The sequence below is a fragment of the Zhongshania aliphaticivorans genome, from assembly GCF_902705855.1.
Lineage (GTDB): Bacteria > Pseudomonadota > Gammaproteobacteria > Pseudomonadales > Spongiibacteraceae > Spongiibacter > Spongiibacter aliphaticivorans_B.
Map to the genome: position 1 here is coordinate 1 of NZ_CACSIJ010000004.1, position 57,671 is coordinate 57,671.

General features: G+C 49.7%; 52 protein-coding genes (1 of these 52 running past the window's edge). 20 read left to right on the plus strand and 32 right to left on the minus strand.

Annotation, left to right across the window (positions count from 1 at the left end; all coding sequences use genetic code 11):
- From GVJ32_RS18430 to GVJ32_RS04150, 8 genes are all read right to left on the minus strand, one after another.
- The coding region (locus GVJ32_RS18430) for a helix-turn-helix domain-containing protein (RefSeq protein WP_435808066.1) at positions 1 to 151 on the minus strand (151 nt) is incomplete at its 3' end.
- Between the two features lie 10 nt (positions 152 to 161).
- Entirely contained in the window at positions 162 to 371 is a 210-nt protein-coding gene (locus GVJ32_RS04120) for a hypothetical protein (protein WP_159238799.1), read from the minus strand.
- Positions 372 to 498: 127 nt separating this feature from the next.
- Positions 499 to 1,503, minus strand: coding sequence for a phosphotransferase family protein (locus GVJ32_RS04125; RefSeq protein ID WP_159238800.1), 1,005 nt, complete (start codon positions 1,501 to 1,503; stop codon positions 499 to 501).
- Positions 1,500 to 2,468 carry a DUF7064 domain-containing protein gene (locus tag GVJ32_RS18185; protein ID WP_200841333.1) on the minus strand — a complete coding sequence of 323 codons (969 nt, stop codon included), beginning with the start codon at positions 2,466 to 2,468 and terminating at the stop codon, positions 1,500 to 1,502. Before GVJ32_RS18185 ends, GVJ32_RS04125 begins: the two co-directional genes overlap by 4 nt.
- A gap of 29 nt (positions 2,469 to 2,497) precedes the next feature.
- Entirely contained in the window at positions 2,498 to 3,652 is a 1,155-nt protein-coding gene (locus tag GVJ32_RS04135) for an acyl-CoA dehydrogenase family protein (RefSeq protein ID WP_159238801.1), read from the minus strand.
- A 5-nt stretch (positions 3,653 to 3,657) separates the two neighbouring features.
- Positions 3,658 to 5,289, minus strand: coding sequence for an AMP-binding protein (locus GVJ32_RS04140; RefSeq protein ID WP_159238802.1), 1,632 nt, complete (start codon positions 5,287 to 5,289; stop codon positions 3,658 to 3,660).
- A gap of 18 nt (positions 5,290 to 5,307) precedes the next feature.
- Positions 5,308 to 6,111, minus strand: a complete 804-nt coding sequence (locus GVJ32_RS04145; protein ID WP_159238803.1) for an enoyl-CoA hydratase/isomerase family protein — start codon at positions 6,109 to 6,111, stop codon at positions 5,308 to 5,310.
- 94 nt (positions 6,112 to 6,205) lie between these two features.
- Positions 6,206 to 8,425, minus strand: a complete 2,220-nt coding sequence (locus GVJ32_RS04150; protein WP_159238804.1) for a TonB-dependent receptor — start codon at positions 8,423 to 8,425, stop codon at positions 6,206 to 6,208.
- Positions 8,426 to 9,105: 680 nt separating this feature from the next.
- Between GVJ32_RS04150 and GVJ32_RS04155 the strand changes: the two genes are divergently transcribed.
- Complete coding sequence (locus tag GVJ32_RS04155) at positions 9,106 to 9,738, plus strand: TetR/AcrR family transcriptional regulator (protein ID WP_159238805.1); 633 nt, start codon at positions 9,106 to 9,108, stop codon at positions 9,736 to 9,738.
- Between the two features lie 102 nt (positions 9,739 to 9,840).
- Positions 9,841 to 10,716, plus strand: a complete 876-nt coding sequence (locus tag GVJ32_RS04160; RefSeq protein WP_159238806.1) for a lysophospholipid acyltransferase family protein — start codon at positions 9,841 to 9,843, stop codon at positions 10,714 to 10,716.
- A gap of 23 nt (positions 10,717 to 10,739) precedes the next feature.
- Here the strand turns inward: GVJ32_RS04160 and GVJ32_RS04165 are convergent, their stop codons facing one another.
- The 3 genes from GVJ32_RS04165 to GVJ32_RS04175 are packed head-to-tail and all read right to left on the minus strand — an operon-like array spanning position 10,740 to position 15,434.
- Positions 10,740 to 11,792, minus strand: a complete 1,053-nt coding sequence (locus GVJ32_RS04165) for a 2-oxoacid:ferredoxin oxidoreductase subunit beta (protein ID WP_159238807.1) — start codon at positions 11,790 to 11,792, stop codon at positions 10,740 to 10,742.
- Positions 11,792 to 13,651 (minus strand): 2-oxoacid:acceptor oxidoreductase subunit alpha, encoded by a 1,860-nt coding sequence (locus GVJ32_RS04170; RefSeq protein WP_159238808.1) that lies wholly within the window; start codon positions 13,649 to 13,651, stop codon positions 11,792 to 11,794. The genes GVJ32_RS04165 and GVJ32_RS04170 overlap by 1 nt, the downstream gene beginning before the upstream one ends.
- Position 13,652: 1 nt before the next feature.
- Entirely contained in the window at positions 13,653 to 15,434 is a 1,782-nt protein-coding gene (locus GVJ32_RS04175; protein WP_159238809.1) for an FAD-dependent oxidoreductase, read from the minus strand.
- 248 nt (positions 15,435 to 15,682) lie between these two features.
- On the opposite strand from GVJ32_RS04175, the gene acnA reads away from it, so the two are divergent.
- From acnA to GVJ32_RS04190, 3 genes are all read left to right on the plus strand, one after another.
- Positions 15,683 to 18,322, plus strand: a complete 2,640-nt coding sequence (gene acnA / locus GVJ32_RS04180; protein WP_159238810.1) for an aconitate hydratase AcnA — start codon at positions 15,683 to 15,685, stop codon at positions 18,320 to 18,322.
- A 133-nt stretch (positions 18,323 to 18,455) separates the two neighbouring features.
- Positions 18,456 to 18,794 (plus strand): DUF6489 family protein, encoded by a 339-nt coding sequence (locus GVJ32_RS04185; RefSeq protein ID WP_159238811.1) that lies wholly within the window; start codon positions 18,456 to 18,458, stop codon positions 18,792 to 18,794.
- Positions 18,795 to 18,871: 77 nt separating this feature from the next.
- A complete protein-coding gene (locus GVJ32_RS04190; protein ID WP_159238812.1) occupies positions 18,872 to 20,458 on the plus strand; it encodes a GNAT family N-acetyltransferase in 1,587 nt (528 codons plus the stop codon).
- 91 nt (positions 20,459 to 20,549) lie between these two features.
- Here the strand turns inward: GVJ32_RS04190 and msrA are convergent, their stop codons facing one another.
- Positions 20,550 to 21,194 carry a peptide-methionine (S)-S-oxide reductase MsrA gene (gene msrA, locus GVJ32_RS04195; protein ID WP_159238813.1) on the minus strand — a complete coding sequence of 215 codons (645 nt, stop codon included), beginning with the start codon at positions 21,192 to 21,194 and terminating at the stop codon, positions 20,550 to 20,552.
- Between the two features lie 214 nt (positions 21,195 to 21,408).
- On the opposite strand from msrA, the gene speD reads away from it, so the two are divergent.
- The 6 genes from speD to GVJ32_RS04225 all read left to right on the plus strand — a co-directional run bounded on the left by speD (position 21,409) and on the right by GVJ32_RS04225 (position 30,752).
- Entirely contained in the window at positions 21,409 to 21,864 is a 456-nt protein-coding gene (gene speD / locus GVJ32_RS04200; protein WP_159238814.1) for an adenosylmethionine decarboxylase, read from the plus strand.
- Positions 21,857 to 22,705: a polyamine aminopropyltransferase gene (gene speE, locus GVJ32_RS04205; protein ID WP_159238815.1), complete on the plus strand. Its 849-nt coding sequence runs from the start codon at positions 21,857 to 21,859 to the stop codon at positions 22,703 to 22,705. The genes speD and speE overlap by 8 nt, the downstream gene beginning before the upstream one ends.
- A gap of 304 nt (positions 22,706 to 23,009) precedes the next feature.
- Entirely contained in the window at positions 23,010 to 25,265 is a 2,256-nt protein-coding gene (locus GVJ32_RS04210) for an arginine/lysine/ornithine decarboxylase (protein WP_159238816.1), read from the plus strand.
- Between the two features lie 340 nt (positions 25,266 to 25,605).
- Positions 25,606 to 28,287, plus strand: a complete 2,682-nt coding sequence (locus GVJ32_RS04215; RefSeq protein WP_159238817.1) for an OmpA family protein — start codon at positions 25,606 to 25,608, stop codon at positions 28,285 to 28,287.
- A 62-nt stretch (positions 28,288 to 28,349) separates the two neighbouring features.
- The gene (locus tag GVJ32_RS04220; RefSeq protein WP_159238818.1) at positions 28,350 to 30,023 is read left to right on the plus strand and encodes a ShlB/FhaC/HecB family hemolysin secretion/activation protein; all 1,674 of its coding nucleotides are present in this window, start codon (positions 28,350 to 28,352) and stop codon (positions 30,021 to 30,023) included.
- 546 nt (positions 30,024 to 30,569) lie between these two features.
- Positions 30,570 to 30,752, plus strand: coding sequence for a hypothetical protein (locus GVJ32_RS04225; protein WP_159238819.1), 183 nt, complete (start codon positions 30,570 to 30,572; stop codon positions 30,750 to 30,752).
- On the opposite strand, the gene GVJ32_RS04230 is transcribed toward GVJ32_RS04225, so the two are convergent.
- Entirely contained in the window at positions 30,727 to 31,668 is a 942-nt protein-coding gene (locus GVJ32_RS04230; protein WP_159238820.1) for a type II secretion system F family protein, read from the minus strand. The two genes, GVJ32_RS04225 and GVJ32_RS04230, sit on opposite strands and share 26 nt — an antisense overlap.
- Positions 31,669 to 31,794: 126 nt before the next feature.
- Here GVJ32_RS04230 and GVJ32_RS04235 point away from each other — a divergent pair, with 126 nt between their 5' ends.
- The 5 genes from GVJ32_RS04235 to GVJ32_RS04255 all read left to right on the plus strand — a co-directional run bounded on the left by GVJ32_RS04235 (position 31,795) and on the right by GVJ32_RS04255 (position 35,322).
- Entirely contained in the window at positions 31,795 to 32,277 is a 483-nt protein-coding gene (locus tag GVJ32_RS04235; protein ID WP_159238821.1) for a DnaJ domain-containing protein, read from the plus strand.
- Between the two features lie 81 nt (positions 32,278 to 32,358).
- Positions 32,359 to 32,712 carry a hypothetical protein gene (locus GVJ32_RS04240; RefSeq protein ID WP_103684298.1) on the plus strand — a complete coding sequence of 118 codons (354 nt, stop codon included), beginning with the start codon at positions 32,359 to 32,361 and terminating at the stop codon, positions 32,710 to 32,712.
- Between the two features lie 63 nt (positions 32,713 to 32,775).
- Positions 32,776 to 33,663, plus strand: coding sequence for a protease HtpX (gene htpX / locus GVJ32_RS04245; RefSeq protein ID WP_159238822.1), 888 nt, complete (start codon positions 32,776 to 32,778; stop codon positions 33,661 to 33,663).
- Positions 33,663 to 34,307 (plus strand): class II aldolase/adducin family protein, encoded by a 645-nt coding sequence (locus tag GVJ32_RS04250; protein ID WP_159238823.1) that lies wholly within the window; start codon positions 33,663 to 33,665, stop codon positions 34,305 to 34,307. The genes htpX and GVJ32_RS04250 overlap by 1 nt, the downstream gene beginning before the upstream one ends.
- Positions 34,308 to 34,524: 217 nt before the next feature.
- A complete protein-coding gene (locus GVJ32_RS04255) occupies positions 34,525 to 35,322 on the plus strand; it encodes a putative porin (protein ID WP_159238824.1) in 798 nt (265 codons plus the stop codon).
- Between the two features lie 83 nt (positions 35,323 to 35,405).
- Here GVJ32_RS04255 and hrpB read toward each other — a convergent pair whose 3' ends face one another.
- The 10 genes from hrpB to dapA all read right to left on the minus strand — a co-directional run bounded on the left by hrpB (position 35,406) and on the right by dapA (position 45,599).
- On the minus strand, positions 35,406 to 37,934 hold the full coding sequence (gene hrpB / locus GVJ32_RS04260; RefSeq protein WP_159238825.1) for an ATP-dependent helicase HrpB: 2,529 nt from the start codon (positions 37,932 to 37,934) through the stop codon (positions 35,406 to 35,408).
- Between the two features lie 97 nt (positions 37,935 to 38,031).
- Positions 38,032 to 38,739: a pseudouridine synthase gene (locus GVJ32_RS04265; RefSeq protein WP_159238826.1), complete on the minus strand. Its 708-nt coding sequence runs from the start codon at positions 38,737 to 38,739 to the stop codon at positions 38,032 to 38,034.
- Positions 38,740 to 38,911: 172 nt separating this feature from the next.
- Positions 38,912 to 39,130, minus strand: coding sequence for a hypothetical protein (locus GVJ32_RS04270; RefSeq protein WP_159238827.1), 219 nt, complete (start codon positions 39,128 to 39,130; stop codon positions 38,912 to 38,914).
- Positions 39,127 to 39,330, minus strand: coding sequence for a CsbD family protein (locus GVJ32_RS04275; RefSeq protein WP_159238828.1), 204 nt, complete (start codon positions 39,328 to 39,330; stop codon positions 39,127 to 39,129). Before GVJ32_RS04275 ends, GVJ32_RS04270 begins: the two co-directional genes overlap by 4 nt.
- 479 nt (positions 39,331 to 39,809) lie before the next feature.
- The gene (locus tag GVJ32_RS04280; RefSeq protein WP_159238829.1) at positions 39,810 to 41,621 is read right to left on the minus strand and encodes a TonB-dependent receptor; all 1,812 of its coding nucleotides are present in this window, start codon (positions 41,619 to 41,621) and stop codon (positions 39,810 to 39,812) included.
- Between the two features lie 179 nt (positions 41,622 to 41,800).
- On the minus strand, positions 41,801 to 42,091 hold the full coding sequence (locus tag GVJ32_RS04285; RefSeq protein ID WP_159238830.1) for a hypothetical protein: 291 nt from the start codon (positions 42,089 to 42,091) through the stop codon (positions 41,801 to 41,803).
- Between the two features lie 88 nt (positions 42,092 to 42,179).
- Positions 42,180 to 42,899, minus strand: coding sequence for a phosphoribosylaminoimidazolesuccinocarboxamide synthase (gene purC, locus GVJ32_RS04290; RefSeq protein WP_159238831.1), 720 nt, complete (start codon positions 42,897 to 42,899; stop codon positions 42,180 to 42,182).
- 25 nt (positions 42,900 to 42,924) lie between these two features.
- Complete coding sequence (locus GVJ32_RS04295; RefSeq protein WP_159238832.1) at positions 42,925 to 43,683, minus strand: MBL fold metallo-hydrolase; 759 nt, start codon at positions 43,681 to 43,683, stop codon at positions 42,925 to 42,927.
- On the minus strand, positions 43,683 to 44,720 hold the full coding sequence (gene bamC, locus GVJ32_RS04300) for an outer membrane protein assembly factor BamC (protein ID WP_159238833.1): 1,038 nt from the start codon (positions 44,718 to 44,720) through the stop codon (positions 43,683 to 43,685). The genes GVJ32_RS04295 and bamC overlap by 1 nt, the downstream gene beginning before the upstream one ends.
- Complete coding sequence (gene dapA / locus GVJ32_RS04305) at positions 44,721 to 45,599, minus strand: 4-hydroxy-tetrahydrodipicolinate synthase (protein ID WP_159238834.1); 879 nt, start codon at positions 45,597 to 45,599, stop codon at positions 44,721 to 44,723.
- A gap of 179 nt (positions 45,600 to 45,778) precedes the next feature.
- Between dapA and GVJ32_RS04310 the strand changes: the two genes are divergently transcribed.
- Entirely contained in the window at positions 45,779 to 46,264 is a 486-nt protein-coding gene (locus GVJ32_RS04310) for a DUF3806 domain-containing protein (protein WP_159238835.1), read from the plus strand.
- 46 nt (positions 46,265 to 46,310) lie between these two features.
- On the opposite strand, the gene GVJ32_RS04315 is transcribed toward GVJ32_RS04310, so the two are convergent.
- On the minus strand, positions 46,311 to 47,195 hold the full coding sequence (locus GVJ32_RS04315) for an AEC family transporter (RefSeq protein ID WP_159238836.1): 885 nt from the start codon (positions 47,193 to 47,195) through the stop codon (positions 46,311 to 46,313).
- 182 nt (positions 47,196 to 47,377) lie between these two features.
- Here GVJ32_RS04315 and GVJ32_RS04320 point away from each other — a divergent pair, with 182 nt between their 5' ends.
- Positions 47,378 to 47,593 carry a TIGR02450 family Trp-rich protein gene (locus GVJ32_RS04320; protein WP_159238837.1) on the plus strand — a complete coding sequence of 72 codons (216 nt, stop codon included), beginning with the start codon at positions 47,378 to 47,380 and terminating at the stop codon, positions 47,591 to 47,593.
- A gap of 20 nt (positions 47,594 to 47,613) precedes the next feature.
- Here GVJ32_RS04320 and GVJ32_RS04325 read toward each other — a convergent pair whose 3' ends face one another.
- The 6 genes from GVJ32_RS04325 to npdG all read right to left on the minus strand — a co-directional run bounded on the left by GVJ32_RS04325 (position 47,614) and on the right by npdG (position 54,127).
- Positions 47,614 to 48,375, minus strand: a complete 762-nt coding sequence (locus tag GVJ32_RS04325) for an SDR family oxidoreductase (RefSeq protein WP_159238838.1) — start codon at positions 48,373 to 48,375, stop codon at positions 47,614 to 47,616.
- A 30-nt stretch (positions 48,376 to 48,405) separates the two neighbouring features.
- Positions 48,406 to 50,877 carry a 5-amino-6-(D-ribitylamino)uracil--L-tyrosine 4-hydroxyphenyl transferase CofH gene (gene cofH, locus GVJ32_RS04330; RefSeq protein ID WP_235035037.1) on the minus strand — a complete coding sequence of 824 codons (2,472 nt, stop codon included), beginning with the start codon at positions 50,875 to 50,877 and terminating at the stop codon, positions 48,406 to 48,408.
- The gene (gene cofC, locus GVJ32_RS04335; RefSeq protein ID WP_159238839.1) at positions 50,874 to 51,617 is read right to left on the minus strand and encodes a 2-phospho-L-lactate guanylyltransferase; all 744 of its coding nucleotides are present in this window, start codon (positions 51,615 to 51,617) and stop codon (positions 50,874 to 50,876) included. Before cofC ends, cofH begins: the two co-directional genes overlap by 4 nt.
- Before the next feature lie 74 nt (positions 51,618 to 51,691).
- Positions 51,692 to 52,675, minus strand: a complete 984-nt coding sequence (cofD, locus tag GVJ32_RS04340; RefSeq protein WP_159238840.1) for a 2-phospho-L-lactate transferase — start codon at positions 52,673 to 52,675, stop codon at positions 51,692 to 51,694.
- Positions 52,675 to 53,442, minus strand: a complete 768-nt coding sequence (gene cofE / locus GVJ32_RS04345) for a coenzyme F420-0:L-glutamate ligase (protein ID WP_159238841.1) — start codon at positions 53,440 to 53,442, stop codon at positions 52,675 to 52,677. Before cofE ends, cofD begins: the two co-directional genes overlap by 1 nt.
- Before the next feature lie 7 nt (positions 53,443 to 53,449).
- Positions 53,450 to 54,127, minus strand: a complete 678-nt coding sequence (gene npdG, locus GVJ32_RS04350) for an NADPH-dependent F420 reductase (protein WP_159238842.1) — start codon at positions 54,125 to 54,127, stop codon at positions 53,450 to 53,452.
- A gap of 508 nt (positions 54,128 to 54,635) precedes the next feature.
- On the opposite strand from npdG, the gene GVJ32_RS04355 reads away from it, so the two are divergent.
- On the plus strand, positions 54,636 to 55,409 hold the full coding sequence (locus GVJ32_RS04355; RefSeq protein WP_159238843.1) for an SDR family oxidoreductase: 774 nt from the start codon (positions 54,636 to 54,638) through the stop codon (positions 55,407 to 55,409).
- Between the two features lie 255 nt (positions 55,410 to 55,664).
- Positions 55,665 to 56,126, plus strand: a complete 462-nt coding sequence (locus GVJ32_RS04360) for a globin domain-containing protein (protein WP_159238844.1) — start codon at positions 55,665 to 55,667, stop codon at positions 56,124 to 56,126.
- Between the two features lie 14 nt (positions 56,127 to 56,140).
- Here GVJ32_RS04360 and GVJ32_RS04365 read toward each other — a convergent pair whose 3' ends face one another.
- Together GVJ32_RS04365 and GVJ32_RS04370 are read right to left on the minus strand one after the other, a co-directional pair.
- Complete coding sequence (locus GVJ32_RS04365; RefSeq protein ID WP_159238845.1) at positions 56,141 to 57,310, minus strand: lipid-transfer protein; 1,170 nt, start codon at positions 57,308 to 57,310, stop codon at positions 56,141 to 56,143.
- Positions 57,311 to 57,400: 90 nt separating this feature from the next.
- Positions 57,401 to 57,671: the end of a TonB-dependent receptor gene (locus GVJ32_RS04370; RefSeq protein ID WP_159238846.1), read on the minus strand. The gene runs 2,060 nt beyond the window's last position; only the last 271 of its 2,331 coding nucleotides appear in the window; the start codon falls outside the window, past its right edge — the gene reads right to left on this strand; it ends in the stop codon at positions 57,401 to 57,403.

The following is a 57,671-nucleotide window of genomic DNA, read 5'->3' on the forward strand; positions in this document are numbered from 1 at the left end:
CTAATTTTAACCATGGGTAAATCGTTCGAGCACCTAGCCCAAAACTTCGAGTCACCTCCGCGGCAGATTCACCATCAAATACCCGCTGCACCGCCAACCGTCGGAGGAGGTGCTGCTCTTCTGTGCTTAGTTTTCTTGCGTCAATTTCCATGCACGGTAGTCTAACACAGCGTATTGATTATTTCCGCCTTATTAGTAAGTACGCCACCGTGGCAGGTGCCGGCTTTATTGAGGTGGCAATCTCGCACCCGAAATCCCAACACTTTCTTTTCACCTACCTGCTTTAAATAAATATTGCCTATATGCACATCAAAGCCGGGGGCAGCGTCAACCAGATTAAAGCCGTCTGGAATTATGTCATTCGTGGTCATTTTTTAATCCTTTCTAATTCAAGCGTCATTTGTATTTGAATAATTTGGCGCTTACACAATACAGCTTTAAACGATTCACAAAAACGACACTATCATTTATTTCTCTATACAATTCCTAGCAAATGACTCAAGAGTCAATACTACTAAGCGCTGCGTTCAGAAATCTCTCCACTAATCCAGCTTGCTGATAATAATCATCGCCACCGCGACGCCGAGAGTAGTCGTACAATATTGCCAGCTTCCAATCGACGAATACTTGATACCATTTTAAATTCGACACATCGCGGCCACTGCCCGCCACATAGCGCGCAATTAACTCAGCTGGTTCTAGATAGCCGTCTTCCAATACCGCGGCGGCCAAGTCTTGGGTTGGCGTGCGGGGGATTCCATGGCGGGGATAGCAGTTAATAAAATAAGCAAGATCGAATAGCGGATCGCCAAGGGTTGCCAGCTCCCAGTCTAAAACAGCGAGAAGCCGAGTCGGCGCCGTCGCTTTCCACATCACATTACCAATGCGGAAATCGTTGTGCACAATGCAGGCATCGGACTCCATTGGAATGTTCGCAGCAAGCCACTGGGACAACTCCGCGAATGCGGGAGACAAATTTACATCATCGGGGATCAACGACTTAATACGTTTAAAATGCCGAGCATTAAAGCCGTCTGGTTTACCAAACCCCTCTAAACCTCGGGCGCGCCAATCTACTTTGTGTAGCGCAACAAGCGTATCAACCAAGGTTTCCGCCATAAACTGACGCTGGGCAGGAATCGCTAAACTGGCCGGTGTGACATCAGTTATCACCTCACCAGCGAGGTATTCCATAATATAAAACGGAACATCTAAGACCTCTAATGCATCTTCCACAGCAAGTACTTTGGCGACAGGCACGCCACTGTCTTCCAGCGCTTTAATCAAGCGCGCCTCACGCAGAACGTCATGAGCACCCACCGGTAAAGGTGGCGGCGGCGGCCGACGCAAAACCATTTCATGCTTACCGTCGCTGACCAAATACGTCAGGTTGGAGTGACCATCGCCAATACGCGTCGTCGTGAGGGGGCCATCAGTTAGTCCTTGCTCGGCAAGGAAATTCTGCAGCCGCCCCAAACTCGCTTCACACCATTCCCAGCTCATGATTTTTTATTCAGCGAAGCAAGGTAATTTACATAGGATTTGGGCCAATGGGTTTCAAACTGCCCCGCCGCTGCATGACCGTCGATTGTCGCGGTGCAGGCGGCTTCCATAATCATGGTATCCATCTTGTCATTGGTCGGCAGACGCACTAAGCCAAAGCGCTCCATTTGTAGATGGGTCACACCACCACGGGTATCGGTGATCGCCGCTTCTACTTGGCGCTGGCCCATATCATCGTCGTAGCTGGCATGATGTTTAATGGTGTCGATCGGCACCACTTCGCCGTCTTTAACCACATAGCCGGCAACGCCCATTTCGCCCTTGGCGATATAGATCCATGCATTGACGATATGGCGACCATCTGGGGTGTAGGCAATAAGCCATTTCCAATGATGAGGCACACCCCATTTGCGGGTTCCCCAGGAATGATCGCGATGACCAATGCGGTCCCATTCAATGCGGCGGTCGCCAAATTCCAAAAAGCCGGTAACGCGGCCAGTTTGCTCAAAACGATTTAGCGCAAACCATTCAGGTAAACCGGTGGGGTTTTGTCGATAGCTAAAGGCGTCGTGAATAGCGGTAAAATTGTATTCCAATTTAAGATTGTCACTCTCGTACTTGAGCACTGCCGTCTTGCGCAAGTCTGGCTGGGTCAGGCTCAAACCCGATAAGGAGAAGTTATCAAAGTCCATGCTGTCGGCAACTTCGCCATGACCAAGGTCCAGCACATAGGGTTCTTGATCTTCGCCCCACACCACAAAATTAAAGCCCGCTTGACCTGTGCCCGCCAAATAAAGATAGGCCTGAAAGCCTAGCTTCTCGTCAGGCATGATCATTTCCCAGAACAGGGAGTCGCGCATTTTCCCGCCAGGCAATGGCCGATGACGCAAATCGTCCTGATCTTGATACTCAGGGCTTGGCGCCTCGGCGGCGGTTGGAATATACAAATTAGCTAATGACGTCATAAATTCTCACTCAATTCTGTTTATGGTATTTACGAAGATGCATATTGCACGGCATGACGACCCACGCGCTCTCGGGCGATGATCAATTTCATAATGCCGGCGGTACCATCACCAATTTCTAGGCCCATCACATCGCGCAGGCGCTGCTGGTGGGGAAAGTCCTTGCTCCAACCATAGTGACCAAAGGTCAGCAGGCATTGATGAATAACGTCGCGGGCGTAGCGTGGCCCCATCCATTTACACATTGCGGCTTCTGAGGTGTGGGGCAAATTGGCATCGCGCAGACTTAAGGTGTGCATACACAATTGGCGAATGGCGGCGATTTGGGATTCGCCTTCTGCCAAGGGAAAAGTGACCCCTTGAAACTGGGCAATAGGACGACCAAAGGCTTCACGGTCTACGCTATAGGCCCATGCTTCGTCTAAAGAGGCTTGAGCGGCGCCGCAGCATTGCAAACCAATAAGCGCGCGGCTGTAATCAAAACCCTGCATAACTTGACTAAAACCCTTACCCGCATCGCCAACACGATGGCTAGCAGGTATGCGCACCTCGTCGTAAAAGATCGAACCGCGACCAATAATGGCGCTGCCCAAATCGTCATAGCGGGTTTGGCTAACGCCCTTGCAGTCATGGGGAACAAAAAATGCCGTTACGCCAGCGGCCTTGTCGCCCTCACCTGTGCGGGCAAATACCAAGGAGGCATCGGCGCAATCGGCAAAGGTAATAGAGGCTTTTTCGCCGCTTAGAATATAGTCGTCGCCATCGCGCCTAGCCCGCATTTTTAAGGCGGCGGCGTCGGAGCCGCCACTGGGCTCGGTTAGGCAAATAGCGACAATCGCCTCGCCAGCTACCATTTTCGGCAGCCACTGCCCAGCAACATCGGGATGGGCATAACGCATTAGAATTGAGCCAACCAAAGACACATTTACTGGCAAGGCGCTGATATTAAAGTCGCCGTAGGCCATCTGCTCGGCAAGCACACCCGCCGATAGAGCATCTAAGCCCATGCCGCCAACTGCCTCTGGCAAATCCACACCAAGAAAACCTAAGTCGCCAAGTTGTTTCACAAGATTGCGATCTAGCACGCCGTGGCGCTCTCGCGCTTGGTATTCTGGCAGTAGCGTTTTTAATGAAAAAGCCTTTGCCGCGTCGGCTATTTGCTGTTGAAGCTCGGTTAATAGCATCGCACTTAGCCCTTTTCTTCAAGGGTGCTTGCTTGCACATACAGCTGGCGCAAACGCATTTTATTAATTTTACCCGTTGCGGTTAACGGCATTTCCTCAATGAATTTAATGTCTTCGGGCAACCACCATTTTGCGAGGGTCTGGGCCATGTGTTGGCGCAGCGCGTCTGCCGAGACCTCTTGGTTCGCATTTAGGGTACATAATAAAAAGGGCCGCTCCTGCCAGCGTGGGTGGGGCGCCGCCACCGCTGCCGCCAAATTGACTGCAGGGTGGCTCGCAGCAGCGGCCTCTAACTGTGGTGAACTTATCCATTCACCGCCGGACTTGATAACATCCTTAGCCCGATCAACGATTTGAATTGTGCTGTCTGGGTAGATGGTGGCGATATCGCCGGTGTCTAGCCACTCGACGGCTTGATCTTCGCTCTCGCCAACATAACGGGCGGCAACGATTGGGCCGCGCACTTGTAAAATACCCGAGGCGATACCGTCGTGAGCAAGGCGATTGCCCTCCTCATCCACAATGCGTAAATCGGCTTGAAAACCAACACGGCCTTGGCGGTTGAGCGCGATTTTGCGGATGTCGGCCTTATTCGTTTCACCGGCTGTTGGTGGCAAGCTCGCGCGAGTCGCGCCGGGAACTTCGGTCATCCCCCATGTGGTGCGCACGCCAATACCGCGACCCTCTAATAAATCAAAAAGCTTTTCGGGTATGGCCGTGCCCGCAACCAAAGCGGTGCTTAGCGATGCTAGGCTTGTTTCGCTGCGATCCGCGGTGGCCATAATGTCGCTCCACACGGTAGGTACCGCACCGGCAATCGTCACACCTTCTTGGGCCATTAATTCAACGACGCCAGCGGGCGAGAAATCTCGGCCCGGCAATACCAGCTTATGGCCATTCATGGGCGCAGAGAAAGGCATCATCCAGCCGTTAGCATGGAAGATGGGGGCAATGGGCATGGCACACACCAATTCGCCATTACGGGCACTGCCGTACATATCCACCATGGTCATATTCATGGCGCAAAGCGTTAAGCTGCGGTGGCTGTATGCCACACCTTTTGGCCTGCCGGTGGTGCCCGAGGTAAAACACACCGTCGCGGCATCGCGCTCGTCAAATACCGGCCATTCAAATTGATCATCCACACCGTCTTTCAATGCGCTTAAAGAACAGTATTTTCTGAGGTTAGCTGCGGGCAGCGCTTCGCCTTCGTCGAGGTAAATCCACTGGCTGATAAAATCGGTATTGCGATCTATCTCTTCTGCCAGTGCTTGGGTATCGGCGTCGTAAAAGCAGACCTTATCTGCCATCAGTTCAATCATGTAACACAGATCATTCACGGTTAATCGCGGATTCAGCGTATGCAGAGGCGAGCCGATGCCCAACACTCCGTAAAATACTTCAAGGTGATTAATGGTATTCCACGTTAGGGAAGAGAAATGGGTGTCGCTATTAAAGCCAGCAGCTAGCAAGGATTTAGCGAGTTGCTTGCTGCGCGAGCGCAGGGCCCGCCAATCACTGCGTTCAACACGGCCATTGATTTGACGCGATACCACTTCAGTCTCACCGTGGTGGTCTGCAGCGTAGTCGATGAGCCGAGACAATAGCATCGGCACGTCCATCATTAATCCTTGCATAGGGTTCTACTCTTTAAATCAGGTGTTTTTATAATTCGGGCGACGCTTTTCTTTAAAGGCTGTTACTGCCTCTTGATGATCTGCCGTGCCCATCAGCAGGTTTTGCTGACGATCTTCTATGGCGACCGCCGCGTCTAAACTTGGCGAATCGACCGTTGCCGTAAGTGCTTCTTTGGTTAAACGCAGGCCAAGGGGCGATGCTTGCAACATGTCGTCGGCCAGTAATAAGCCCTGCTCGAGCAACTTGTCTTTTTCGACCAGCTCCGACACCAAGCCCATGGCCAGCGCACGTTCAGCAGTAATGAAGCGTCCGGTGTACAAATACATGGCGGCGTTGGAAAAGCCGATAATTCTAGGTAAGAAATAGCCCGAGCCCATATCAGTACCGCTTAGGCCCACTTTGATATAGGCGGCATTCATCTTGGTACAGGGTGCGGCTAAGCGAACATCTGCCGCTAACACCAATGAAAAGCCACCGCCGCAAATTGGGCCGTGACACAAGGCAATAATTGGTTGCGAGCAGCTGCGCATTAATTTAATTAATGCCGATGCTTGGCGCTGCACTTCGTACTGCTGAGATTCACGGCCCTCACCTGAGGCAAATGCACTGGAATCTAAATCGGCACCGGCGCAAAACGCGCGACCTTCGCCGCGGAGCAGCACAATTCGAGTGTGGTAGTTAGACTGCAAGCTTAAAAAATAATCGTAAAGATCACTAAACAATTGTTTGTTCAAAGAGTTAAGTGCATCAGGACGATTGAGGCTAACGATATCTATATCGCCGCGCTGTTCAATACTGAGAAATTCGTAATTCTGTTTCATTATTTAATAATCCATAACGCTAGCAGTCTTGAATCATGATGCGGCAAATAACACCACATCATGATCACAAACATCACTTCATTCTTAACCAGTCTTAGTAAGACCACGCCAAAGTAAGACCAAAGGTTCTTGGTAAAGCGTAAATATTGATAACTTGACCCGGCAGAGCCAGTATCGTGCTGCGATATTCTTCATTAAGCACGTTGTTAGACCACAGGCTTGCGCGCCAGTTATCACGCGTAAGCGTCGCCCGCACATTGGCTAGACCGTAAGCATCTTCTTTTGTATAGGGTGCGGTAGTACCGTATTTAGCATCTGCCTCACCGGGCTCATGGAAAAACTCAGTGTTATAGGAATAATCACCGCGAAAAATTAGCTCCATCTCATTTTCGAAAGGAACAATATATTCCGCACCAACATTGAAGGAATGCTCCGGAGCTCTAACCATGCGAGTACCTGAGTAATCGACATTGTTACTAGCAACATAATCTAGATACTTGGCGTCGGTGTAGGCATAGGAAAAGTTCATGGTTAGTGCCACGGTAGGACGGTATAGCAAGTCCATTTCTAAACCGCGAATACGACTTTCACCGGCGTTATCAATTAACGATGGCGTGCTACCGTCGGCGAGCTGAACCACACGTGATACTTGAATATCGGTGTAATCAAACTGGTATACCGCGCCGTTAAATGTCAGCGAGTTATCTAACCACTGTGATTTAAAACCAATTTCATAAGCAACCAGTTGCTCAGGTTCAAACACAATACCGGCCTGAGATGCGGTTAGTGATGTGTACTGATAACCACCTGATTTAAAGCCCTGACTGTAGCTGGTGTAAAAACTAAGCTCGTCATTTACACGGTAGTTAAGAACCGCTTTAGGGTCGGTAGACGTAAATTCCTGTTCGGGATTAACAACACGGAAGTCTGCACTCACCAATGGTCTGGCATCTGTTGTGGTTCCAGACAATATTGCCGACTTAGTATCTTTGGTATAGCGCAAACCCAAGGTCAAATCTAACTGGTCCGTTAGAAGAATTGTTGCCTGACCAAAGTAAGCATTGCTGGTGGTATCAAAACTACCGCCAGTGGTATCCGTCGGATAGCTGCCGTCGGCCGTTGGCGCATACACCGCTGAATCTGGGCCATATTTGAAGGTGTCGAAATGGACACTTTCGTCGCTAAAATAATAGACGCCAGCGATCCAATCTACCTTGCCATCAAAAGACAATGAACCACCTGACTCTGAAACAAAGCGTACCTCTTGAGTAAATTGCTCTGATTCTTCATCGGAAATTTGACGAATTACATCCAGACTGGTGTTATCGAAATCACGGTCATCGACGTAAGTCATTTCTCGGTAAGTAGAGACCGAGATCAACGTACCCGCATCAAAGTCATATTCGATTTTAGCGTTCAATGCATCTACGTCACGGTCGTACTTGGTGTCCGTGGTGTAGTACTGTTTAAATTTATTACCTGACTTCTTCGGCGTGCCACCACCGCCCAAAAGAATGCCATCTTCATTTGCGGTGGAACCAATACTTTCACCTTGGAATGAATCACCGGTATCGCTCGCAAAATCTGCGATTAAATCCATACGAAGATTATCAATAGGTGTGAATAATAAGCGGAAGCGACCACCAGTATTATCCAAACCTTGAGGATGCTCACCGGTTGCCAAGTTAGTCATGTAGCCTTCACGGTAGCTATGCCAAAGTGCCGCACGACCGGACAATTTACCGTCAATTAACGGGCCCGACACCGCACCAAAAAGATTCTTGCTGTCGAAATTACCAGCACCTACTTCAGCCTCAGCTTCAAACTCGTCGCTAGGTCCTTTTGTTACCACATTGATAACACCACCGATAACATTACGACCATAGAGTGTGCCCTGCGGGCCTTTAAGCACTTCGATGCGCTGAACATCTTTTAATGTTCCCAATACGCCACCGGTTCTTCCTAAATACGCTTCATCGACGAAAACGCCGACCGAAGACTCAGAACCCGGGTCAAATTGGCGAGTACCAATACCACGAATATATAACTGCGGACGACTGGTGCCAAAGCCACCAGCATAAAAGCCCGGAACACGTGGCGCCACTATAGATACGTCAACAATACCGGCGTCGCGCACTGCTCTCTCGTCAAATGCAGAAATACTAGCGGGAATGTCTTGGATGCTCTGGCTTCTCTTTTCTGCGGTTACAACTACCTCTTCGAGTGCAGTATTTTCTCGCGGCGCACTATACACCTGCGCTGCAGCCGGAATTGTTAAGCAGATAATCCCTAATTTTGTTAACGATTTTTTCATTCGAATAGCCCTTATGATTATATTTTTGATACATGAAGCCAGAGTAAATCTACATCTTTAGAAACGATCGAATTTCACTAAACACGACTATGACTAATAGTTAGTGCCACTCAATAAGACAGAATCTTTGTTTTATATTTATTGCGTATACAAACAAAAAGGTAAGCAAACTGAGCTCGCCACTTCTGCACTCGGTGAGAGATAAAAACATCGTTTCCCATCACTCTTGTTACGCATGCTAACTATTGAGAGACACCCTCGTCAACTTATTTGTTTGAAGCAAACAAGTTTAAATTGTTATAAGGGCGCAAGAGAAATTGCTATTTTGGGAATATGCCTCGCTTAATCGACACGAATACAATCTGACAAGAAGATCTCACTACCGGCGACGACGTGAGTAAAACCTATATAAATCAGCCTATTAAAAATTCATGCGCAAAATATTGTAGCTACCGTCATGAAAAGTGTCCTCTTGCAAGAGTACATGCACGCAAAATGATATTTGTTTCAAACAAACAAGTATCTTGCTCCACCCAACTATTGGGCATACAATTTCTTCTCTTATTACACATACTTGTAAATATCGCCCCCTTACCCCTGTTGAGACTTGGCGGTAATGAGAGCTCATTAAAATACGAATACATCAATCTGCAGACCCAGCATGGAAGTAAACTAAAAATATGAACGGGCCAGAAAACCAACAAAAGCTGACTCAAGCTGAGCGTGTCGCAAAGTCTGATGAAAGAATGCTAGAAGTTGCCAATGAGCTTATTCTGGAAATAGGTACAGAGAAAACCACACTAAAAGAAGTAGGCGAACGTGCAGGCTACAGCCGAGGGCTGGCCAGTGCGCGATTTGGCTCTAAAGAAGAGCTATTCAAACGCATCCTCACCGAGCATAGAAAGCTTTGGTATCACTACTTACACGAGACCGACAATAAGTCTGGGATTGACTCCATACTCACCCGTATAAATGCCGTTGAACATATTATTATCAACGAGCCCGACAACATTAAAGTTATGTACACCCTGTGGTTTGATTCACTAGGCCATCCGTCGGTTTTGAGCGAGGAGCTTGTCCGTTACAATACGGAATCTCAGCAAGGTTTGACCAAGGTACTGGAAGACGGCATTGGTAGTGGCGAATTCCCTACAGGCCTAGATGTTCACCAGTTCGTCATTGATTATTACAGTCGTATATATGGGCTCATCTATCAATGGTTGGTCACCCCTGACGTCGTCGACATCAAAAGGTCTTTAGCGTCACTTAAGAAGTATTGCGAGCTGGTGCTCATTAAAAACATCTTGGGCTAAATCGTGCGCTGGCTAGCTCTAGCCGCCAAAACATCGAAATTACTATTCGCCCCCTGCTCTGTTAAAATGTTTGGTCGCACCACGCCAAGAGCAGGATCACCCATGGCTTTTACTGACAAAAATGCTGAGCCCTATAGCGGCCAAGATTTAGTTCGCTATATAGACAAGGCCTTAAAGGTCTCACCGCCTAAATCAAAGGTGAGGAATTTTAGCTATAAAATAATCAAGCGTATGTTTCAGCCTCAGCTGCTTGATGTTCAGAACATCCCAAGCCAACCCTGCCTATTTGTCGCTAATCACGCTATGTACGCTGTCGATGGGCCGATTATTGGCCTGCCGATGCTAGCGGAACAAGGGCGCTTTATCCGCGCGCTGAGCGATAAATTTTTATGGAACCCGGTAAATGAAAGCCTGTTATTAAACCAAGGCGTCGTTATTGGCCACCCTGAAGTGTGTTCCGCGCTAATGGACAACGGCAGTGACTTAATCGTCTTTCCCGGCGGTGCCCACGAGGCAACCAAATCCGCAGATAAGAAATACCAGCTTCTGTGGAAAGAGCGCTACGGGTTTATCAGGCTTGCTGCCAAACACGGCTATACCATCGTACCGACCGCCATTGTTGGCCCAGAAGACTTTTACGACCATCTTATTGAAGGCGAAGACTTGCCCGACACCCTCATTGGGCGAGCATTAACGCTGCTCGGCCTTATCAATGAAAATACCCGCAGTGATTTAATGGGGCCGATACCCTTAGGCTTGTTTCGCACCCTCATCCCCAAGCCACAAAAATGCTATATCCAGTTTGGTGAGCCGCTTGATCTTAGTGAGTACAAAGGTAAGCAACTGACGCAGGAAACGATGATTCCGCTACGTCAGCAAGTTGCTGACGACATTAACGGCATGATAGCTCTGCTACTTAAAGCACGCGATAAGGATAGAGCGAGAAGTGGCCGTATTCGCCGCCTGCTAACAAAGTAGCTGTTAACAGGCGACTGCTGGCGTTAGCGTAAACTCTCATTCAATTTATCCAAGACTTTTTGACCTGGACACAGCTCCGCCGCGCCTAAATCGCGCAGCGGGGTTTTACTGGTACCCAGTATCTCGTGTAGATCCTGAGAGTTTTCATCCATAAACAATAAGCCGGTAAGAATTTGATCCTTGGCTTTATAGTCTTTTATTAGGCGCAATGCTGAACGACGACTGCTGATATTCAACTCTGGATCAGCCTTGTGAAGATGCACCACTGAACCATCATGCAAGGTGACTTCTTTAGACTGCCCCTGCTCATACTCTGCTGAAATTTCCTGTTTGAACGGCACGTAATCCACCGTGCCCGTCGCAGCAAGATGATCGCGTACATGTTCATAACCCTTGGTTGACTTAGGGTTATTGTTAAAGGTGACGCAGGGCGAGATTACGTCGATGAACGCAAACCCTCGATGACTGATTGCGGCTTTAATGAGCGGCACCAGCTGTTCTCTGTCACCAGAAAAACTGCGTGCGACAAAGGTTGCACCCAGTTGTAATGCAATGCTGGCAAGGTCAATCGGTTCAAAATGATTGGGCTCGCCTTTCTTACTGGCCGAGCCGATATCGGCAGTAGCGGAATCTTGGCCCTTGGTTAAGCCGTAGCAACCATTGTTTTCTACCACGTACATCATATTTAAATTACGACGTACTACGTGGGTAAACTGGCCCATGCCGATGGAAGCGGTATCGCCATCGCCAGACACGCCAACATAAATAAGATCGCGGTTGGCAAGGTTTGCACCCGTTGCCACCGACGGCATACGGCCATGTACCGAATTAAAGCCGTGTGAGTTGCCTAAAAAGTAGGTTGGTGTTTTAGATGAACAACCGATACCTGACATTTTGGCCACTTTATGTGGCGCAATAGATAATTCAAAACAGGCCTGAACGATGGCTGCACTTATCGAGTCGTGACCACAGCCCGCACAAAGCGTTGATATGGCACCTTCGTAATCTTTGCGGGTAAAACCAAGGTCGTTACGCGGCAAGTCTGGATGACGAAATGCAGGACGAATATAAGTCATTAAACAGACTCCTTAACCATTTTCTTTTTATGGATGGGCCGAACATTGTCGCCTCGCAACACCGCGATAATTTCCTCGCGAATCTTCCGCGCAGAGATTGGAGTACCGTTGTAATTTAAGATCGAAATTAAATCCCGCGGCGACACCAAGCACTCATTCACCAACAGCGTTCGCATTTGCGCGTCGCGGTTTTGATCCACCACAAACACGGTGTCATGCTGCTCTATAAATGCGTCGACAGACTTATGGAAGGGAAAACCTTTTATTCGCAATGTATCAATCCCAATGCCCTCTGCCGCTAAAGTATCTACGGCTTCCAGCGTAGCTTCGCGACTAGTGCCAAAGTGAATAACACCCACTTTGCCACCGCCTTTGCTTGCGTCGATAATCTCAGGCATCGGTACGAGATTTTTCGCGGTATCCCATTTTTTCAGCAGGCGCTGCATATTCTTTTCATAGGCGTCACCATCTTCGGTATACACCGCATACTCGTCTCGCGACGTGCCACGGGTAAAAAAGGCGCCCTTAGTGGGGTGTGTACCCGGGTACGTGCGATAAGGAATGCCGTCACCGTCGACATCCAAATAACGACCAAAGCGCTCGCTCATGGCCTCTAGCTGTTCTTCGTTGAACACTTTGCCGCGCTGATACTCACGTTTGTCATCCCACACCAGTGGCGGCGACATGGTGTCGTTCATACCAAGGTCGAGGTCGGTCAACATAATGACTGGCGTTTGCAGACTCTCTGCCAAATCAAATGCCTCGGCGGTCATTTCAAAACATTCACGCGGCGTCGAAGGGAATAACAGCACGTGCTTGGTATCGCCATGCGATGCATAAGCGCAGGCCAACACATCGGATTGCTGAGTACGGGTCGGCATTCCCGTTGAGGGGCCGGCGCGCTGAACATCTATAAGTACTGTCGGGATTTCAGCAAAATAAGCTAAACCCAAAAATTCACTCATTAAAGAAATACCGGGCCCGCTGGTGGCGGTAAAGGCACGGGCGCCGTTCCAGCTGGCACCGATCACCATCCCGATAGCTGCTAACTCATCTTCGGCCTGCACAATGGCGTAATTTTTACTGCCGCTGCCGGGATCAATACGCAGGCGTTTGCAGTATTTATCGAAGCCATCCACCACCGAGGTCGACGGCGTAATGGGATACCACGCGGCCACAGTGGCACCACCGTATATCGCACCAAGCGATGCCGCGGTATTGCCATCAATCAGAATTTGATCGCCCACCGCGTCGCGGCGTTCAACACGAATTCCCAGCGGACATTGATAATGTTCCGCAGCATAGTGATAACCAATTTCCAACGCCCGAACATTGGGCGTGATCAATTTCTCTTTGCCGCGAAACTGATCCGACACCAAGCCAGTTAACACCTCAAATTCGATATCTAACAGCGCAGACAATGCGCCAACATAAATAATATTTCGGAATAATTGCTGCTGACGTGCATCACTGTATTCACGCTGACATAAGTCTTTTAAAGGTACGCCAATGAAATGAATATCGCTGCGCATCATCCGTAGATCTAGGGGCTTGCTGGAGTCATAGAAAAAATAACCACCCGACTCCACTTCCTGTATGTCCTTCGCCATACTTTGTGGATTCATGCACACCATCATATCTACGCCGCCGCGCCGACCGAGATAACCCTTTTCATTCACCCGCACTTCATACCAAGTGGGCAAGCCTTGAATATTTGATGGAAATATATTCTTTGGGCTTATAGGCAAGCCCATTCGGAATAAAGATTTTGCGAACATATTATTTGCACTGGCGGAGCCGGTGCCGTTTACATTGGCAAATTTAATAACGAAATCGTTTACTGCTTCGATGCGTTTCATATCAGCCGCACTGCCCCGCTTTGCTCACCGAGTAATAAAATTTCTGCATATCCCACGCTGCGGTTGGGCAACGTTCAGCACAAAGACCACAATGTAGGCAGACGTTTTCGTCTTTAATCATCGCACGTCCAGTGCGTAAGTCTGCCGACACATAAATATCTTGCTCGGTATTATTCGCGGGCATTTTTAAGGTTTGGCGAAGCTGATCTTCGTCAGCACTGTTAACAACAATGCTGAGGCAATCGGTAGGACAAATATCGACGCAGGCATCGCATTCAATACACAGCTGCTCCGTGAACACGGTTTGCGCATCACAATTTAAGCAACGCTGCGCTTCTTGAAAGGCCGTCGCCGCGTCGTAACCCAACTCCACTTCTAATTTACGATTGGTAAGAGTTTGCTCCAATTCCGCTTGGGGAACTTGATAGCGCTCGTCATTCTCAATCTGGCTATCGTAGCTCCATTCATGAATACCCATTTTCTGGCTTACCAAGGTCACCCCTGGCGGTGGTCGCTTGGCAACCGACTCGCCCTGACAATGCAAGTCGATAGAGATCGCCGCCTGATGGCCGTGGGCAACCGCGGTAATAACATTCTGCGGGCCAAAGGCCGCATCGCCACCGAAAAATACCGTCGGGTTACTCGACTGGAAAGTGGTTTCATCCACTACAGGCATACCCCATTTATCAAACTCAACACCAACATCGCGTTCGATCCACGGGAATGAGTTCTCCTGACCGATAGCCACCAGCACGTCGTCGCAGGCTACGATCACCGGCTCCTCACCGGTTGAGACCAAGCTCCGTTTGCCCTTGTTGTCATACACCGCTTTAACTCGATCGAAGCGCATGGCCACCAAGCGGCCGTCTTCAACAATAAATTCCTGCGGCACGTGGTTATCCATGATTGGAATGCCTTCATGAGCGGCGTCTTCCTTCTCCCACGGCGAGGCTTTCATCTCTGCAAACGGACTGCGCACAATAACTTTAACTTCGTCGCCACCCACACGCCGAGCCGTACGGCAGCAGTCCATCGCGGTATTCCCGCCACCGAGCACAATGACTTTTTTACCAATACTTTCAACGTGCTCAAAGGCCACACTCGACAGCCAATCTATGCCGATATGAATATTGGCGTCAGCCTCTACCCGCCCAGGCAAATCTAAGTCGCGGCCACGGGGCGCGCCACTGCCGACAAAAACAGCATCGTAGTTTTTATCTAACACCGTTTTAAGGCTGTCTACGTAATGGTTGAAATGGGTGAGTACGCCCATGTCGAGGATGCGATCGACCTCGTCATTCAAGACCTCTTCCGGCAAGCGGAATGCGGGAATCTGACTGCGCATAAAGCCGCCGCCAGCGCGTTGATCGTCGTAAAGATCGACGCTATAACCCAGCGGCATCAAATCACGCGCCACGGTCAATGCCGCAGGGCCAGCGCCAATTAGCGCAATTCGTTTGCCGTTTTTCTTCTTGGGAATAATCGGCATGCGATCACTGATATCGCCCTTATTGTCTGCGGCAACACGCTTGAGCCGACAGATGGCGACCGGCTCATCGTCGATGCGCCCCCGCCGGCAAGCTGGCTCACAGGGCCGATCACAGGTGCGACCAAGCACACCGGGGAATACATTAGATTCCCAGTTGATCATATAAGCGTCGGTATAACGCTGAGCGGCAATTAAACGAATATATTCTGGCACCGGTGTATGTGCCGGGCAGGCATACTGACAGTCGACCACCTTATGAAAATACTCGGGGTCTCGGGTGTTAGTGGCTTTCAATGCGCCCCCTCAAATTATTATTAGTGCGAGTTGGGTAGCAGGTGTCGGTGGCCTTACTGGGGCCGACACCCCTTAAAACGTAATGATTACACCACAGCAGAAATATAAATTCATTAGAAAAATGGCACCATACTTACGAATTTATCAATAACAAAGAAGTGACTATATTTATAAGGGATAGTCCTGCAATTTAGGCAGTCTATGCTAGGGTAAGCAGTTAATAGCTATCTTGGCCAAAGGAGTTTGCAATGCAATCCACCGACCATCTACGCGCCACACTCAATGTTAACGGCGCTGACTACGACTATTTCGATTTGAACAAACTAGGAGATGAGCGCCTCGCACAACTCCCCAAGTCACTAAAGATTCTACTAGAAAACCAGTTGCGCCACTTTGACGGCGATTCAGTCAATTCGGACATCATCGTCGCGTTCTCGCGCTGGCTAGATAAACCCACTGGCGGTGAAGACCTCAATTTTTCGCCAGCACGGGTGCTGATGCAGGATTTCACCGGTGTGCCCGCCATTGTGGATTTAGCCGCCATGCGGGACGCGGTGGCAAAACGCGGCGGTGATGTAACGGCCATCAACCCACAGATTCCCGTACATCTGGTTATCGACCACTCGGTAACCGTCGATCAATTCGGCTCACCTCAAGCCTTTGGCGAGAATGTCGCCAATGAAATGGCCCGTAACGATGAACGCTACCGCTTTTTAAAGTGGGGACAGTCTGCCTTCAAAAACTTCAACGTTGTGCCGCCGGGTACCGGCATATGCCATCAGGTAAACCTTGAATATCTGGCCCAAGTGGTTTGGCATAATGACGAGAATATGGCCTACCCCGACACGGTATTAGGCACAGACAGCCACACACCCATGGTCAATGGCTTAGGCGTGTTGGGCTGGGGCGTGGGCGGCATAGAAGCGGAAGCGGCTCTACTCGGCCAACCCTACTCAATGATGCTGCCAGAGGTGATTGGCTTTGAATTAGACGGCAAATTGAAGGACGGCGTTACCGCGACAGATTTGGTGTTAACCGTAGTACAAATTCTACGCAGAGAAGGTGTAGTCGGAAAATTTGTCGAATTTTACGGCGACGGTCTAGCTGAATTAAGTGTGGCCGACCGCGCCACTATTGCCAATATGGCACCTGAATATGGCGCGACCTGCGGCTACTTCCCCGTTGATGACGCCACCCTCGCCTATATGAAGCTAACAGGGCGGAGTAGCGAAAACATAGCGCTAACCGAAGCCTACTGCAAAGCACAAGGCATGTGGCGCAATGCGGGTGATCAACCGACATTTACCCGCAGCGTGAATCTAGACCTCGACACGGTTGAACCAAGTCTTGCGGGGCCGAGCCGACCACAGGATCGAGTAGCCCTTAGCGATTTGGGACAAGCCATGCGCGACCATCTCAAAGCCAGCAAGCGCGATGTTAATGAAACCGCCGCGATTCCTGAGATGAAACTGAAGCTGCATCATGGCGATGTGGTGATCGCTGCCATTACCAGCTGCACCAACACCTCCAACCCCGACGTAATGATTGCCGCCGGACTGGTCGCCCGCAAAGCCCGCGAACGCGGTTTACGAGTAAAACCGTGGGTCAAAACATCGCTAGCGCCCGGCTCAAAAGTGGTCAGCAAATACTTAAATGACAGCGGCTTACAAGAGGATTTAAATTCGCTAGGTTTTGACTTAGTTGGCTACGGCTGCACAACCTGCATTGGCAATTCCGGCCCGCTACCAGACCCTATCGCCGCAGCGATAGATAGCAAAGATATGGTGGTGTCAGCGCTGCTGTCAGGCAACCGCAACTTTGACGGCCGCATCCATCCGCAGGTAAAAGCGAGCTGGCTAGCTTCGCCCCCACTGGTTGTTGCCTACGCGCTTGCAGGTAATACCCTGCTGAATTTACGCGACGACGCCATCGGCACCGACCATCAGGACAATCCGGTTTATCTAAAAGACCTATGGCCAAACAATGCGGAAATTCATGAAATTCGTAAAATCGTCAGTGGCAGCATGTTCCGCGAGGCGTACAACGACGTGTATAACGGCACCGCTGAATGGCAAACCATAGAGATTGAAAAAACCGAAACCTACCAGTGGCAGGCAGATTCCAGCTATATACGGCTGCCCACTTTCTTCGACTCGCCCACCCTCGCCAGCGAAGAATTTCCCAGCCTGCGCGGCGCGCGAATCTTGGGCTTGTTTGGTGACACCATCACCACCGACCACATTTCGCCGGCGGGTAAAATTGCCCTAGACAGCCCCGCCAGCCATTACCTGCAAGGTATTGGCGTGCCACCAGAGGATTTCAACTCCTATGGATCACGACGCGGCAACCATGAGGTTATGCTTCGCGGCACCTTTGCCAACACCCGCCTGCGCAATAAATTGGTAGACCGCGAAGGCGGTTACACCTTGTCGCCAGACGGTGAAAGCGTAGTCTCTATTTACAAAGCCGCCATGGCTTACCAGGAAAGTAATACCCCACTCGTCGTCATCGCCGGCAAACAATACGGCACCGGCTCCAGTCGTGATTGGGCCGCGAAAGGGACTTTATTACTCGGAGTAAAAGCAGTAATCGCCGAAAGTTTTGAGCGAATCCATCGGTCTAATTTGATCGGCATGGGTGTTATGCCCGTAGAGTTCGACAAAGAAATCCCGCAGGAAATGCTAGACCTTAAAGGCGATGAATACGTCGATATCGTGTCTTGCGACACCATACTGGCGCCAAAGCAAAAGGTGAGAATTGTACTGTCCCGCAATGACGGCAGTCGCCATGAAGTATTAGGCCGCCTGCGAATAGATACTAGCGAGGAAATGGCCTATTTCCGTCACGGCGGTATTCTGCAATACGTTTTGGCAGAGCTGGATAAATAATCCCATTGCGCCATTTGATTGGTTTTTATGCATTGTCACGATTATATTAAGGCAATTGAATGTGACTTGAGCACTAGCGTTCTCAAGCCTCTCAGTGACATACTGAATACAGACATAATACGGAGTTGAATGTATGAAAATTCATGTCGAGGTTGAAATCAGCCCGGAAGAAATGCGTCGTTTAGTCGGCCTTCCAGACGCTCAACCGCTTTGGGATGCTGTGTACAAACGCATAGGTGAAGGCGACTCAGAAATGATTCAACAAATGGCCAAGACGGCATTTACCGAAGGCATGAAAACCATCGACCTTTCTGCACGGGTATTAAAGTCCCTAAGTGGATTGGCCAGCAATCGCAAAGCCACAGACAAAACCACGACCAAAGACGACGCAGATAGCAGTGACGATACAGCGACAAAACCAAGCGCGAGAAAAGCGACATCGGCCCGCCGTAGCGCCTCCAGTAAAAGCTAGCTCCTTTACCACGCCAATCATTTACCTCTTAAATCTTACGCTTCAACCCAAATCATCAATTCGAGACTGGCATCACGATGGCAAACACAACACCGGGCAGCAAAAATATTGCTGCCTCTGGCAAAGTCCTGCGGGTTCGCACCGCAACGTTAGCGGATATTCCCGCTATTGCCGCGCTGTCTAAGCGCGTCTACACCGGCACCGGCATCGACCCCTATTCCCGCGCTGAATTACGCGGCCAGCTTAACAACTTTGCCGAGGGCAAGTTTGCCGTCACCCTCGACGACGAAATCGTCGGCTATTGCGCGACCTTCCGCGTAAGTGGCGAAGTCTGTTTAAAACCACATAGCTGGGCGGCAATTACCGCCAATGGCTACGGCACCCGCCACGACCCAGAAGGCGAGTGGCTATACGGCATGGAAGTGTGTGTAGACAGCAGTGTGCGCGGCTATCGCATTGGTCAACGCCTCTATAACGCCCGCAAAAAACTGTGCGAAGAATTAGGTTTAAAAGGCATTGTGTTCGTTGGACGCTTCCCAAGCTTGTCTCGCCGCATTAAGAAATACGGCAGCGCAGAAAATTATCTCGACGCGGTAGTAAACCAGCAAACCCGAGATCCGGTACTGTCATTCCAACTTCGCAACAACTTTGAAGTAATCGATCTGATGCCAAACTATTTGGTCGACGATAAAGATTCAATGGGTTACGGCGTGCATCTTGTTTGGCACAACCCTAAAGTCGAAACCGCCGCCAACGTCGCCCACACCAAACGCCACGGCGGCCGGCAACCCGACACCGTTCGCGTCGGCACCGTGCAATATATGCAGCGCCGCGTTACCTCCTTTGTCGAATTCATGTCGTTTATTGAATATTTTGTAGACGTGGTTGCCGACTATAAAGGCGACTTTGTGGTGTTCCCTGAGCTGATTACACTCCAGCTTTTATCCATAGAAGACCAAGAGCTAACGCCCATTCAATCAATAGAGGCACTCACCAAGTACACCCCGCGCTATGTAGAGGCGATGCAAGATTTAGCGGTTCGCTACAACATCAACATTATCGGTGGATCACATCCGACACGAGTAGCCAATGGCCGGGTCGAAAACATCTCTTACGTCTTCCATCGCGATGGACGCGTCGATGAACAAGCAAAAATTCACCCCACGCCAAATGAAGTGTATTGGTGGAATATTGAAGGCGGTAACGAACTACAAGTCATCGACACCGATTGCGGGCCCATCGGCGTATTAATTTGCTACGACTCGGAATTCCCCGAGCTAGGCCGTCACTTGGTAGACCAAGGTGCAGAAATACTGTTTGTACCCTTCTGTACCGACGAACGCCAAAGCTATATGCGGGTTCGCTATAGCTGCCAAGCTAGAGCAGTGGAAAATCAGGTGTATGTGGTGATGTCTGGCAATGTCGGCAATTTACCCAACGTCGCCAATATGGATATTCAATACGCCCAGAGCTGTATTTTAACGCCCTGCGATTTTCATTTTGCCCGCGACGGTATCGCCGCTGATACCACCCCCAATGTCGAAACCGTAGCGATCGCTGATTTGCGCCCAGAATCGTTACGGATCGCTCGCAACAGTGGCACGGTGCAAAACCTACGCGACCGCCGTCATGATTTGTATCAAATGAAATGGCGGGGGAATTAAGAGCTAAACGCTGGATGGGAGACGGGAAACGCAGCTATTAGATAGCCGCTTTTTTTGCGTCTTTCTGCCTCCCGTCAAGCATCTCCCGCATTTACAAACTACAGCTCACTCCTGTGCCGCCCAAACCACAGTAGCCACCGGGATTTTTATCAAGATACTGCTGGTGGTAGGGCTCGGCATAATAGAACTCGCCCGCCGCCACAATTTCTGTGGTTACCGCTGGCAGGCCCTCTTTCGCAAGGGCCTCTTGATACACCAATAAGGAGGCCTTGGCTGCTGCTTTTTGTTCTTCGCTAAAATAATAAATACCAGAGCGATATTGGGTGCCGACATCATTTCCCTGCCGCATCCCCTGGGTGGGATTGTGGCTTTCCCAAAAAAGTTTTAGCAAAGTTTGGAAACTGACTTTAGCGGGATCAAACACCACTAACACCACTTCGTTGTGGCCTGTCATGCCAGAACAAACTTCTTCGTATGTTGGGTTGGGAGTGTGACCGCCACAATATCCAACCGCCGTAGAATAAACGCCCTCCTGTTGCCAGAATTTACGCTCGGCGCCCCAAAAACACCCCAAACCAACAACCACCTGCTCCATACCTGCAGGAAATGGTGCTTGTAGCGGGGTATTTAGCACTGTATGTAATGCAGGAACATGCATTTTTTCTGTACGACCAGGCAAAGCCTGCTCAGCAGTAGGAATAACTGCCGGTTTACGATAACGATCAAACATACTCATTTTTGGGGCTCCTCTAAAACCATTCACAGCCGATCATTACTATGCCCTGATTACCCCGCACTCCGCCACCCCCAACAATTGCGAAAAAACACTGATGGCTCAAGGACTTTGCCATCGATACACAGAGGGATTTTTACGGGATTTTTTATTGCTATTTAAGATAAAACACGTTTAAATCGCCGGCTCTTTAACCAACGCGGAGGATTTATGCTAAATGAAAAGCTTAGATCATATGCCTTCTCTGGAGGCCGGCGCAGCCACGTGTAATCCGATTACACAGTCCGACGAAAATCTCGACCATCTCATTATTCGTAATGGCGTTGCTTACGCAGGCACGCATCTTATCATCGACCTCTGGGGCGCCTCCCATCTCGATGATCTCCCCCGCATGGAAAAAGCATTTATTGACTGTGTCAAAGAATGCGGCGCAACCTTGTTGCACATCCATATGCACCACTTTACCCCCAATGGTGGTATTTCAGGTGTTGCGGTATTAGCTGAATCCCACATTAGCGTACACACATGGCCAGAGCGCGATTACGCTGCCTTTGACGTCTTTATGTGTGGTGACGCCAAGCCCGAATTGGCCGTGGAAATCCTGCAAAAGGCCTTCACTCCCTCTCGTATAGAGCTCGGTGAAAACCTGCGCGGGAGAATGGACGATGTCTGAGTGGTTTGACGAAACACTCCACGACGCCTACCACCAAGGTTTTAAAATTCGCGAGGTCTTGTTTGAAAGCAAGACTGAGCACCAACACCTCATCATATTTGAATCTGGCAGTTTTGGCCGGGTAATGGCGCTCGACGGCATTATTCAGACCACCGAGCGCGATGAATTCATTTATCACGAGATGCTGGCACACACGCCCTTATTTGCTCACGGCAATGCTAAAAATGTGCTCATTATTGGCGGTGGTGACGGTGGTTTGCTGCGCGAAGTTTTAAAGCACCCCGAAGTCGACAGCACCGTGCAGGTTGAAATTGACCAAGCTGTGATCGACATGTGCGTAGAGTATCTGCCAAATCATTCTGCAGGTGCGTATAACAATCCCCGAGCGGAGATTGTTATTGGTGACGGTATCGACTACGTCAGTCAATGCGACCGTAAATTTGACGTTATCCTGTCTGACAGCACCGACCCTATTGGTCCCGGTGAAGTGCTATTTACCTCACCGTTTTATCAAGGCATTCAGCGCTGCTTAAAACCTGGCGGCATCTTTGCTGCCCAGAACGGCGTGGCCTTTATGCAGCCAGATGAAGTGAGTACCACCCACAAGCGCCTGTCGCCATTATTCGCCGATACGGCGTTTTATACAGCGGCAGTACCAAGCTATGTTGGCGGCGTTATGACCTTCGCTTGGGCATGTGACAACAGTGCAGCCCGCGAGCTAAAGCTAGATACACTAACAAGTCGCTTCATCAACAGCGGCATCAAAACGCGCTACTACAACCCAGCCCTCCACCTTGGTGCATTTGCACTTCCGCAATATCTTGTGGACAGTTTGGGTTAAATATCATTGCGCTGCGCATATACCTGCTGCAGCGCAATGATGATATACAGCGCTATAATTCAGCAACGAACCGACATCAAAATCACCCAATTCCAACAGTAAATTGCACCAGCATGGCTGACAGTTGTCACAGATTATTGTTAGGGTAGAAATATTACGGGACTAAACCGTAAAAAAGTTTCAAAATCAGCGCGCAACACAGCTCAGAGGTGGCAGATAGCAACAGCCACCTTCCTGAAAATAGATATGCAAACGAGCCCAGACAGACTCTGGGTATAGCCGAAAACCAACAATGGCCATATAAATGAAATTTCGTTTTCCCGTTGTCATTATTGACGAAGACTTTCGCTCAGAAAACATCTCAGGTTCAGGCATTCGCGATCTTGCCGATGCCATCAGCAAAGAAGGCATGGAAATAGTTGGGCTAACCAGCTATGGCGACCTCACCGCCTTTGCCCAGCAAGCCAGCCGCGCTTCGTGTTTCATACTGTCGATTGACGACGAAGAGTTTGGCGACGGCAGCGACGAAACCGTAAGTCAGGCACTGGAATCCATCGGCGAATTTATGACTGCGGTACGTCAGCGCAATACCGACATTCCGGTTTTTCTATACGGCGAAACTCGTACTTCACGCCACATTCCCAATGAAATATTGCGTGAGCTGCATGGCTTCATTCATATGTTTGAAGACACGCCAGAGTTCGTTGCTAGGCACATCATTCGCGAGGCCAACAAATATCTATCCTCGCTGGCACCCCCATTTTTTAAAGCTCTGATGAACTATGCGAGCGACAGCTCTTACTCTTGGCACTGCCCCGGCCATTCCGGTGGCGTGGCATTTTTAAAGAGCCCTGTAGGGCAAATGTTCCACCAATTCTTCGGCGAAAACCTGCTGCGTGCCGACGTATGTAATGCGGTAGAAGAGCTCGGTCAATTACTCGACCACACCGGCCCTGTTAGCGCCAGCGAAAACAATGCCGCACGCATTTTTGGCTGCGACCACCTGTTCTTTGTCACCAATGGCACCTCCACCTCAAACAAAGTCGTTTGGCACTCAACTGTTGCCCCAGGCGACATTGTAGTGGTAGACCGCAACTGCCATAAATCGATTTTGCACAGCATCATTATGACCGGCGCGATTCCCGTTTTCTTAATGCCTACGCGCAACCATTACGGCATTATCGGACCGATTCCTAAGAGTGAATTCGACCCCGCGGCGATTCGTAAAAAGATTGAAGACCACCCATTTGCGCGCCACGCCGAAGACAAAAAGCCGCGCATACTCACCATCACCCAAAGCACTTACGACGGCATTGTGTATAACGTCGAAGAAATCAAAGACATTCTCGACTCAACCATCGACACCCTGCATTTTGACGAAGCATGGTTGCCACATGCGGCCTTCCACACCTTCTATCACAATATGCACGCAATTGGCGCTGGCCGCCCACGCTCCGACGACACACTGGTTTTTGCCACCCAATCAACTCACAAATTGTTAGCCGGCCTATCGCAAGCCTCTCAAATTTTGGTGCAGGATGGCACCCAGAGAAAGCTGGACACTCACCGCTTTAATGAGTCCTATCTAATGCATTCATCTACCAGCCCGCAGTATGCGATTATCGCGTCTTGCGACGTAGCTGCGGCAATGATGGAGCCGCCGGGCGGCACAGCCTTGGTAGAAGAGTCTATTCTTGAAGCTTTAGACTTCCGCCGCGCTATGCGCAAAGTCGATGCCGACTATGGCGACGATTGGTGGTTCCGTGTGTGGGGGCCAGAAACCCTTGCCGAAGAAGGCATTGGCGACCGCGACGACTGGGTTATTCACTCGGACGACAGCTGGCACGGCTTCGGTGAGATCGAGTCTGGTTTCAATATGCTCGACCCCATCAAAGCGACCATTATTACCCCCGGCTTAGATGTCGACGGCAATTTTGATGAAGTTGGTATTCCGGCCTCCATTGTCAGTAAGTATTTGGCTGAGCACGGCATCATTATTGAAAAAACGGGTATGTACTCCTTCTTCATTATGTTCACTATCGGCATCACCAAAGGCCGCTGGAACTCCATGGTGACCGAGCTGCAGCAATTTAAAGACGACTACGATCAAAACCTACCCCTGTGGCGGGTGATGCCACAATTTGCAGCCAAATACCCACAGTACGACAAAGTGGGTCTGCGCGACTTATGCAGCAATATTCATAATGTTTACAAAGAATACGATCTTGCCCGCATTACTACCGACATGTATTTGTCTGAGATGGAAGCGGCAATGATTCCCGCCGATGCATGGGCGAAAATGTCTCACCGGAAGGTAGAACGTGTTGCCATTGATGAACTAGAAGGCCGAATTACAGCGATGCTGGTTACGCCCTACCCGCCAGGTATTCCACTGTTAATACCCGGTGAACGCTTTAACAAAACCATTGTTCGCTACCTGCAATTTGTTCGCGACTTTAACTCACGCTTCCCCGGTTTTGAAACCGACTGTCACGGCCTAGTTAGAGAGCGTGTTAACGGCGTAGACCATTATTTTGTAGACGCTGTTATTGATAACTAATTACGCTAGCGTTTTAAAATAATAAAAATAACACGAAGAGACGAAAGTCAGGAGTAGAGGTGATGAGACCGAAGCCACCTCTACTCCTGACTATCAAAGCTAAAAATCGATGTTAGATTTATCGGTAACAACTGCACAAGCCATAGAGTTTCGAAGAAACCTGTGATCCCCATCACAAAAAACCACACCTCATGACACAATATTCACACAATATGTGCTTATATTGAAACTATCATGCACTTATAATTCCGTCCGCAAACCCTACGCCGCACTTGATTTTGTTACCATTGGTAACTAAATGCATAGACATCGGATTCATTGACTACTCAGGATGAAAAATATGATGAATTTACGACCGCCCACAGGACTCGCGTCCGTAATCATATTATCGGCTGCAGCCAACCTAACAGTAAGCGCGCCCGTAAACGCACAAGAACTCACCAGAATCGTCAATATCGGTGCCTTACTTGCACCCAAGAACCCTCAAGGCGTCGCGAACAGCAAATCCATTATTGCTCCGATTACTAAACCACTAGGTGACTCACTTGCTCCTTTGGTAGACGCAATCGATATCGCACTCGACCCGCTTACCGATCCTATTGATGCTCAACTTGGCACGCCTTTGTTAGGCGCACTCGCCCCCCTCACAGATCCTCTACTCGGCGCACTGGTACCCGTTACTGACCCGATTGACGGCATTGTTGCGGATCTCACCGGAGGCAGCGTAAGCGACGCTTTAACGAATATCGACAAAAACACCACAGACGGCGATGGGATTGTCAACGATCTACTGGGTGGACCAAAAGTACCTGGCAGCGGCACTGAAGCGGGCGAGCTTTCTCCGCTTGGCTCTATTAGCGCCAGCTTGGGTGCAACGCTAGAACCACTTATTAACGCCCTCGACCTTGGACTCGACCCATTAACTGACGTGGTCGATGATCAACTGCTTGAACCCATTCTAGATGCCCTTGCACCCGGCCTAGACCCATTGCTTGATGCGATTGAGCCAGTAACCGACCCAGTAGACGGGCTAGTTGCCGACCTTACCGGCGGCAGTCTTGAAGACGCATTGACCAATATTGATGACAACACCGCCGATGGCAACGGCGTCGTTAATGACTTGCTCGGTGGCGAGTCTGCCAACAACGACAGTGGCACGGAGGCGGGAGAAGCCTCCATTCTAGCTCCCATTACCGGCCCACTTGGCGACTCACTGGACAACCTGGTTAGCGCTGCAGACATGGCTTTAGACCCAGTAACAGATGCCATTGATGACAATGTCGGCGAACCCTTATTAGATGCCCTGACGCCTATCACTGAACCGTTGCTTGCCAACCTCGAACCCGTAACTGACCCAGTAGACGGGCTGCTAGAAGACATCACTGGTGGCAGCGTCGAAGACGCGCTAACAAATAACGATGACAACACCTCAGACGGCGACGGCATTGTTAACGATTTACTCGGCGGCTCAAATACCTCTACAGCAGGTGACGGCAGCGAAACATCTCCTCTGAACACCATTACCGCATCGCTGGGTGACGGTATTTCAGACTTAATTGACACTATTGATACTGGCTTAGACCCTCTTACAGACGTCATTGACGATCAAGTTCTGGAGCCAGTACTCGACCAACTAGCCCCAGTAACAGATCCGATCTTAGCCGCGCTAGAGCCCGTTACTAATCCAGTAGACGGTATTGTTGAGGACTTAACCGGCGGCAGCCTTGAAGACGCGCTGACCAACGACGATGACAATGCCGCAGACGGCAACGGTCTAGTAAACGACTTACTAGGCGGTGGCAACGCTAACTCTGCCAGCGGCACCGAAGCTGGAGAAAGCTCTGCTCTCGAGCCCATCACCGGCCCACTTGGTGAGTCTATCGACAGCCTAGTCTCTGCATTAGATACCGCGCTTGACCCCGTCACTGATGCTATTGACGATCAAGTTGGCGAGCCATTACTAGATGCACTAAGCCCTGTTGTCGACCCACTGCTTGACGCAGTAGAGCCCGTTACCGACCCGGTCGATGGCATTGTAGCTGACCTTACTGGCGGCAGCGTCGAAGATGCGTTAACCAATAACGATGACAACACCTCAGACGGCGACGGCATCGTAAATGACTTACTAGGTGGCAGTGACGGCAATGGTGGAGAAACATCGCCATTAGAACCTGTTACCGAATTGGTTGGCGACGCGATAGCACCTATCATCGATAGTCTTGATCAAGGCTTAGACCCAGCTACATCAGTTGTCGATAATGAACTAGGTGAAACATTGCTTGACGCACTCTCACCCGTGACCGAGCCAATTCTAGACATAATCGACCCCATCACCAACCCACTTGACGGTGCAGTAGCTGACCTTACCGGCGGCAGCCTAGAAGACGCCCTCACGAATAATGACACCAATACCAGCGATGGTAATGGCATTGTAAACGACGCACTTGGCGGTGGCGGCAATAGCAACGGCGGTCTTGCGGGCGGCTTAGGTAATGGTCCATTTGATCAACCCGCTCTGCTTGCACTGCTAGATCGCGACAGCATGGACACCAATCCCAATAGTGACAACAGCTGTACCGACCTAGATATCGACGGTGTTTGCGACGAACAAGACGAATGTCTAGATACGCCCATCGGCAGTGCTGTACTTGCCAATGGTTGCCACTTAAGCGACGCCGCCCCGCTGCGCTTAAATGGGGTATTCTTCGAAACGAACAGCGCTATCTTAACCATTAATGCGACAACCATTTTAGACAAAGCCGTTGCGGTTATTCAGCAATCAGATGCTGAGAAAATTGAAGTGTCTGGTCACACTGATGCCATCGGCAGCGACAACTACAACCTGACGCTATCTCAAAATCGCGCGCAGTCAGTCAAACGCTACCTAACGGATCACGGCGTAAATGGCGAGCGCTTAGTTGCACAGGGTTACGGCGAAGCTAAGCCTCTTGCAAATAACGACACTACAGCTGGTCGCGCGGAAAACCGCCGCGTAGAACTGACCATCATCAACACTAAGTAATACAGACCTCAACGGCCCGCCATGTGGCGGGTCAATAGATTTTACTTTTTAGGGAGAGCACCATGGCAATCGATTTGCCCCCCGTAATGCCGCCACAACTCGCCACACCAGCACAAGCAAGCGCATACAGCGCCGTAGCTGCGGCAGAGGTATCAGCAACTATTAACGGCACCAATGTGCGAGTATTAGGTAACCGCTACCTTGCTGACAGTGACGTCAAAAACATCCTCAGCAGCGCAAAAACGCCTGCAGAAGGCATTATTAACCTCACTAAACGTTACTATCAAAGCGGTCACCTGCTGGTAAGAATTCGATACGCACGTGAAAACGACGGCGTTGTGGTCTTCGTTGAGCAGCTAACGCTATCTGAAATTCGCGGCGACGCGGACATTCGGCCGTATTTTGATGGTTTGGCCGGCGATACCGACCTGACTATTTCTGAATTTGATCGCGCGCGGATATTGGCAAATCTTAAAGCCGAACGCGGTGGCTACGAATACAGCATGTCTTACCAAGAAACTGGTAACAATGCAGTTGCGTTGGTAATGACTAAAACCGCTGTCGAAAACTACGACCGCACTGACTTTATTCTTGAAGCAAACAATAAAGGTAGTCGCTTCTTAGGCCGCTACTTCGGCTTGGCCGGTATCAAGCACGATTTCGAGAATGGCACCGAATTATCACTTGCCTACCAAACAACATTCACTGATTTAGGTGAATCGCGTGATGGCGATAGCCTAGACCAATTCAGCCTTAGCATAGACCACCCCTTCGTTAGCGGTCTTTACGGCATGGATCTGTCTTACGTTGAGTACAGTAGAGACCCAAGAGTCGCCCAAACCCAAACCGGCCTTTGCATACTCGGCTTAATTGGCTGTAGCACAAGCACCTCTATTACTACGGTTAATTTAGACGCCGAAATCCTGCAAGCGGCATTCAGAGGTGAACAAATTCTGTTCAGCGGCATAGATTCTCGTCTATCCGTTACCGAAAAAGTCGAACACATTGACTCTATCGTTGAGCAAGCCGGCACCAACGGCAAGCTGCTAGAAGAAACCTACCAAGTCGTCGATATCGGCCTGAAATACCAAAAAGCACGCTATAAAACCGAAGAACTGCCCGCGGCACAGCTAAATATGGGAATCAACTTCTTAGCGGGCTTCGGCGATGGCGGCACGCTCGACAACTACGATCAATATCAAGCAGCATTCGCACAACAGTTCCCCGGCACAATCGTACCTGACGTTGTTCCAGCTGCACGTACTGCTGAGTTCCTAGCGCTGCAAGCTAGCGCCCGCTATATGGTACAAGTTGCTGACAACACACTGTTGTCCTTTGCGGCTAACGCGCAATTTTCCGACGAACAAGTACCACAGCAGCAGCAATTTGTACTTGGTGGCATGAACACCCTAAGTGCTTATTTACCTGGTGTGCTCGTCGGTGACGAAGGTTATTACATAAACGCGAACCTGGAAAAGACCTTCAATTGGAACGAGTACAAAATTTCGCCGTCAATATTCGCCGAATACGGTGCTAGCTGGTTTAACAACACCAATAGCAGCTTTGGCGACACTCAGGCTATTGCGGATGCGGGTGTAAGATTACGGATCGAATTCTCCGACAATCTGTTCACAGAACTTGTTGCTGCACTACCTATCTACGACGACGTCACCAATAGCGACGACCTAGATGTATTAGAAGCTGACTTCTTCTGGCGAGTTCGCTTCACCTTTTAAGTAAGCCCCCGATAGTAGCTCGGCCCCTGTGCCGAGCTACTCATCCCACTACCCCGCAAAATTTATTTCAATCCCTTCGAATAAAAATGCTTTACTTACTGGCGCGAACTTTGCTAGCTTCGTAGTGTCTGATTTGCAAGCCCAAGATAGTTCTAGTAATTAATCCACGGGCTTACAGAATGATTTAGGCAATTGAAAATAGTCGTGTAAGGGCAGCAAAATCCTCGCAAAACCCCGCGTACTCTGGGTGTCGACACATTAAGTGTTAACACCAATAGTTAAGATCAATTGCTCAAGATACTATGGCTTTCTGCAATTTACCCCACCAAGGTGTACCAGAAGTCATCTATCTTGATGACCTCCGCGACTAAAAATTTCATAGTCGCACCATAATCGGTCAGTAAATCTCAGTGTTTTTATACAAAAAATAGTCTTGTCATAAGGCTGTCACAGACAACAGAGATAGTAGTCAACGGTAGTTAAATACCGACGTAAGACAGATAGTTGATGACGGAAGAAGGCGCAGAGAGCGCGAAGGAGAAGTAAATGAATAAGCAAAGTAATGATATGAATGTAAAAAATCTATGTAGTCGTAAATTGTGGGAATTATTGAAAAACGCCGAATGGCAGAGCAACACCGAACGTTTTGCAATTGAGAGCGAGTTATCTGATCGCCGTCACTATGTGAAAGAACTGGAACAGCTTAGCGGCCGAGAAACCATGCATTAAGCACGGCAATATACGGAAGCAAACCCAATAATAACCACGGTAAATAAGCAGACCAAAACGCCACCTGATCTTCACAAACGCGATGTATAGCCAAGCCCAACTGGGCTGGCACTTGCTTGGCATCACCCAATTTAGACACTGGCGGCAAGGTCACCCCCTCTAGAATTCCACTGCGTAATAACGCAGTGGAAAATAACTCCCCCCCTTCTACATCAGCAGCTAGTTTGTAATACCGACTATTCATTGTCGCCGGTGGCAGACGTCGAGCCGACTGTTTTAAGGCTTGTGGCAGACTAAAACCCGCGCCAATACAGTCCGCTATGTGATTCATATAATGATAACTTTGATACTGCATTAATGCTCTGCCCACCCCCGGCAAGCGCAAACCAAGCTCTACACTAGTCAGCCGAAGAAAGTGCGATCGTGAGGCCAGCTTCAAACCGCCACAAACCAATACAATCGGCAGCACGCCCAACAAGCTGACAAGGGTCGCAGTACCCAAATCAAAAGCCCCCGCCAGCAAGCCCCAAAGCGGTAACAGTACAGCGCAGACGACGGTGATCATCAAAGGCCAGCGCAAATAACGCCTAAAATTTTGCTGAAATTCCGCCTGCAAACGATAATGCTCCGCAAGACGCAAATACACTTTTGCAAGATTACCCACCGCCAGTCCCAGCTTCAGAAATTGTAATTCCCACTCAAGAAAAACACCGCCTTCCCGCAACTCGTCCATCACCACTCGCTGACCATTGGCAAACTGCGCCGCGACACTGTCTAACTGAGCGCGCTGCGCTGCCTGCTGCCCCTTACTTAACAGGGCGACGACCTGATCCCAGTTATTATCACCAGATTGACTAGCTTGATAGAGCGATTGGAAAAGCACGAAGCGCTGGGCGGGGGAAAATCCAGAGGCCATTTTTAAATCCATATCCGCGAGGTGGTCGCAATAGTGGGTATGTAACCCACAAGGCTATATACTTTAGCACAGCTGAAAACTGCGATGGCATGCATAACAACAAGCACCCTCGCTATAAGGATTAATATGATTATTCGTTTACTTTTTGCCGCCGTGGTTTTGTACGGTTTATATCGCTTTGTAAAACTTGTGCAGCTCAAACCCGCCAAAGAGCGGCGCGCCTATTACATGACACTCGTCATTGGCCTAGGTGCGGCGGCGTTGGTTTTACTATCGCTAACAGGGCGGGTGCCATGGATTGCCGGCGTTATAGGCGGCGCACTCCCCTTTGTGCGCCAACTAGCACTGAAATACGTCTACCAGCGTTTAGAGTCGAATAAACAAGAAAATAACAGCGGCAGTAACAAGCCAAAGACCAATACTGCGCCCATGAACAAAGCCCAAGCCCTTTCCACCCTTGGTTTAGAAGAAGGTGCCAGCAAAGACGACATCATTAGCGCCCACCGCAAACTCATGCAAAAGTTTCACCCCGACCGCGGCGGCAATGATTTCCTTGCCAGCCAAATTAATCATGCTAAAGACGTGCTACTAGACGAACAGCATGGATGAACAAGGCTCTGTTCAAGCTGAGCACCAAACGCGTTAAAATCACGCCCTAACATAAAATATTTACGACAATTTAAGGCACCAATGGCAACTGTATTTGTTATTCAAAATCAGCACGGACACTACCTCAGCAAACAGCTTGAATGGGTTGACGGCCGCGACAAACGTGTACTGTACCGCACGGTACACCGCGATGAGGCAATCAATGTGGTATTTGAACAAAGCAGCAAAAATATTGAGCTACGCGCCCATCCACTTGAATGCGAAACCGACGAAACCGCGCACCCAAAGGTTGAAGCTGGCCCGCCAATTATGAGCCAGCACGAAGATTTACTGGGCGACGCCGAAAACAACATCGACCAGCCAACTGAGCCTACACAGGAAGATTCCGAGAGCGATATTTCTGCAACAGATAAAGACGAAAATCTTATTCTGTAACTTGAAACTGCGAGCATTGAACTCCATCTAATAGGCAGTATCAATTAAACGGAAACCTAGCAAATGATGCGTCTCTTACTGTTCTTGGCCACCAATATGGCCATTGTTCTAGTAGCAAGTATTACCCTAAGCTTATTTCGTGTTGAAAGTATCATGGCCGAAAACAACATCGACCTAGATTTAGGCTCGCTCTTGGTTTTCTGCGCGGTATTCGGCATGGCCGGCTCGCTGGTTTCACTATTCATATCTAAGTGGATGGCTAAGCGTGCCACCCGCACCCAAATCATCACTCAGCCCAGTAACAACAATGAGCGCTGGCTGCTAGAGACCGTCGCCGAACTAGCTCAAAAAGCCGGAATCGGTATGCCGGAAGTCGGTATTTTTCCGTCGCCACAGGCCAATGCCTTTGCAACCGGCTGGAACAAAAATTCCGCTTTAGTCGCGGTGTCAGAGGGTCTGCTCAGACAAATGAAGCCCAATGAAGTACGCGCCGTACTCGCCCACGAAATTGGCCACGTCGCTAACGGCGATATGATTACACTGACCCTTATTCAAGGTGTGGTGAACACTTTTGTGATGTTCTTTGCCCGCATTATTGGCCATACCGTAGATCGCGCAGTATTTAAAACAGAGCGCGGCCACGGCATTGGCTTTTACATCACCACCTTCATTGCTGAAATGGTGTTGGGCATTCTCGCCTCAACCATTGTCATGTGGTTTTCGCGCTGGCGTGAATTCCGTGCGGATGCCGCTGGCGCAAGCCTAGCAGGCCGCAACGATATGATAGCCGCGCTTCAACGCCTGCAATCCCAACAGGAGTTGCCGGTCGATATGCCTGGCGAATTAACGGCTCTCGCCATCAGCAGCCAGAAGAAAACCGACTTAGCGGCTTTATTTAGCTCTCATCCACCATTGGAGAAGCGCATTCAGGCACTTAGAGACGCCGCCTAATGGAATTCCGTCAGGAGCGCGCTCAGCTCGTCGCTGCCTTGCACGACATGGCTAGCGCGCAACTTAGCCCTGGCGCCAGCGGTAATGTCTCAGTCAAGACCAGTGATGGCGGCATGCTAATTTCCGCCACCGGCCAAATTGCCGCCAATACACGTCCCTCTGATTTGGTCTATATCACTCCGGAAGGGGAAATTGCCAAGCAGCAATTAAAGCCCTCCAGCGAATGGCGTATGCATTGGCAAATTTATCAAGACCACCCCAATGCAGGCGGAGTGTTACATTGCCATTCCCGCTACGCCACTGTGCTGGCGTGTCAGCGCAGAGAAATACCGGCATTCCACTACATGGTCGCCGTGGCTGGGGGCGACTCTATACCCTGCGCACCCTACGCCCTCTACGGCAGTGAAGAACTGTCTCGTCTTGTTAGCGAAGCACTCCGTAACCGCAAAGCCTGCCTATTAGCTAACCACGGACAAATTGCCTATGGCAGCAACCCCGGCAAAGCGCTTGCCCTAGCAAAGGAAGTAGAAGCGCTGGCTGCGAACTATTTTTTCAGTTTACAGAGCGGTGGCCCGACCCTATTAAGCAAGCAAGAGATGGATGAGGTCTTAGCCCAATATCAACATTACGGCAGCCAAAAATAAATTATTTCCGGCCAAATTTACGGCAATAATACCAAGCTTGCCCCACTCCCTACGTCCAAACTACTGTGTTAACCTCAGTCGTGATCGCACCGAAATAACGCAAACGCATTATATTGGTGCATCTAAAATGGAAAATATAAAAACATCACACAATGGAAATAGCTGTGTCACAGACGAGGTTTATCGTAGTGATCAGTTCTTACGGGGAGTGACCAAAATGAAAAAGATTGTATTAGCAAGTGCCATCGCCTTGGCAACCGCAGGTCAAGCATACGCAGATTATCAATTTGAACTCGGCGGCGTTTACACAAGTGGCGAAATCGGCGGTACTGATTACGACGGTTTCGGCGTTGGTGGTGAATTCCACTTTGATAAGGTAGACACCAGCAAAGGACCACTCGCAGAAGCCAGCTTCCTCGACAAATCTTCTTTCGTTGATTTTTCGTTTCTTAGCGTTGAACCAGACTTTGCAGGTGCCGACGACATCGAAACCACCAATATTGGCGGTCGCTTTGTTACTGGTAGCAACCTCATCATCGAAGCAGATTGGTCAACCGTAGACACCGGTCTTGCAGACGTGGATACCATTCGTGTCGGCGTGGGTACCTATATAAACGACACAACTGATGTCGTTGTAAGCTACTCGACTGAAGACGACGACAATGCCGACGTAGACTACCTAGACGTTACATTCCATGGCGTGAATGCACTGAATCAAGGTGCGTCAGTTGGCTATGACGTAGCAGTCGGCTATATCGACACCGACGACGACAGCGGCTACCACATCGATGTTGGCGGCACCTACTACTTCAACAATATGTTTGGCCTTGGTTTAAGTGCCGGTATTACCGATGTTGGTGACTTCTCTAGCGACACTATCAGTCTAGATGCCAGCTTCTTCCCAAGCGCGCAGGTTGAGATTTACGCAAGCATCTTTGACGAAAGCACTGAAATCAATGGCGGCGGAGACGTCGACTCAGATGGCATCCTTATTGGTGCAGCAGTTCGCTTCTAAGCTCCTTGGCTGAAATATGCCAGAAAGCAAAGCCCCGTAGCACGAGCTAACGGGGCTTTTTTATGGGCAGAAATTTTACCATTTTACGTCGGCTTAGGTTTTAGACGGGCTGTAGCAACAGCGGTAGTCGGATCATCAGGCCAGGGATGTTTTGGATAGCGCCCCTTCATTTCCTTTTTAACGTCCTGATAACTGCCTCGCCAAAAACCCGCCAGATCTTGTGTTACCTGCAAAGGCCTCCGTGCAGGGGACAGTAAGTGCACCGTCAACGGCTGCTTGCCGTTGGCAATATTAGGGGTGTCTTGGCAACCAAACATTTCCTGTAATTTAACGGCCAGCACCGGCGGTGACTGGCAGTAATCTATTTTCTTAGCAGAACCAGACGGCACGATAAATGACTCGGGTGCCAAACTATTCAAAGCCTGCTGCTGAGGCCAATCCAATAATGAAGCCAATATACGGCTCAAATCTAAGCGCTTAATCCCTTGCAATGAATTTACGCCATCGAGGTAAGGCGACAACCATGTATCGAGCCCAGCAAGTAGACCTTCATCACTAACATCCGGCCAATGACCTGGCTCACAATCAAGACAACCCAATAAACTCACCCGCGCACGCCACTGCAAAACGCCATCGGACCAGTCTAAAACGCCTAGACCGCGCCTGCATACAAAGTCTAGCAGCGCTGTGCGCTTCTCATCCGCTGACGCGTCGCGAAGCGTTTCACTTTTCAAAACAAGCGCACCAAGCGTATGTCGCCGCTCAGCAATAAAACGTCCCTTGGCCTCATCCCATTCTGCATAACTCTGGGTCGTCACCATATCGGCCAACGCCCCCTCAAAATGACGGCTGTCTAGTGCGGCGGCCAAATAAATACTATCGCTACGATTCCCCGCCACGCCACCAAGAGCGGCGGCAACAAGATACGGCGAATAATTCAGGCCATCCGCCATCTGTAAACTCGCAGCGCGGCCATTACTTAAAACATAGTCGCTGCTGCGCTCGCGACGCTGTTTTGCAATGCGATCCGGATATGCAAAGGCAAGCAGCACACCAGCGTCTACATCAAGCTCGACGGTCGTTTTACCTTGCGCGGCATGCTTAGATAAAAGCCGCAGAAATTGTTGCTGCTGTTTTTTAAGCCTTGCGACAAGGCCCTGAGATTGGCGATCGACATGGAACTCTCCACGCATCATCGCTAATCTCAGTTGGATATCTGCATTATCTTTGGGACCAAAACTCCGCTCACTCAAAATTGCCGCCAGTTCGCTGGCCAATGCCCCACTAGCTAGCGCCTGACCTTTTAACAACATATGCGCCAAACGAGGGTGCACCGGCAGACCCGCCATCGCCTCGCCGTGGGCTGTTATGTTCACAAGCCCATTCACCTTAGTGACTGCACCCAACTTTAAAAGCAAATCCACTGCTTGCTGAAATGCCGCTGCGGGCGGTGGATCCATCCAGCGTAATTTCGCCGCGTCATCAATACCCCAACGCAGTATTTGCAAACATAAGCTCGCCAAATCTGCCTGCGCAATTTCCGGCTCGCTAAACGCCAATAACTCATTATTCTGCGCTTCGCTCCACAGCCGATAACATACACCTTCACTTAAACGTCCCGCGCGACCTGCACGCTGATCTGCCGAAGCACGGGAAAGGCGACGAGTATCTAAGCGACTCATTCCCGTTCTCGGGTCAAAGCTCGGCACCCGTGACAAACCGCAATCTACCACGACGCTAATGCCGTCAATTGTTAAGCTGCTCTCAGCAATACTCGTTGCCAAAACCACTTTGCGAACACCAGAATCGGTAGGTGCTATCGCACGGCGCTGTTCTGTAAGACTTAAATCTCCGTAAAGTGGTGCAAATATCACCGACTCAGATGAATGCTCGGCGGAGAGCTTTGTCAGGCAACGACGTATTTCAGCCTGCCCTGGTAAAAACACTAAGATACTGCCGGAGTTCTCCTCAATAGCTTGTCGAACTGTGCCGCATACTCGGTCAATTAAAAATTGATTTGGGCGATACGCCTCGCCATAGCGTATTTCAACGGGAAACTGCCGACCAAGACTACGCACCACCGGCGCGCCATCAAGTAATTCTGATACTCGGCTGCCGTCTAGGGTAGCCGACATCAGCAATAACTTCAGAGGCGTATTGCGTAAGTCGCCAAATAAATTACGACTTTCTAGTGTTAAGGCTAAGCCGAGATCGGCATCGAGACTGCGCTCGTGAAACTCGTCAAAAATAAGTAGACCAATCCCATCCAATGATGGGTCGTCCTGCAACATGCGGGTGAGTATACCCTCGGTAATTACTTCGATCCGCGTCACGTGGCTAACGACGGTTTCCATACGCATGCGGTAGCCAACAGTAAGGCCAACCCGCTCACCTAATAGCTCAGCCATCCGTTCTGCGGCCGATTTAGCCGCTATGCGGCGAGGCTCCAACATGACGATACGTTGATTCTCTAGCCATGACTCCCTCAGCAACGCCAGTGGTACCCAGGTGGTTTTACCCGCCCCTGGCGGCGCCTCTAAGACCAGCTCATTCCCTTCAGTGAGCGCCGAGCGAATATCAGGAATAACAGATTGAATAGGTAAATCAGCCATAGCTGGCTTGGGCTCCAAAAATAAAACGGACGATAAACAAGCAGTGATGTATAGAATAAGATTTTTAAACGCCGTGCAACGCCAATCGCCTTAAATATTAAGCCAAGCTGTTCAACTCATCGGCTCTTAAATATCGGCTCTGGCCAGGTAGTAGCTGCGGATCTAATTCCACCGGCCCAATGGCATCGCGATGCAAGGTCAGCACTTCATTTTGAAAACGGCCAAACATACGCTTGATCTGGTGATAACGCCCCTCAGTTAAACTGAGTTTGGCGACATAATCGCTAAGTATTTCTAATTCTACAGGGCGAGTGGTGATGCCCTCATACTCAAAGTACATTCCCGCAGCAAATGCCTCGATATAATCGCTATTCAACGCCTGTGCGACGGTGACCGTATACACTTTAGCGATATTACGCTCTGGTAAACTCAAACGACGCGACCACAATCCGTCGTTGGTAAGTAGCAGTAAGCCCGTTGAATTAAAATCTAAGCGCCCAGCAATATGCAGCCCTTCGCGCTCAGCAGCAGGGAGTAAATCAAGCGCCGTGGTATGGCGCTCATCTTTCGTCGCGCTAACCACGCCAACTGGTTTATTCATCATCAAATAACGTGGGCGCGTGGCCTGCAAAACTTTATTGCCTACGCTGACATGCGAAAACTGGCCGATGGCTTGCGCAATATCAGTCGCCACCACACCATCTACTTTCACCCGCCTAGCTGCCAATAAAAGCCGAACATCGCCGCGCTTAACGCCAAGACTTGCACTAATAAATCGATCAAGACGAGTAGAATACGACGGCACTAAGACTCCTAATTTAATCGCAGCTTATAGGCTATTGTAAGGCGAGAACTTTCGTATACCCAATAAAAAAACCGGCTGATTGGTGATCGCAAAAAAATGCGTCATGTCAGCCGGCTTTTAAGACGTGAATGAGATCAAATCTACATTCACTCCAAATAAACGCTAAAAAGGATTAGCTGTGATCGTCCACTTCATCCTTAACTTCTTCAACGCCTTCTTTATAGGAGTCTTTCGCACTTTCCATGCTTTGGTCGATACTTTCTCCCGCCTTTTCTGCGGCGCCTTTTTCCTCGCAAGCACTCACTGCAAATACGGTGCTTGCCAATAAAAAGAAGGCAACTAGTAATTTGCTGCTTTGAGTAGACTTCATACTTTTAAGTAAATTTTTCATTTTTCAAATTTCTCCATAAGTTGATTCAGCTTACTGGCAACGGCTTCTTTAGAATCACCGTATTTTTGCTGAATTTTAGCTGCGATCGCGTCGATATTACCTTCTGCCTGCAATACCTCGTCATCCGTTAGATCGCCCCATTGCTGCTTTACTTTCGCGGTAAATTCACGCCAACGGCCTTCGGCCTGCTCTTTATTCATGCTCTTTCGCTCCCTTAAACAGCTGAAAATAGAATTTAAAAACGCAAATATAATGCACCGCTTACTTCCGTATTCAGCTAATCTGACAAGGCATTGATGGCGAATGTTCCGCAGTTCATAAAATATGCGGCATATTCACATTGAGATTAGAGCTTAATATTTTTTCTTAAAGGCAAAAAGTCCACCTCAAATGAGTTTCAGTGGACTTTTTATAGCTATTTTTTTATTTATTAAAATTGGACATGTAATGCAAGCTCGATATTTATCCCCGACTCGGGCGCATAATCGCGAATAAACGACGAACTGCTACGTATTTCTTCATCCCCTAAATTCCGTCCTTTTAACAATACCGTGTATTCATTCCCCGCAAGCTGAAAGCTACGTGACACGCTGGCATCAACACGATTGTATCCAGCAGTAGACGACTCATTTAAACCAGCTTTGTTTTGCGCCTGCGCATGAATATAGCTGATATCCGCCTACCAGTTCCGCCAATCCCACGCGATGCTAAGACCATCATGAGCCGGCGGCAGACGAGGCACGTCCTCGCCATTATCAAACTCGGCATTGATTCGATCACCGAACAAACTCAGCTGATACGAATGCTCTGCGCCTTGCGGTGTATAGCGATAATTCAACTCATATTCGACGCCCTCAAACACCGCATCTTGCTGACGGTATTGCAGGACGTCGGTCTCATCTATTTGAGTCCCGCTATTATCTAGGTAGATGAAATCGGAAAACTGGTTGTGAAATAAGGTCAACTTAGCCGTCACCGCAGTAAAGTCCGCGCGAATAATAAAGTCTGCATTGCGCGATTTTTCGTTCGTTAAATTGGCATCACCCACCTCAATCGCACCTGTTGCACCGTGTACAACGTAATGGTCTTCATCATTGCCAATGTTTGAAAAGCGCTCCTCTGCGTTGGGTGCCCGCTGAGACTCGGACAGCGCCAGTGACACGCTCCAAATCTCATTGACATCATATATACCCGCTAGGGAGGCGCTGTAACTAGTTTCCTGTTGATCATCAGCAATAGTATGTGACGTTTCCAGCCTATCTATATCGACACGTAGCCCTGCTTCTAATGACCATTTGTCCGCGTGGTAGTCTTCAAGCCAAAATAAGCCGATGGATCGCGTGGTATTTTCTGGAACAAAGGACTCTTCACCTAATGCAGAGAAATCCGCATTGAGCCACTGTAAGCCCCAGACACCATGCCACGCCCCCCACGCTCTGTGCGTCAGTTCTACGCGCCCCGCCCACGCCTCTTTGCTAAACGTAGTACCCACTTCACCACTAGATTCCACCTCTTGATGCTGATAGTCGCTGTAGCTCATACGCCAACGCAGAATATCGATAAATCCATCAAAATGTAGATCGCCAGCCATATCCCAGCGTGTTTGATCTATAACAATGCTTACGCCTTCCTCCTCATGTTCTTCGTGTTCATGCTCACCATGGTCATGATCTTCGTCATGTTCCTCCTCATGATGGTGCACCCCCGAGGGAATACCATATTGATTGCTCAACTCGGTATAACTCAGCCCCCAATAACCGTCTTCAAAGTGATAGCTACTGCCCACCGTCACACGGCGGGTTCTACCGCTTGCATTGCCAATACTGCCGTCTGTGTTGTCTTCGATATCGTCGATATTACGAGGATTGATGGCAAGCCCAGGGATATCTGGGTCTGACCAGTCTCGGTACAAACCATCAACATGCAGCATCCAACGACCATCACCCGCATCGACACGAAATACGCCGCTACGACCGTCATCAACACTGCTACTACGAAACTCCGCAACCCCATTTACACCGTCTATCGCTTTAGCAGGAATACGACCATCCACCACATTGATCACACCGCCAATTGCGCCACCGCCGTACAGCATGGTCGCCGGCCCCCGCAGTATCTCAATACTGTCTGCGAGTATGGGCTCAACTGACACCGCATGATCGGCGCTATTGGTGGACACATCCAAGGCCGACAAGCCATTTTGCAAAACCTGCACCCGTGGACCTTGTTGCCCGCGAATAACCGGCTGGCCTACAGCCGGGCCAAAACTCGCACTGCTGAGCCCAGGTGAATTATTTAGGGTTTCACCAATTGTCGCGGCGGCTTGCCTTTTAAGTTCTTCGCCGCCCAGTACGGTCACTGGCAACGCGGTTTGCGCTTCTTTCTTATGTATTGGCATGGTCACCAACACATGCTCAATACGATTATTTTCTGCGGCAAATACCGGCGTAGCAGCCAATGCCACCAACGGAGGTAAAAAATATTTTTTCATGACTAAACATCCTGCGTATCAATTCATCGTCATTGGTGCACTAGTGCGGCCAAAGCTATATGTGATTCAGGAATTCACCATCGCGTCCACGGATCTGAGGCTGCACACCAAGCCATTAAGCTTAGGCACAGGTAGCGAGCTAGCTTGTGAGACAAATCAGCGAATCTGAATTTCTGCGTTTAAACGAGGATATTTAAAGGTGGGGCACGTGTAGGAGGACGTAAATTTAACCGTGGCTGTGTCGTTGCAATCGACAATACTGCGCCAACAGCAATAACAAAGGGCGTAATTTCTGGGCTACTTGGGGTGAACGGCAAGGCTGCCGCGCCATAATGACACACCACACAAGCATCAATCGCCGTGTGTTCGGCAATGTGAACATGATTACCCTGTAACCACACAGACCAGCTGAGGCAGAGTAATAATACTGCCAGCAGAGATAGGCGATGTTGGGGGCGTAATCTAGTCATGACGAGTTAGATTTGCTCACTAGTGAAGAGTGCGCCTTAGGATACCGCGCTTTTATGACAATACCCTAAGATCACCGACTTTCATCTATCAAGCGTCAAAATCTATGCCTAAGCGGCGACCAACAATTTCGTAGGACTCAACCACATTCCCTAAGCCCTGACGGAAGCGGTCTTTATCGAGTTTTTCTCGGGTATCGGCATCCCACAGACGGCAACCATCAGGTGAGAATTCATCACCCAAGTGGATTTCTCCATCGCTGAACACACCGAATTCCAACTTATAATCAACTAACAGCATGCCCGCATCGGCAAACATAGTTTTCAATACGTCGTTAACTTTAAAGGTCAGCTCTTTCATACGATCTAACTGCGCGTCATTGGCCCAACCGAAAGAACGAATGTGGTATTCGTTGATCATCGGGTCGTGCAGTGCGTCATTTTTAAGGAACATTTCAAAGGTAGGTGGATTTAATTCCTTGCCCTCTTCTACACCCAAACGCTTCACAATCGAGCCTGCGGCGATGTTACGAACCACACATTCGATAGGCAACATATCCAGTTTTTTAACTAAGGCGTCGTTGTCTGACAGCAGCTTTTCAAAATGGGTTGGAATACCTGCCGCTTGAAGTGCCTGCATAATGAAGGCATTGAACTTATTGTTCACCATGCCCTTGCGATCCAGCTGTTCTACCCGCAGACCATCAAAGGCCGAGGTATCGTTTCTGAAGTTGAGGATATAACGGTCAGAATCATCAGTTTTGTAGACTGATTTTGCCTTGCCGGAATACAACTCTTCGCGTTTTTCCATGGTTTGCCTCATTAGCACAAGATGATCACGCTATTTCAAGCCAGTCGAAACCGGCGTCTTGATCGGCAGACAGCAGCGCGTCACTGTTTGCCAACATTGGTTCTATTGCCGCCCTCGCCAAGGCGGGGGTGTTGTTCTGTTCGCTCAAATGAGCCATAACCACATGCTGTAATTGACTAACCTCAGCTTCGGCCAGTAAATTTGCCGCCTGCTGATTATTCAAATGCCCCCAATCGCCGCCAACCCGCTGTTTCAATGAATACGGATAAGGGCCATTGGCCAACATAGTCACGTCGTGATTGCATTCTAAAAGCAAGGCGTCGCAGCAGCGGTAGTGCTCCCGAACGAAGGGCGTAATACTACCTAAATCTGTGAGCAGCCCAAATGTTTTTTTTTGGTATCTGAACACAAATTGACAGGGTTCACGTGCGTCGTGCGGCACCGCAACTGGCGTTACCGAAATCCCGCCAATATCGACCTCTAATCCGAGGGCTAAATTTTTCCAGTGGTGAGACAGCCGGATCTGCCCATATTCTCCAGTGCCGTAGCTGCAGTACACCGGCAGTTTGTACTTTCGAGCCAGCGGCAGCACACCTTTGATATGGTCGCTGTGTTCGTGGGTAACGAGTATTGCAGCCAAATCCGTCGGCGAGCGGCCTAGTCTCGCCATGCGCCGTTCGGTTTCTTTAATAGTAAATCCGCAATCGATCAGCACACAGCTTTGATCAGTTTCCAGCAGGGTAGCATTGCCTTTACTGCCACTACCCAGAGATGCAAAGCGCACTAATACAAATACCCCATAATGCGGTTCAGCAATTTTTCGCGCTCGGCGTCACGTAAACGACGACCTTTTTGATAATTCAAATAAATGCGTGCCTCTTCCGGCCCGAACTCACGCATTTCAACCACATAGCGGCTTAAATTATTGCGACGCGCACCAAAGGTACGTGCAAACCAACCGGCTTGCTCCTCTTCAGGATCAGCGTAGGTGAGCCAATATTTATTGACTTCGCGGCGGTCATCTTCAATCTCAAAGCCCGCTTTGACCAAGGCCAAGCCCAGTGCAGCCCATGCGCGATCGACGGGAAGCTGTAAACGCAAATGGCGGCTATCTGGACCACTGTCGCCACCTTCAATAAATATCTTGCCCTTGCCATCGGCACGCTGAGCAAGAACAGACACCGAGCCCGCCGTTTCGCGATCAGCCAAATACTGCGCCACTACACGCACCATTTGCGATTCGCGCTGAGAACTGTCAGATTTTTGTGGCCATTGATCATTGCCGTTGATCTGCACCAGCACATGAATTTCGCTCGTACCCTGCTGCACACCTTCCTCTAGCCGAAAGCGGAAACGTTCACGACTGGCGCCATCACCGTCTGGATCACGCCACTGGGTTTCAATAATCGCCGTCTTACCGTCGGCTTTTGCAATATCTAAACCGGCACGGCTTAAGAATACGCGCATCCGCGGCCACACCTGATTTGGGTCGCCGTCTAACAAAATCCAACTGCGATCTTCCAATGTTTGAATTTTAACCTCAGCAGTACCCACATTTTTCGTGATAGGTTCTGGGCGTTGTGCTTCAAACGTACCGGGAAGAGGCTTATGAGTTTGAATACCAGGCACGACATATTGATCATCTAGTGTTTCTGAATGTATCCCCGGCGGCAGCTCTAGCGGCGCGCTAAGTTTTGCGCGGCGGTAATCCTGCCCCCGATCGCGAAACATGCCATCTCCGCCGAAGCAGCCCGACAAGACGGTTAGCCCGAGGCTCATTACTGTTAATCGAAAACCGGTGCTGCGCATAAATGTGCTCATCTAGTCTAATAATCCCGCTTGCGTTAACGCTTCAGTAACGCTTGGTTGTGCCGCTTCACTTAATACAGTCAAGGGCAGGCGAATTCCGTCTTCCATCATACCCATGGCTAACAAAGCCCATTTCACAGGTATTGGATTAGCTTCTACAAATAGACGGTCGTGGAGTATACGTAGTGGCGCATCAGCCGCCGCCGTCGCTTCTTTATCACCCGACATTGCCGCAATGCACACAGACTTAACCGCGGCGGGAGCAATATTAGCGGTGACCGAAATATTACCTTTACCACCTAATAGCATTAGCTCTGCTGCAGTTGCGTCGTCACCAGACAATACGTCAAGCTTGTCACCGACAGCATCAATTAATTCTTTACCGCGTGCCAAATCACCCGTCGCGTCTTTGATCGCGATAATATTGCGGTGCTCCGCAAGGCGAATGGTCGTTGAATTCAACATATCGCAGGCGGTACGCCCGGGTACATTGTATAAAATTTGAGGGATGTCGACTGCGTCGGCAATCGCCATATAGTGCCGATACAAGCCCTCTTGGGTGGGCTTATTATAGTAAGGCGTCACCAACAAGCAGGCATCTGCGCCCACTTCACGCGCCACTTTGGTCAGTTCAATGGCTTCGGCAGTGGAGTTTGCACCCGTGCCGGCAACCACTTTTATACGACCGGCAACCTGATCAACACAGGCCTTAATGACCATTTTGTGCTCATCCATCGCAAGGGTCGCAGATTCGCCAGTGGTGCCCACTGCAACGATCCCGTCTGTTCCCTGCTCTATATGCCACTCGATCAGACGCGACAACGCTTGCCAGTCAATACTGCCATCGCTGTGCATCGGGGTTACTAGGGCGACCACACTACCCGAAATCATGCCGGTATCTCCAAAATTGGTGCAAGCCGCTAATGGTACTGGCCAGTGCCACACAGCTCAAGGGACAAATCAATGTAAACCAGTTAGGCTAGCCACTTTCGCGAAACGAATTCACTTAAGCGCAGTCAAAAGCCTTATATAAAGCCAAGTTTTGCCGAGTTGAGACAGGAGAAAACCCAATGCGTTTCCTAGCCGTAGCACTTCTGCTTATTTTAGCGCCGCTAAGTATAGCCGATACTTGGCGCACAGACCCCATGACCCCCACAGATGAAAAATACATGGAAGACAGTCGCAGCCAGCTAAACGACCTTAGCCGCATGGAATTGGGCCGCAGTTTTGGTGAAAGTCGCGATAATGACCTGCGTCTTATTCAAACCTTGCTAGATCGCAAACTCGTCACCGGCGACCAAACTCGCTTACTGCAGGCAATGGGTATTGTCGTCGGCGACCACCTGCGTAAAGAGAACGATCTAAAATGGGTGATTTATATCGACCGCTTAGGCCGTAGCCGCGCACTTGAAGTGCCATTCAAAGATGAGGCCATCTTCCCCGTCACTCAAATATCCAGCCGCGCGGCCGTCGGCGGCGACGTTGACGTACAGGCGATATACCAAAGATTAGAAGAAGAAATTAAACGCGCCAAAAAGAAAATCATCGTGCGCTAATAGCCGCTCCGCCCTGACAAAAGGCTGTCAGGGCGAAACCCACAAACTACACGCCTAAAAAATACAGTAATATCGGAATGCTAATAAAACTGATCAAGGTAGAGCTAACCACCATGCCCGCCACCACGTCGGGTTCACGCTTGTATTGCATCGCCAATAGATAGTTAAACACCGCCGCTGGCGTTGCCGACTGCAATAACACCACCTTGCGCTCCAAGCCTTCAAGATTCAAAAAGTACACCGCCGCAAAACCACCAGCTAGCCCCACTAACAACCTCAACACGCCCAAGCCAACTGACTTTCCCGCCTCATGTAACTTGAGTGAACTCAAGGACACGCCCAAGGTGATCAACATTAGCGGAATAGAAAGCCCACCGAGTAATCCCAAGGTGTTCTGCAAAGACAGCGGCAAACTCCAGTGATTAAAAATAAGTAGGCAGGCAATAGCACCGGCATAAATAATCGGAGAGCTGAGCACGCCCTTAACCACGGCCTTGCCACTCAGTACCGCAGCGCCAAAGGAAAAATGCGCTATTGTCGTCGTTAAGAATATACCCAAGCCAATTGCCAGGCCTTCCTGCCCGAACGCAAAAAGACACAGCGGCAAGCCCATATTACCGAAATTACCAAAGACCAAGGGCACCAGAAAATTACGCATATCAATGCGTAATACCAAGCACGCGATGGCCGCAAAAAGAGCTGAAAAAACCAGCATACACACACTGGCAAACAGCACGTGCTGGAGCAGCTCGGTGGAAATAACCGTTGTTCCGAGGGTACCCACAATTAACGCTGGCGCGCCAACCCATAATACAATGCGACGCACAAACTCATGGTCAAAAGGCTGTCGAAACCTCACCCAAAATACGCCAATAGCGGCGCATAAAATAACAGGTAGAATTATGGGGATAAGCGGGGCAATCAGCGACATGTACACTCCAATTTCGCAATCACCAACACCGGCTGCGAAACGGCATTATCAAGCTAAGACCATGTATTTCCAAGCTCGCGCATTAAAACCGGAAATAAATCCATCATCTAAAACAAAACCCCAATCGTATGCAAAAATATCGAGCCTATGATTCCAATGTCAAAACACAGTATGAAATTGCCATGATTACCTTAAACCCGAAAAAGCTCCTTAATAGCAAATGGACTGCAGTTCAACCAAAGCATAAAGAAAAACATTTTCTGATAAGGGAGGTAGAATTCAACGAAGACGGCGTTGTGGTGCACTGCTTAATGGAAGCCATTATGACAAAGCGTGAATTTGACATTGATTGGCGAGACTTAAAAAACCCCGTACATTGGCAAACTGGCTGGCACTAAGATCTAAGTACCAGCTGTCTTTAAAACTGATCCGGTCGCAACATCGCGTCGTGACCACCGTCGACAAAGACGATAGATCCCGCCATAAAGCTCGCCTTGCTGCTCAACATAAAACACACTACATCGGCTATTTGCTCGGGCCTGCCGATGGCGCCCAGCGGCACGCTGTCGCCAAAGTCTTTCATAACTTGGCCAAGGTCTTTATCTGCCAGTACTTTATCGCTTAAAGGCGTATTGATAATGCCGGGCGCCACGGCGTTTAAGCGCACGCCTTGACGAGCATAGTCCGGCGCATTGCGGCGCAGCCAGCAACTAAGCGCATGTTTGGAGCCCGCATAGGCGCTATGCCCGTCTTTATTTTCAATCAAATCACAGGCAGCGGTTTCTTGGTCACTGAGCATTAATTCAACGTAGTCGTCATGCCCTACCATCGCAGCCGAGTTAGATGCAATCATGACAATGCTGCCTTTACACCTCACCAATAAATCTAGCACACCCTCCGTTACCGCTACCGCCGCAAAATAATTCACTTTGGTAATCAGGGAGAAGGGCCGGACCGATGGCCCAAGACCAGCACAGGGAATAAAACCATCTAGGCCATTTGGCGCTAACGCTCGGATGCCATCTATCGCTTTTTGGCGACCCGACGAGTCCGATAAGTCTGCGCAAATATCACCGTCGGCCAGATCGACAACGATAACTTGATGACCCGCTTCACGAAGCTGCACCTTGATTGCCGCGCCAATGCCTGTAGCGCCGCCGGTTAATGCGTAGGTAGCCATTTATTATCCTTATTATTGTGGGTGAGCTATTTACCCGACTGCGATCAAACCATCGTCGCTTGTCAATTTACTGCGTTCGTATTTATGAGCCGGTGTATTCACAAGTGCCTCAAGTGGCGCAGCAATATGAGAGCGCTGACGTTGTTGTTCATCGGCCGCGCCATATAAAGTATTGCGCTGAAAAGGCCGACGACCTGCGCGACGAATACGAGCTTCCATTAAATCTGGCGCCGCTTCCTGACCATGCACCGCACCGGCGGCGCGGGTGATAGTTTCGTTCATCAAGGTGCCACCAAGATCATTCACACCAGCGTTAAGTAAAGCCTCTACGCCCTGCTCACCCATCTTCACCCAAGAAGCTTGAATATTGTCGATTAGGCCATTAAAAACCAGCCTTGCGATTGCGTGCATCAGCACCGCCTCGCGGAAACTAGGCCCGCGCCGAGCTCGGCCTTTTAAGTAAATAGGCGCCTCTGGCGGTACAAATGGCAGCGGCACAAACTCGGTAAAGCCGCCAGTTTTTACCTGTAATTGTCGCACAGCCATTAAGTGCCGCGCCCAAGACTGATAATTATCAACATGACCATACATAATGGTTGCCGTCGAACGCAGCCCCACCTGATGAGCGGCAGCCATTACTGCCAACCATTGTTCGGTATTTATTTTATCTGGGCATAATACTGCTCGCACATCATCGTCAAGCACCTCCGCTGCGGTGCCTGGCAGAGTATGTAAACCCGCGTCTTTAAGTTGCTGCAAATAGCTTTCTAAATCTAGCCCCAAGGTTTCTGCGCCCTGCCACACTTCTAGGGGCGAGAAGGCATGAATATGCATATCCGGCGTCGCCGCGCGCAGCGTTGCCACAATATCGAGGTAGGTTTGGCCGGTGTATTCTGGGTGTATTCCCCCTTGCATACACACTTCGCTGGCACCCCGCTGCCACGCCTCGGTAGCGCGCCGCGCTATTTCTTCGCCTGATAAATCATAGGGACGGCCGCGCAAATTTTCGCTTAGCTTGCCTTTTGAAAATGCGCAGAACTGACATTTGAAATAACAGACATTGGTGTAATTAATATTGCGCGTAACAACATAACTCACCCTGTCGCCGCACTGCTGTTGACGCAGCTGATCAGCCGCGTGACACACCGCCGCAAAGTCACTACCGCGTGCGCTAAATAGGCGAACTATCTCATTTTCGTTTAAGGCTTCTGCACGCAGTGCCCGCTCTAACAATCGCGTAATATCTACCGATACCGGCGCATAGTCTTTTAATAGTTCAGGCTCTGGTCGCAGTAAATCTAGCTCCGCTTTCGGTGCCTCAATATCCTGCCCTGCTACCCAATTATCTTCTTTGGGCAAGCCTTGGCCGTCGCTGTAATGCAGCACTTTGGTATGCAAAGCCGGATCTAACCAGCGCGTGTAATCGCGCACGTATTTAGGGTAAATTGTCAGCCGTTCATGCAAATATTTTCCCGCCCCAGCTGTTTCTTTGGTGAGGGTTTCTAAATGTGGCCAAGGCGCTTCGGGATTCACAAAATCGGGCGTTAAGGGCGATACGCCGCCCCAGTCATTTAGCCCAGCAGCCACCAATTGCGGCAGCACACCGGGGCTCAAATTTGGCGGCGCCTGAATGCTCATCTGCGATCCAAAAATCAAGCGCGCAACGGCAATAGTCCATAATAATTCATTCAGATCTGGCTCGGGAGCAGTGGCCATTTTGGTATTTGGTTTGGCTCTAAAATTTTGAATTATTATTTCTTGGAGATGGCCGTAGCGTTCATGCAAATCACGCAAGGCCAATAAGGACTCCACTCGCTCGCGACGAGTTTCGCCAATTCCAATTAAGATGCCTGAGGTAAACGGCACCTTCGCTCTACCTGCCCGCGCAATGGTCTCTAAACGCAGCGCAGGATCTTTATCAGGCGAACCATAGTGCGGCATACCTTTTTCGCATAAGCGACTCGAAGCAGACTCAAGCATGATACCCATGGATGCAGAAACTGGACGCAACATGGCAATTTCTGCCTCGTCCATACAGCCCGCATTGATATGCGGGAGCACATTGGTTTCTGCCAAAACCCGTCCTGCAACATCGGCAAGGTATTCTAAGGTAGTGGCAAAACCCATTTCGGCAAGCGCCTCGCGTGCTGCCTTGTAACGCAACTCAGGTTTCTCACCAAGCGTAAACAGCGCCTCTTTACAGCCCATGCTCTCGGCGACTTTTACCTGCGCTAATACTTGCTCAACAGGTAGATACGCTTGCTCTATTTTTTTTGGCGTTTTTGCAAAAGTGCAGTAATGACAAACGTCTCTACACAAATGCGTAAGCGGAATAAACACCTTACGGGAATAACTCACGCCGTTGTAAAAACCACGATCACGTAAAGCCGCCGCTGCCGTCATCAGCGACTCAGTCTCTGTCATATCTGCCAATAACAAAGCCTGTTCAGCATCTAAGCCATTTTCACTTACATCAGAAAGCATGGATTCTAAATCCCTCATACCGCACTCCAAGCCTGTGTAGACGTATTTGCCGCGCCACTGTCCAATTGCCTTAATCGCTGCGCGATACCGGCTTGATGTAAATACGCCAATGTCCGCTCCGCTTCTGCGCTTGGCGGTATAGCCAGTAAACGATGCAAGTCTTCTCGTGTATCAATGTCCTGCGCTATTCCCGGCAAGGAGATAACCTGCGCTGGTAATTGCATTGCCAAGGCGGCGTCGAAGTGAATAGCACAACTATCTCGCCCGTAAGACAAGGCCGGCACTCTGGCGGGGTCACACACTAAAATATTACTGCCGCTCCCATGCCGATCGGTGGCAATACTTACCGCGGAACCATGGGTTTTCATTAAGGTTTTGTGCCGATCAATCAGCGTGTTTAGTTCTTGCGCACCCAGCAAAGGCAGATCGCCATGTACCACCATCGCCGTAGCAGTGCTCACCCGAGCGTGGGTAAGCTCAGCCATTTTTTGCAGTGCAGCGGCGACCACATCATTCAAACCGCTGACCCCCAGGCCACGCTCAGACCAACAATCTATACCGTAATGCTCAGCCAACAACTGCGCAGCGGGATCATCTGACACCACCACGATGCGCTCAAAACCGGGGTGTGCCGCCAATACTGTCAGCACATCCTCGACCATGGCGTGAAATAAACCCCGTCGCTCAGACACTGTCAAACTGCCCGCTAGACGCTGCTTAGCCTGTACAAAATCTTTTAACGGCAATAGTGCCCACATAGTGTTTTACGCTTCTATCCGTTTACATTTAATTATTATCAATATGGCTCAATAACTTACTTTAGCGAAAGTATTTAAGCTTTCAAGCTAGCCGCAAATGTCAGTAGCGCATCTGCAAGTGCAATCTTGCTATTGAGGTCTGTCATCAAGGTCGGCGCGACACAAACCTGAATTCCTAGCGCAGTGATGTCATCTACGTACTCTGCATCAGCCTCATCTAATACATAACCATCCAGTAAATCACCGTAATACTCTGCCACCGCCAAAGCTGTTGCTGGCATATCAAGCTCACGCATCATTTTCGCTGCCGGGCCCTTTACTGCTCGGCCAGCAATAATGGGCGATACGGCAATGACTGGCGCCGATGATTTCGTAAGTAATTGTCGGCAATCCGGCAAACTTAATATCGGATCAATGCTCACAAAGGGGTTAGATGGGCAAACCACAATCGCAGCCAAGGCCTCGTCCGTCAATAAACTGCTCACCAGCGGGTTTAATTGCGCAGTGTCTGCGCCCTCAAAATATAACTCGCGCACCTCAGGCTGGCATTTATCACGCACAAAATATTGCTGAAAATCTAACCAACCTTGATCTGTATTCACCTTGGTAGCAACAGATTGCTCAGACATTGGCAGCAGTGAATGAGTAATACCCAGACCTGCAGCGATTTGTTTGGTCACCGATGATAAAGATTGGCCTGCACGCAGCAACTGAGTCCTCAACATGTGAGTTGCTAAATCTTGGTCACCGATTTGAAACCATTCGGCGCCGCCCAGCCGGCGCATCGCTATCAGCGTACGCCAGGTTTCATCACGTAAACCCCAGCCGCGTTCCTCGTCATTTAAATCTGCCAGCGCATACATCACTGAATCGAGATCCGGGCAAATACGCAAATCCCAGTAATCGAAGTCGTCACCAGTATTCGCGACAATCGTAAGCTGCTCAGGCGTCAAGGTCGCCGTTAAGCCTCGGCATAATTTAGCGCCGCCCACACCACCACTTAAGGCCAGCACCTTGCCTGTAAACGATAGTTTTGTGGCGAGATTTACATCTGTCATCAGCGAAACATGTCCTTTTCTCGATCCCGGATTAATGCTCCAGAGCCATTGGCTGATGGTCGTAATTTTGCGCCACGAATAAGCACCAGCGGCAATGCCTCATCGCCCTGCCCCATCACAAAAGAGGCTGCTGCCGCTAATTCGTCGGCCACGGCCACTTCAGTAATTTCAAGCGGCCGACCATATAAATCTTTCTCACCAACACGATTCTCTAGCGCCTCGAAACCGGCGGTGCCAATAGCGAAGCCTAGGGTGCCATTGCGCCACGCGCGACCTGCGCTGTCGTTAATGACAATATTCACAGCCACACCTAAACGCATTTGCAGCGCATCTCGCAATTGCGCCGCGCTGCGATCTGGGTTTTCTGGCAGCAATAGCAGGCGCGGATTGTCGTCATCACTACTAATATTAGATCGATCGATCCCCGCATTGGCGTGTACATAACCCAGCACATGCTCAACGATCACCACGCCGGGACGCTGACGAATAACCTCGCGGGATTCATTCAGCAGCACCTGCATATGACGCGGATCTTTATCACACTGTTCAGCCAATTCATGAGCTTGAACGCTAGGCTCTATGGCATTTAAATAGGCATAGCGGCCCTCGGCTTTAGACACAATTTTTTGCGCCAAAACCAATACGTCGCCCTCTTGTAGACTTTGCTCAGATGCCGCCAAAGCCACTATTATCAACTCAGCAAGATCATCACCGGGCTCCACCATAGGAATACCCGATACCGCATGAAGAACAAGTGAAGAGCCCATAATCGAATTAATGATCCAGCCCAGTTAATTTAATTCCGGCATGGCATTTATATTGTTTATTAATAAAAATAAGTAGCGACGTCATGGCCTCTACCGCAGCCGCGTTGGCGATACTGCCAGCATGAAAGCCGCGCAAACCCGCTGCCTCAACTAACTCTATAACCTTGGCGCGAGCCTCTTTATTGTCGCCACACACCAGTACATCGCATTCCATGCCTTGACCATCTTGCAAATGTACCGCCGCCACATTTTGAAATGCCGACACGACGCTAACGCCCTCACCCAAAATATTCTGGGCAATCTGACCGGCAGACCCTTCCTCTGGCAATTGCACGCGTGCGACTTTCGGCGGCACCAAAGGCACTGTCACGTCGATCAGTATTTTGCCCTGCAAAGCGCCCTTTACGCTTGTCAAAGTATCGGCATGGTGGGCAAAAGGCACCGTTAACGCAGCAATGTCTGCCGCTTGAGCTGCAGATACATTATCCATCGCCGCCACCGACACATCGCCAACACCACGCGCTTGCATGAGTTCGCGCAGCTCTTGCGCTGCAGCTTCAGCTTTCTCTTGGGTGCGTGAACCAATAATAATCTGGTAACCCGCCTCGGCCCAGCGCCGTGCCAATCCCGTGCCTAAACCACCCGTACCACCTAGAATTGCCACTACGGCTTTACTTTCTGTCATTCAAAAATCTCTCTTTAATGTGCAATTCATCATGTCGATCAAGCTTCTTTAAATCTATTCTTCAAGCGCCAAGATCGTCGAAATATAATGTGACTAAAGTTTAGTGTATACGTCTTAATCCACCGCGAATACTGTCAAAAACGGTCTATCTCCCAACAAATGTTATCGTTTTGGTAGTTCCGCTCCAAACCTCTAGCACTGCTACTATTTTTGGTTAGCATCTGGCGTGTTTGCGCAAACTGCTCATATTTAAACAGCCACTCTCACTAACACAATTACGCATTTCAGATTAGTCCCTTCAGACTACCCCCCTGTACAAAATAAGCTACAAGCCACGTGCAATGGGCATCGCTAACAAATCATCAATACCAAGGCATTCGCAACCGCCATTCCGAGTACACAAAAATGCGGTAAACTTGGCAAAACCAACTTAGCTAGCGTCAGGTAGCAGTACGAACTGCCCCGCGAAAATAAATAGCAATCAAATAATATGCAGTGCGGAGTTAACATGCGGAACAAACTAGATTTCAGCGCCAAGGTCGTTATCGTTACTGGCGGCGGCAAAGGCGTTGGACGCGGTATTAGCGAACGCTTCCTCCAACATGGTGCGACAGTCATTATCTGTGGCCGTAGCGAGCCCGACACACTGCCCAATTCAGACGGTAAAGAGGCGGTCTTTTTCCCGATAGATGTTCGTGACGCCGACGCTATTCAAAGTTTAGTCGATACGGTTGTTAGTCAATATGGCCGTATTGACGTATTAGTAAACAATGCTGGTGGCGCCCCCGCCGCTGATGCCGCAACCGTATCGCCGCGTTTCTCAGAATCTATCATTCGTCTAAATCTGCTGGCACCACTGAATTTCTCTCAATCCTGCAATACTGTCATGCAAAACCAAGACAGTGGCGGCGCCATTATCAATATCGCCTCGGTCAGCGCTGTCCGCCCCTCGCCAGGCACCGCAGCTTACGGCGCAGCAAAAGCCGGCTTAGTCAGCTTAACAAGCTCACTCGCCGTAGAATGGGCACCCAAAGTGCGAAGCAATACCATCATCGCCGGCCTAATTCGCACAGAGCAAGCTCACCTACACTACGGCGACGAAGCGGGTATCGCGGCGGTTGGCAACACGATCCCCTTGGGGCGAATGGCTATTCCGGAAGACATCGGCGACGCCTGCTTATTTCTAGCCAGTGATCTCGCGTCCTACGTCAGCGGATCGACCCTAACCCTGCATGGTGGCGGCGAAAAGCCCGCGTTTTTAAGCGCTGCCAACGTCGATTAACGTTATTTCCAACTCATTATTTAGACGCTATTTAGCACGTAAATAGCGTTTTCGCGCTTAATTCCTGCAAACACCCCTATCGAGGTAGTGAATTACCGCAATTCACTACGCTAACTATGTATACACACCTCGGTAATCTCGAATAATCACGTAACGCCAGCACGTGTAACGTGTCCAATCAGTAAGGAGCTTTAATTTTACTCGACGCGACGATCCATCATCGCCAGCCGCCGAAAAACCATAGCGAGGCGCAATATGACTCCTAAACAAATTACTATCGTGCAATCTCATCTACATGCGGTGAAATCTATTGGCAAGCCCTTTGCCAAAGTGTTCTATGCACGCCTATTTCAATTGTCGCCAGATTTACGAACGTTATTTAGCTGCGCTGGCGACACCAAAGATCGCAAGCTCATCAACACGCTTTGCACCACAGTGCACTCATTGCAAAATATGGAGGGACTTAAAGTCGTAGCCCATAACATGGGGCAGCGTTACAGCGAGCAAGGTGTAACCGAACGTCACTACGATTTCTTTATTCAAGCCATGCTTGAAACATTAGAAATGGCGCTCGGCGACGAATTCAGCGGTGATGTAAAGGCAGCCTGGATAAGCTTACTGGCCATGTTAAAAGATACCTTGTTAGAAGCCAGCAACTACCAAGAAATTGAACATACTGCGTGGGGGCATGAAGTACCGATGGCGCTGGTAGGCTAAGATCCGGCTCACTTCTATTTTTTATAGACAGTAACGACTGCCGCACCACCTAAACCAAGATTGTGCTGCAACGCTACCTTAGCACCAGCAACTTGTCTCGCACCAGTCTCTCCACGCAATTGTGTTGTCAATTCAAAACATTGCGCTAAACCAGTCGCACCAATTGGATGGCCCTTAGACATCAACCCACCGGATGGATTCACCACAACTTTTCCACCAAAAGTATTATCTTTGTCAGCCACAAAGCGGCTAGCCCCACCTTCTGGACATAAACCCAAGGCCTCGTAACTAAGCACTTCATTTGTTGTAAAACAGTCATGCAACTCAACCACATCAACATCGACCGCATCAATACCGGCCTGCGTATAAGCCTTTGTAGCAGCTTGACGACTCATACTAGATCCCACCAAATTCATAGGATCAACAAAGCTGTCGAGCTTGTCGGTAGCCATACTTTGCCCCGCTATGACTACGCCACGTGTTATACCATGATGCTTAGCATAATCTTCGCTACATATCAGCGCCGCTGCGGCGCCACATGTTGGTGGGCAACACATCAGGCGGGTGAGGTAGTTCATATAAAGCATTGGCGAGTTCATCACGTCCGCGACCGAAAGCGCTGTATTGAATAATGCATAAGGGTTATTCAAAGCATGATTACGTGTTTTCACCGCGACTTGCGCGAACAACTCCGGTTTCGCGTCATAGCGCTCCATGTAACTGTGGCCCGCAGCGCCAAAACAACGCAGCGCCAAAGGGGCAGGCGGGTAATCTAGCCTATCCAAAGCTTCGTCAAAAATAGTAAACGGCGATTCCCTGTCATCCCACTGAGATGAAATTGCGCCGCTAGGCATTTCTTCAAACCCTAAGGCAAGAACACAATCAGCTTCACCACTTAGAATCGCCTGCCTAGCGAGATAAATCGCACTAGAACCAGAGGAGCAATTATTATTAACATTAACCACCGGAATACCGGTCATACCAACATCATAAAGCGCACGCTGGCCACTGCAACTATCGCCATAAATATAACCAGCGAATGCTTGCTGGACATCGGAATAATTAAGCCCCGCATCTTTCAATGCTTCGTTCACCGCTTCGCTAGCCATCATTCTGTATGGAGCTTGATTTCCGGGTTTGGCAAATTTCACCATGCCCACACCTGCGACAAGAACCTGACTCATTAAACCACCTATAAAACGCTAGTAAAATATCGTCTCGAAAATCAAACGACGGCTTACGAAAAAGCCGTGCGAATAACACGGCAAAGAAAATTAATCGTATTTGTAATCAAATGTGATGCCGTAGGTAAGGGGATCGCTGACGTAGCGCGTCACAATATCGCTTACAACCTGAACGTGACCGGTGGTCGCGTACTCGTTAAATATGTTTCGACCGTAGAGTGTCAACATCCATTTGGCATCTGACCGACCAAACCGTAGACGCGCGTTTGTGATGGCGAAATCATCGTGCGCAAAGAACGGGTCGCCATCCAATGTAGAGTTAGTTTCATCTTTAAAGCTGTAATCAACCCCTGCACCAAGT

Bases quoted from the DNA above. Each gene is read 5' to 3' on its own strand.
- GVJ32_RS04140 (WP_159238802.1), bottom strand. From the start codon at position 5,289: ATGCAAGGATTAATGATGGACGTGCCGATGCTATTGTCTCGGCTCATC.
- GVJ32_RS04225 (WP_159238819.1), top strand. From the start codon at position 30,570: ATGAATAAGCAAAGTAATGATATGAATGTAAAAAATCTATGTAGTCGT.
- GVJ32_RS04240 (WP_103684298.1), top strand. From the start codon at position 32,359: ATGGCAACTGTATTTGTTATTCAAAATCAGCACGGACACTACCTCAGC.
- GVJ32_RS04355 (WP_159238843.1), top strand. From the start codon at position 54,636: ATGCGGAACAAACTAGATTTCAGCGCCAAGGTCGTTATCGTTACTGGC.
- cofD (WP_159238840.1), bottom strand. From the start codon at position 52,675: ATGACAGATGTAAATCTCGCCACAAAACTATCGTTTACAGGCAAGGTG.
- cofE (WP_159238841.1), bottom strand. From the start codon at position 53,442: ATGGGCTCTTCACTTGTTCTTCATGCGGTATCGGGTATTCCTATGGTG.
- GVJ32_RS04170 (WP_159238808.1), bottom strand. From the start codon at position 13,651: ATGAAACGCATCGAAGCAGTAAACGATTTCGTTATTAAATTTGCCAAT.
- GVJ32_RS04150 (WP_159238804.1), bottom strand. From the start codon at position 8,425: ATGAAAAAATCGTTAACAAAATTAGGGATTATCTGCTTAACAATTCCG.
- GVJ32_RS04365 (WP_159238845.1), bottom strand. From the start codon at position 57,310: ATGAGTCAGGTTCTTGTCGCAGGTGTGGGCATGGTGAAATTTGCCAAA.
- speE (WP_159238815.1), top strand. From the start codon at position 21,857: ATGTCTGAGTGGTTTGACGAAACACTCCACGACGCCTACCACCAAGGT.
- GVJ32_RS04125 (WP_159238800.1), bottom strand. From the start codon at position 1,503: ATGAGCTGGGAATGGTGTGAAGCGAGTTTGGGGCGGCTGCAGAATTTC.
- GVJ32_RS04120 (WP_159238799.1), bottom strand. From the start codon at position 371: ATGACCACGAATGACATAATTCCAGACGGCTTTAATCTGGTTGACGCT.
- GVJ32_RS04210 (WP_159238816.1), top strand. From the start codon at position 23,010: ATGAAATTTCGTTTTCCCGTTGTCATTATTGACGAAGACTTTCGCTCA.
- GVJ32_RS04255 (WP_159238824.1), top strand. From the start codon at position 34,525: ATGAAAAAGATTGTATTAGCAAGTGCCATCGCCTTGGCAACCGCAGGT.
- GVJ32_RS04215 (WP_159238817.1), top strand. From the start codon at position 25,606: ATGATGAATTTACGACCGCCCACAGGACTCGCGTCCGTAATCATATTA.
- GVJ32_RS04135 (WP_159238801.1), bottom strand. From the start codon at position 3,652: ATGCTATTAACCGAGCTTCAACAGCAAATAGCCGACGCGGCAAAGGCT.
- GVJ32_RS04230 (WP_159238820.1), bottom strand. From the start codon at position 31,668: ATGGCCTCTGGATTTTCCCCCGCCCAGCGCTTCGTGCTTTTCCAATCG.
- htpX (WP_159238822.1), top strand. From the start codon at position 32,776: ATGATGCGTCTCTTACTGTTCTTGGCCACCAATATGGCCATTGTTCTA.
- GVJ32_RS04185 (WP_159238811.1), top strand. From the start codon at position 18,456: ATGAAAATTCATGTCGAGGTTGAAATCAGCCCGGAAGAAATGCGTCGT.
- GVJ32_RS04190 (WP_159238812.1), top strand. From the start codon at position 18,872: ATGGCAAACACAACACCGGGCAGCAAAAATATTGCTGCCTCTGGCAAA.
- msrA (WP_159238813.1), bottom strand. From the start codon at position 21,194: ATGAGTATGTTTGATCGTTATCGTAAACCGGCAGTTATTCCTACTGCT.
- acnA (WP_159238810.1), top strand. From the start codon at position 15,683: ATGCAATCCACCGACCATCTACGCGCCACACTCAATGTTAACGGCGCT.
- purC (WP_159238831.1), bottom strand. From the start codon at position 42,899: ATGGAAAAACGCGAAGAGTTGTATTCCGGCAAGGCAAAATCAGTCTAC.
- GVJ32_RS04310 (WP_159238835.1), top strand. From the start codon at position 45,779: ATGCGTTTCCTAGCCGTAGCACTTCTGCTTATTTTAGCGCCGCTAAGT.
- GVJ32_RS04220 (WP_159238818.1), top strand. From the start codon at position 28,350: ATGGCAATCGATTTGCCCCCCGTAATGCCGCCACAACTCGCCACACCA.
- GVJ32_RS04325 (WP_159238838.1), bottom strand. From the start codon at position 48,375: ATGGCTACCTACGCATTAACCGGCGGCGCTACAGGCATTGGCGCGGCA.
- cofH (WP_235035037.1), bottom strand. From the start codon at position 50,877: ATGAGGGATTTAGAATCCATGCTTTCTGATGTAAGTGAAAATGGCTTA.
- GVJ32_RS04315 (WP_159238836.1), bottom strand. From the start codon at position 47,195: ATGTCGCTGATTGCCCCGCTTATCCCCATAATTCTACCTGTTATTTTA.
- GVJ32_RS04155 (WP_159238805.1), top strand. From the start codon at position 9,106: ATGAACGGGCCAGAAAACCAACAAAAGCTGACTCAAGCTGAGCGTGTC.
- GVJ32_RS04275 (WP_159238828.1), bottom strand. From the start codon at position 39,330: ATGAATAAAGAGCAGGCCGAAGGCCGTTGGCGTGAATTTACCGCGAAA.
- bamC (WP_159238833.1), bottom strand. From the start codon at position 44,720: ATGAGCACATTTATGCGCAGCACCGGTTTTCGATTAACAGTAATGAGC.
- GVJ32_RS04285 (WP_159238830.1), bottom strand. From the start codon at position 42,091: ATGACTAGATTACGCCCCCAACATCGCCTATCTCTGCTGGCAGTATTA.
- GVJ32_RS04360 (WP_159238844.1), top strand. From the start codon at position 55,665: ATGACTCCTAAACAAATTACTATCGTGCAATCTCATCTACATGCGGTG.
- npdG (WP_159238842.1), bottom strand. From the start codon at position 54,127: ATGACAGAAAGTAAAGCCGTAGTGGCAATTCTAGGTGGTACGGGTGGT.
- GVJ32_RS04165 (WP_159238807.1), bottom strand. From the start codon at position 11,792: ATGACTTATATTCGTCCTGCATTTCGTCATCCAGACTTGCCGCGTAAC.
- GVJ32_RS04280 (WP_159238829.1), bottom strand. From the start codon at position 41,621: ATGAAAAAATATTTTTTACCTCCGTTGGTGGCATTGGCTGCTACGCCG.
- dapA (WP_159238834.1), bottom strand. From the start codon at position 45,599: ATGATTTCGGGTAGTGTGGTCGCCCTAGTAACCCCGATGCACAGCGAT.
- GVJ32_RS18185 (WP_200841333.1), bottom strand. From the start codon at position 2,468: ATGACGTCATTAGCTAATTTGTATATTCCAACCGCCGCCGAGGCGCCA.
- hrpB (WP_159238825.1), bottom strand. From the start codon at position 37,934: ATGGCTGATTTACCTATTCAATCTGTTATTCCTGATATTCGCTCGGCG.
- GVJ32_RS04270 (WP_159238827.1), bottom strand. From the start codon at position 39,130: ATGAAAAATTTACTTAAAAGTATGAAGTCTACTCAAAGCAGCAAATTA.
- GVJ32_RS04235 (WP_159238821.1), top strand. From the start codon at position 31,795: ATGATTATTCGTTTACTTTTTGCCGCCGTGGTTTTGTACGGTTTATAT.
- GVJ32_RS04320 (WP_159238837.1), top strand. From the start codon at position 47,378: ATGATTACCTTAAACCCGAAAAAGCTCCTTAATAGCAAATGGACTGCA.
- GVJ32_RS04145 (WP_159238803.1), bottom strand. From the start codon at position 6,111: ATGAAACAGAATTACGAATTTCTCAGTATTGAACAGCGCGGCGATATA.
- GVJ32_RS04160 (WP_159238806.1), top strand. From the start codon at position 9,841: ATGGCTTTTACTGACAAAAATGCTGAGCCCTATAGCGGCCAAGATTTA.
- speD (WP_159238814.1), top strand. From the start codon at position 21,409: ATGAAAAGCTTAGATCATATGCCTTCTCTGGAGGCCGGCGCAGCCACG.
- cofC (WP_159238839.1), bottom strand. From the start codon at position 51,617: ATGTGGGCACTATTGCCGTTAAAAGATTTTGTACAGGCTAAGCAGCGT.
- GVJ32_RS04250 (WP_159238823.1), top strand. From the start codon at position 33,663: ATGGAATTCCGTCAGGAGCGCGCTCAGCTCGTCGCTGCCTTGCACGAC.